Here is a 57,671-nt window from a genome sequence, read left to right on the forward strand (position 1 = left end):
TATTGGAACCGATCTGCAAGGCATAAGGCGACACGATCAGTTATTTGCTGCATACGGGTAATTAGGCCGTGTGGTACATCGCAGCGATGGCAGAGGACAACACTTACAAAAGTTAATTGAAATTGAATGAGGTGTTGCGATGCGTCATGATGGTGCTTTACTTTGATGATTGTCGTATCGGCAGTTCAAGCTATCCTTTTGTTTGCAGTCGCGTATGACATTTACAGTCGTGCAGTCCTAAATTTAAGCCGTGCAAAAAATATCAGGGTTAAGACTGATATAATGTGGTTTAAGTTTTTAACGACAGTAAAAAAGCAATCTCGTACAATGTAGCAAATTAAGATATTGCGTCATACATGCGGGTGTGGGCTAGGTCAAGTAGCCCTTCCTCTACATGTGATATCATATCACGGTGGCGCAATCGGTACAACGGACAGACATCTGACAACGAGTGAACTGCATCTCAAATTGGAAAGGATACAGGTCAATTAATCGAAGTTGTACAGCTGCTTAAGACGGGTCAGGACAATATAAATAAACCTAACGAACTGTTAAGACTGCACAAGCAGACGACGTATACCAAGGCAACTGGGACGGGTATCACGTCTTTTTAATATGTATACGGTTTTAACAATCAAGACTGTCGCAAATCGCGCAACAAAAAACAGACCTCAGCCAAGCTCGCTGACTAAGGTCTGTTTTAAAAGTATCGCTGAAAATTGAAATCAACGCACGATGCTTCAGCTTACGACGCACTGGCTGCCTGAACCAATGCCAGTAGGAGCTCGTTTAATTCAGCAGGGCTCTGAATGATTTGGTCCGGAATGACACTTGGAGTGACTTGGTCATTGTGTCGATAATTAAACCAAAAAGTTTGCCAGCCGGCGTGTTTGGCGCTGGTCATATCTAGCGCCGCATTATCACCGACATAGACGGCTTCATTAGCCTTAATGCCGACCTGATGTGCCCAGGTGGTGAAGATGGATGGGTCCGGCTTAGCAATACCCAGTTCATCAGAAATAAAAATATTGTCTGGGTGAACAAAATGTTCAATTTGGAGTTGGTGCAGCTTTTGATGTTGGATCGGTGCTGGACCATTGGTAATGATGCCGATTTTGAACGCGTGGCTTAGCTTGGTCAGCGTGCCAGCCAGTCCATCGAACAAACTGATGTGGTCGAGCGCCTGTTGATAAGCCATTTCAAATTGAATGGCCCAATCGGTACTGACGTGTTTGACGATGGGTGCCAAGGCGTGGCGAATTCTAGCGGTCTGCCAAGCTTCAAGACTCATCGTCGTGTCCATAACTTGATTAAAGGTTTGTTCATTGAAATCGTGGAACCGATTAAATATTTTTGCCAATTCGTCCTGACTTAAAACCGATTGATAAGTTTTGGTTAAAGCAGCGACAAACGGTGATTTTTGATCATATAACGTATCGTCAAGATCAAAAATGATGGCTTTTATCATAATTAAGTGAGCCCCCTATGCGAGATAGTATTTTAACACACTTTCTGTAATTCACAAATTCTTGCTGAAATTGCTTGCATACAACCGGGATTTTCGGTATACTAATTTTCGGTGTTAAAACCAATTCACACCTACTGGGATAATTACGGCGGTGCTCGGGAGAGTGTCGTAATTAGATGAGCAGTGGGGAGGAATAAAACAAATTTTTTGGAGGCACATTTATTATGGCTGTTATTTCTATGAAACAATTGCTTGAAGCCGGTGTCCATTTCGGTCACCAAACTCGTCGTTGGAACCCAAAGATGAAACCATACATCTTTACGGAACGTAACGGAATCTACATCATTGACTTACAAAAGACGGTCAAGATGATCGACTCAGCTTACAACTTCGTTAAGGACGCTGCCGCTGATGATGGCGTTATCTTGTTTGTTGGGACTAAGAAACAAGCCCAAGATTCAATCGAAGAAGAAGCAACTCGTGCAGGTCAATACTACGTTAACCATCGTTGGTTAGGTGGGACTTTGACCAACTGGAACACCATCCAAACTCGGATCAAGCGTCTTAAAGACTTGAAGAAGATGGAAGCTGACGGTACTTTCGAACGTTTACCTAAGAAGGAAGTTTCATTATTAATGAAGCAACGGGCTAAGCTCGAAAAATTCTTGGGCGGTATCGAAGACATGCCTCGGATTCCAGACGTTATCTTCATCGTTGACCCTCGCAAGGAACAAATTGCGGTTAAGGAAGCTCAAAAGTTGAACATTCCGATCGTTGCCATGGTTGATACGAACACTGATCCAGATGATATCGATGTTATTATCCCATCAAACGATGACGCTATCCGTGCCGTTCGCTTGATCACTTCTAAGATGGCTGACGCTGTCATTGAAGGTCGTCAAGGTGAAGACGAAGACGTTACTGAAGATTCTTTCAAAGATGACAAGGATGCTAAGAAGTCCGTTGATTCATTGGAAGACATCGTTGAAGCTGTTGAAGGCGACAACGACGCAAAGTCTGACAAATAATTAATTGAAATAATTAGGCTGCCTAAAAATCGCGGACCATTACGGCCTGATTTTGTGGGCAGCTTTTTATCTAAAAACAAGAGACTCAAAGGAGAGTAAACTATGGCAAAGATTTCTGCAGCACAAGTTAAAGAACTTCGTGATAAAACCGGTGTTGGTATGATGGACGCTAAAAAGGCGTTAGTTGAAACTGAAGGCGACATGGAAAAAGCCGTTGACGTTTTACGTGAAAAAGGGGTTGCCAAGGCTGAAAAGAAGAGTGGCCGGGTTGCCGCTGAAGGTATCGCCGCTGTTGCCATCAAAGACAACAAGGCTGCCATTGTTGAAATCAACTGTGAAACTGACTCAGTTGCTTCAACTGACAAGTTCAAGGACTTAGTCGCTGAAGTTGCTGACAAGATCGCAGAAGAAAACCCAGCATCTGTTGACGATGCCTTAGCTTTAAAGACGGCTAACGGTACGATCAAAGATGACGTTATCGAAACGACTCAAGTTACTGGTGAAAAGATTAGCCTTCGTCGTTTCCAAGTGGTTGAAAAGGGTGCCGACCAAAACTTTGGTTCATACATCCACAACGGTGGCCAAATTGCCGCTTTAGTTGTGTTAGACGGTGCGGACAGTGCAACTGCTAAGGATGTTGCCATGCACGTTGCTGCCATCAACCCAGAATACGTTAACCGCGAACAAGTGCCTGCTGACCGGTTAGCACATGAAAAAGAAGTTTTAGTTAAGGAAGCCTTGAACGAAGGTAAACCTGAAAAGATCGTTGAAAAAATGGTTGAAGGCCGTTTGAACAAATGGCTCTCAGAAATCAGCTTAGACGACCAAGAATTCGTTAAGGACTCTGACCAAACAGTTGCACACTTTGTTGAATCAAAGGGTGGCAAGGTTAACGCATTCATTCGCTTCGAAGTTGGCGAAGGAATCGAAAAGAAGGCTGACAACTTTATCGATGAAGTTATGAGCCAAATCAAAGACTAATTACTGTCTAAAGGATTAGCTAATTGGGGATTGCGACAAAAAGTTATTTTTGCCGCGGTCTCTTTTTTGTTGCCAGGGCGTGAAGCCGCTTTAAAAAGAGAATTCGGTTAATTTTTCGCGCGGATTGTGCTTGCAAGCCAAACGCTAATTCAAATATATGGTAAAATAATAGACAGATAATTTCGAGGAGGACAAGACGATGTCGGAAGTTAAATATAAGCGCGTGATTCTAAAACTTAGTGGTGAAGCCTTAGCAGGTGAAAAGGGTTTTGGAATCAATCCACCCGTCATTAAAACGGTGGCAGAGGAATTAAAGGACGTCTATGACATGGGCGTACAAATTGCAATCGTTGTCGGCGGTGGCAACATGTGGCGCGGTGAAGCCGGTGCCCAGATGGGAATGGAACGAGCACAAGCCGACTATATTGGCATGCTTGCAACAATCATGAATGCACTCGCGCTTCAAGATAACTTGGAGTCGATTGGTGTTCCGACACGGGTCCAAACGTCGATTGAAATGCGGCAAATCGCGGAACCTTACATTCGGCGTAAGGCAATGCGGCACCTGGAAAAGCGGCGGATCGTTATTTTTGCCGGTGGTACGGGTAGTCCATACTTCTCAACCGATACGACCGCTGCTTTGCGGGCTGCAGAAATCAACGCAGATGCAATTCTGATGGCTAAAAATGGGGTTGATGGTGTTTACTCCGCCGATCCTAATAAGGATGCCAACGCGGTCAAGTTCGATAATTTAACGCATCTTGATATTATCAACAAGGGCCTTCAAGTCATGGATACGACGGCTAGTTCATTGTCGATGGATAATGATATTCCGGTTGTGGTCTTCAACTTGAACGAGCCTGGCAATATTCGGAAAGTCGTTGCCGGTGAACACATCGGTACAACAGTCAGGGGGAAATAAGATGGCAGTCACAGAACCAATTTTAAAAGAAGCACAAGAACGGATGAAGAAGGCTGAAGCCGCACTCCAACGCGAATTAGGTAACATTCGTGCCGGACGCGCCAACGCCTCATTGTTGAACCGGATCTCAGCAGATTACTATGGCGCACAAACACCATTGAATCAGATGGCCGCAATCACGGTCCCAGAACCACGGGTCTTAATGGTGACACCGTTTGATAAGAGCGCCCTTAAGGAAATCGAAAAGGCAATTTTGGCTTCAGATTTAGGAATCAGTCCTGCTAATGACGGCTCTGCCATTCGGTTGGTGATTCCACAATTGACGGAAGAACGCCGGAAAGAATTAGCCAAGGATGTCAAGGCTGAAGGTGAACGTGCAAAGGTTGCGGTACGGAACGTTCGGCGTGACGCCATGGAAGCCTTGAAGAAGGGCCACAAGGATGGTCAATTCACTGATGACCAACTTCATCAGTTGGAAGATCAAGCCCAAAAGCTGACCGATCAAGCCGGCAAGGATGTCGATGCGATCGTGGCGGATAAAGAAAAAGAAATTTTGGAAGGCTAATTACCGACCAATTTATTAAGGCTTGGAGAAATTCAAGCCTTTTTTTGTTGACGAATAGTTAATTGCTGCATTTTTTGGTAAAATAGTGCATAGTTAAGCTAATTTTATGGAGGTGCGCTTTGTTCGCTTTTTTTAATAAGGATGATCCTGCCGATCAAACAGAGATTCAACTGGATCCAAACCGCATTCCAGCACACATCGCCATCATTATGGATGGCAACGGCCGCTGGGCAAAGTCACGGCACTTACCGCGAATTGCTGGACACAAAGAAGGCATGAACACGGTCAAGAAAATTACCATCGCAGCCAGTGATTTAGGCGTCAAAGTCTTGACACTGTATGCATTTTCTACTGAAAATTGGAAGCGGCCAACTGACGAGGTCAATTACCTGATGCAGTTGCCCGTGAGTTTCTTTGACACGTTCGTTCCCGATTTAGTCAAGAATAATGTGCGGGTACAGGTGATGGGGTATATCGACCGGTTGCCCGCTGCCACGCAAAAAGCCGTTCAAGATGCGATTGCGGATACGCAGCAGTGTGACGGTATGGTGTTAAACTTTGCCCTTAACTATGGCTCGCGAGCCGAAATCGTGACGGGTGTGCAACAGATTGCCAAGCGGGTGCGTGATGGTGAATTGGATGTCGCTGATATTGATGATGCGACCATCGACGCGGCGTTGATGACGGCGCCACTTGCCCCTTATAATGATCCAGATTTGCTGATTCGAACGAGCGGTGAAGAACGAATCTCAAATTTCTTAATGTGGCAGATTGCTTATAGTGAACTGGTCTTCACGGATGTCAAGTGGCCAGACTTCACAGCGACGACCCTGCAAGCTTGTATCGCGGACTTTCAGAGTCGTGATCGGCGCTTCGGCGGGTTGTCTGATCATAAATAAAAGGGAGTTTTCAGTATGAAACAACGGGTCATTACGGCAGTCGTTGCGTTAATTTTATTTATCCCAGTCATTTTTGTGGGTGGGATTACTTTAGACATCGTTGCCATGTTGCTCGGTGCCATCGCGATGAGTGAATTACTCATCATGCGTAAGAAACTATTGATTTCATTTGAGGCCATCGTTAGTATGCTCGCAGTTATGATTCAAATTGCGCCGACAAAATGGTTCAATGGCTTACCAGATCAGCTCAATAAAGAATATGTGGTTTACTTCTTAGTTATTCTGTTATTGCTGCACACCGTCTGGTCACGCAATCGGTTCTCATTCGATGATGCGGGTGTGTTGACGCTTGGTATTTTGTATATTGGGATGGGCTTCAACTACTTTACCGCGGCACGTGGCATCAACGTTGAAATGTTGTTGTTCTTAATGTTCATCGTGTGGGCGACAGATAGTGGTGCGTACATGGTTGGCCGCAAGCTTGGTAAACATAAGGTGACACCCATTAGTCCCAATAAGACGTGGGAAGGCTGCATCGGTGGTAGCGTGATTGGTGTCATCATCGCCAGTGCGTTTGCCATCGGGTTTCACGTCGGTTATGCGAGTGCCATCAGTATGATTTTGATTACGATTGTCTTATCAATCGTGGGGCAATTCGGCGATCTCGTCGAATCAGCCTTAAAACGCTACTATGGCGTTAAAGATTCTGGTAAGATTTTACCAGGACACGGTGGGATTTTAGACCGTTTTGATAGTATGTTATTAGTTTTCCCAATTGCACACTTATTCGGCTTGTTCTAAGCGAATACCCGAAACGCGGAAGAAAGGGGCGCTAAATTGATCGTTACAATTATTACGTTCATTATCGTTTTCGGAATCTTGGTTATCGTCCATGAATTTGGGCACTTCTATTTTGCCAAAAAGGCTGGGATTTTGGTGCGTGAATTTTCTGTTGGGATGGGACCCAAGGCAGTTGCGTTTCGGCGGAATGCGACGACTTATACGTTACGTTTCTTGCCAATTGGTGGGTACGTGCGGATGGCCGGAGTCGCTGACGATGAAGATGAGGAACTGAAACCCGGAACGCCAGTTAGCTTACAAATCGGTCAGGATGGCATCGTCCATTCAATCAATGCTAGTAAGAAAACGACGTTGTTCAACGGGATCCCGTTATCTGTCACGGCGACTGACTTAGAGCGCGAGCTATGGATCGAAGGCTATGAGAATGGCGACGAGAGCGAAGTTAAACGTTATTCAGTCGACCACGATGCGACCATTATCGAAAGTGATGGGACTGAGGTGCAGATTGCCCCGGTAGATGTTCAATTTCAGTCAGCCAAGCTCTGGCAGCGGATGCTGACCAATTTTGCTGGTCCCATGAATAACTTCATCTTAGCCATCATCACGTTTGCAATCCTGGCGTTCATGCAGGGTGGCGTGACGAGTACGACGACTAATGTTGCGGCGACGACGGCCAATTCGGTTGCGCGTCAAGCTGGGATTCAAAAAGGTGATCAAATTGTCGCTGTCAATGGTAAAAAGATGACCAGTGCGCAGTCGATTTCGCTCCTGATTCAAGACAGTCCCAAGCAACGGTTGCGTTTGACGATCAAACGTGATGGTCAAACCAAAAAAATTACGGTAACACCAGCTGCTAAGACGGTCTCTGGTAATCGCATCGGCCAAATCGGCGTGATGTGGGCGACGAAGACTGACAAGAGTTTTGGTGCCAAATTGGCCTATGGGTTTACGGGCTCGTGGAATATCACCAAACAGATTTTTCAGGTCCTCGGCCGGATGGTCACGCATGGCTTCAGTTTGAACGATTTAGGTGGCCCGGTCGCTATCTTTGCCACGACCTCGCAAGCAGCTAAATCAGGTCTGCGAACGGTGATTTATTTGCTGGCAGTCTTGTCGATCAACCTGGGAATTGTCAATTTATTACCAATTCCAGCCCTTGATGGTGGTAAACTATTATTAAACATTGTTGAAGGCATTCGGGGTAAACCACTACGAGTGGAAACGGAAAGTGTCATTACCTTGATTGGTTTTGGCCTCTTGATGTTATTAATGATTTTAGTCACTTGGAATGATATCCAACGATATTTCTTCTAAGCGATACTAATTTGGAATAATAAGGAGAAGATTTGTAGATGAAACAATCGAAACTGTTAATCCCAACACTTAAGGAAGTGCCAAATGACGCTGAAGCCTTAAGTCATCAGATGATGCTGCGGGCGGGCTACATTCGCCAGATTTCGGCCGGAATGTATGCTTACTTGCCATTAGCCTACCGGGTATTAACGAATATTGAACAAATTATTCGTCAAGAAATGGAAAAGATCGATGCAGCAGAAATGCTGGTACCAGCTGTGATTCCTGCCGAGTTATGGAAAGCCACGGGCCGGTATGAAACTTATGGGCCTGAATTATTCAAACTGAAGAATCGGCATGATCGTGAATTCATCTTGGGACCAACCCATGAAGAAACGTTCACGTCCCTGATTCGTGATGAAGTCAAGTCCTACAAGCGGTTGCCATTGACGTTATACCAAATCCAAGCAAAGTATCGTGATGAAGATCGGCCACGTTATGGCTTGTTGCGTGGGCGTGAATTTATTATGAAGGATGCTTATTCCTTCCACGCCGATGAATCTTCACTGGATGACACGTTCCAAGATATGGCGCAAGCTTATCAAAACATCTTCGAACGTTGCGGCTTGAAGTTCCGCTCGATTATCGGTGACGGTGGCGCGATGGGTGGTAAGGATTCACGTGAATACTCAGCAATCGCCCCAGTTGGTGAAGATACGATCGTTTACTCTGATGCCAGTGACTACGCAGCGAACCTTGAAATGGCCCGGAGTTTGTACGTGCCTAAGAAGTCGCATGCGTCACTCAAAGACATGGAAGAAATCGATACCCCCGGCGTGGGCACGATTGATGAGTTAGCCGACTTTCTGAAGGTCGAAGCGGATCAACTTGTTAAGAGTATTCTGTTTATCGCTGACGACCAGCCAGTGATGGCTTTAGTTCGTGGTGACCATGAAGTCAATGATATCAAGCTGAAAAACTACCTTGGTGCTGACTTCTTAGATATGGCGACGCCAGAACAAGCACAAGAATACTTGGGTGCTAGCTTCGGTTCACTTGGCCCCGTTAACGTCAGTGACGACGTTAAAATCGTGGCTGACCAGTACGTTAAGGACATGGTCAACATCACGGTCGGTGCCAACTCAGATGGTCACCACTTCACTAATGTTAATCCAGAACGGGATTTCCATGCTGAAGATTACGTTGACATTCGTTTCGTTCAAGAAGGTGAACTCTCACCAGATGGTGCCGGTGTCTTGAAGTTCACTAAGGGTATCGAAATCGGTCACATCTTCAAGTTGGGGACGCGTTACTCTAAGGACTTGCATGCCGAAGTCTTAGATGCTAACGGTCGCAACATTCCAGTTATCATGGGCTGCTACGGTATCGGGGTCTCCCGGTTACTCTCAGCGATTGCGGAACAACGCGCCGATGATAATGGTTTAATCTGGCCAAAAGCGATTGCACCATTTGACGTCCACGTCATTCCAGTCAACCCTAAGAAGGCCGAACAAGTCGAAGTTGCTGACCAAGTTGAAGCACAACTGGAAGCTGCTGGCTACAAGGTCTTGTATGATGACCGGAAGGAACGGCCTGGGGTTAAGTTTGCAGATTCTGACTTGATGGGGATTCCAGCGCGGATCACCATTGGGAAGAAGGCCAGTGAAGGCATCGTTGAAATCAAACTTCGCCAGACTGGTGAGACGCTTGAAGTTAAACAAGAAGAGATCGCTAATAATTTAGCCGTCTTACTTGAAAATATTGACTAATTACACGATAGCGTTGCGTCATGTAACGCACTAGTCATTTTTGTTAGTTATTGGAAGAAATCATCTAGTTGGGATTTACGAGAACTAGATGATTTTTCTTTTGCCAACCAATCACGTGGCGCGAGCCCCAGACTGTGATAAAATAGTAACGTTTCATGTGAACGGGTCACACCTTCACTGAATCGGTGATAGATGTGAGTACTTAGGTTCTCTGAGCCGTGTGATTGCAGTAACTGGCTTCACTTTGGACTTTGATGATGTTTCAGAAGTGATGTTGATTAGCTTGTAGTCAGACCCAGACAGCCGTTCACATCAGCACCGAAATAGGCGTTAACTAATCAAGAACGTTTAAATGAGATAAGAGGAGGACCACTGGTGAGTTTAAACCAACAAGAAATGTTCGAGAAACTCCTCGAACAAATTGAGATGCCGACAGGTCCTGAATTCGAGGCCGCGGCGATCGATAAGTTGACCGTGCATCAAGCTTCCAAAGTTTGGGAATTTCATTTGCATTTTCAACACGTGCTGCCTTACTCGCAATTTATGACGTTTCAAAATAAACTCCAAATTGCGTTCAAGGACATTGCCCGGGTGACGTATAAAATCGTAACGGATGATACCGAAGTCAACGGTCGCGAACTAGCAGAGTATTGGGAGTGGATCGTTCAACATAGTGGGATTAAGTCGTCACTTGTTCAGTCTCTGTGCAATAGCAATGTACCGACCTATGAAGATGGTCGCGTCATTCTATTAGCTGAAAATGAAGTGATTCAAAATTTTTTGACCAATCAAGCTTTGGGGCCGATTGAATCGACGTATCATCGACTCGGGTTTCCAAAGTTCTCGATCCACACGATGATTGACGAAAGTGCGTCGCAAGCAAAAATCAAGGAATTCCACGAACAGAAGGCCAAGTCGGATCAAGAACTGGCCAAAAAGGCCGAAGCGGCCATTAAGAAAGCCAATGAAAAGCGGCAGAAGCAGGCTGATTCTCCGGCGCCAATCGATGGCCCAGTGCAATTAGGAAAGCAAATCAATCCGCAAGAACCAGCAAAACAAATGGTTCAAATTACGGAAGAAGAGCGGTCTGTCATCGTTGAAGGTTACGTTTTCGACATGGAAGTCCGGACGCTGCGTTCACAACGACAGTTATTGATTTTAAAAGTAACCGATTATAGCTCGTCGATGGTTGTTAAGAAGTTCTCTCGCAATGCAGACGACGAGGCCCAATTTGCAGCGCTACACACTGGGATGTGGGTCCGTGTTCGCGGTTCCGTTCAAGAAGATAGTTTCATGCGGGATTTGACGATCAACGCATACGACATTAATGAGACGTCGCACGCCAGTCGTCAAGATACGGCGCCAGCGGATGATAAACGAGTGGAACTACATCTACACTCCAACATGAGTCAGATGGATGCGACCAACAGTGTCAGCGATTACGTCAAACAGGCGGCCAAGTGGGGCCATCCGGCAATCGCCATCACTGACCATTCGGGTGCCCAGGCCTTTCCGGAAGCTTTTGCAGCCGGTGAAAAGAATAATATCAAAATTTTGTATGGGGTCGAAGCCAACATGGTCGATGACGGGGTGCCGATTGCTTACAACGACGCGCACGTTGATTTAAAAGAATCGACTTACGTTATCTTTGATACTGAAACGACCGGACTATCCGCCATCTATGACCGGGTCATCGAATTGTCTGCAGTTAAGATGGTCAAAGGAAACGTTGTCGACCAGTTTGAAGAATTTATCGACCCTGGTTTTCATTTATCGGAAACGACGACCAATTTGACCAGTATTACGGATGACATGGTACGTGGTTCGAAATCCGAAGAGGAAGTCTTTAAGTTATTCCGTGAATTTTATGGCGATGCCATCGTTGTTGGTCATAACGTTACTTTCGATATCGGGTTCATGAATACCGGGTACGCGCGTCATCATATGGGCCCCATCACGAACCCAATCATTGACACGTTAACGCTGGCGCGCTGGCTATACCCGAATTTACGGGGTTACCGGTTAAATACGCTGGCCAAGAAATTCAACGTTAACTTGGAACACCATCACCGGGCGATTTATGATGCGGAATCTACGGGACATTTGAACCACATCTTTTTGAAGGACGCCGAGGAACGCTATGGGGTCCAGTTCCACGAACAATTAAATGATCATATGAATGAGAATGCAGCTTATCGCCACGCGCGGCCATTCCACGCGACATTGTATGCGCAGACGCAAGCCGGTTTGAAGAACCTGTTCCGAATCATTTCACTATCTAACGTCGAATACTATTACCGGGTGCCACGGGTGCCGCGAAGCATTCTGAATAAATATCGAGATGGAATTCTGGTCGGTTCGGCTTGCTCAAGTGGTGAAGTCTTCACCGCAATGATGCAAAAAGGGAAGGAAGAAGCCCGTCAGAAGGCTGGTTACTATGACTTCCTGGAGGTCCAACCAAAAGCGGCTTACTCGGCACTGATTGAGAGTGGCTTGATTGCCGATACGGCTCACTTAGAAGAGATTATCGGTAACATGGTCGAACTGGGTCATGAAATGAATATTCCGGTCGCTGCAACTGGTGATGTTCATTATCTCAATCCAGAAGATAAAATTTATCGTAAGATCTTGATTCATTCGCAACCCGGGAATCCGTTGAATCGAACGGAACGCCCAGATGTGCATTTCCGCTCGACAGACGAAATGCTCAAAGATTTTGATTTTCTTGGTGCGGATACCGCCCATGAAATCGTTGTCGATACCCCACGCGCGATTGCGGACCGGTTTGAAATCGTCCGTCCGGTCAAGGACAAACTGTATACGCCGCGGATGAAGGGTGCCGAAGCTGAAATTGAGAAGCTGACGATGGATCGAGCCCATGCTTGGTACGGCGATCCGTTGCCGGAAATCGTGCAAAAACGAGTCGACAAAGAGTTGAAGAGTATTATCGGGAACGGGTTCTCGGTTATTTACCTGATTGCCCAACGGCTGGTATTCAAGAGTAACAAGGACGGTTACCTGGTTGGGTCGCGTGGTTCCGTTGGGTCTAGTCTGGTCGCAACGCTATCTGGGATTACGGAAGTTAACCCGATGCCGCCACATTACCGTTGTCCAAATTGCCAATATTCGCATTTCTATACGAATAATGAATATGGTTCTGGCTACGATTTACCGCCGAAGGATTGTCCTGAATGTGGCACTAACATGGTTCGTGATGGGCAAAACATCCCATTCGAAACTTTCCTTGGTTTCTACGGAAACAAGGTGCCGGATATTGATTTGAACTTCTCCGGTGACTACCAACCGATTGCCCACAACTATACCAAAGTCTTGTTCGGTGAGAAAAATGTTTACCGTGCCGGGACGATTGGAACGGTCGCAGATAAGACTGGTTATGGCTACGTCAAGGCGTACGAACGTGATACCAATCAAACGTTGCGTTCAGCCGAGGTCGACCGGTTAGCCAAAGGCACGACGGGGGTCAAGCGGACGACTGGGCAACATCCGGCCGGTATCATTGTTGTGCCGGACTATATGGATATTTATGACTTTACACCAGTCCAATATCCCGCTGACGACCAGAGTGCGGCCTGGCAAACGACCCACTTTGATTTCCATTCGATTCATGATAATATCTTGAAAATTGATATTCTAGGGCATGATGACCCGACGATGATTCGGATGCTCCAAGATTTGTCGGGAATTCAACCTGAAAGCATTCCGCCAGTTGATCCGAATGTCATGAAGATTTTCTCAAGTCCCGAAGTCTTAGGCGTCACCGAAGACCAGATTTTCTCTAAAACGGGGACCCTGGGTATTCCTGAATTCGGGACGCGCTTCGTCCGGGGGATGCTGGAAGAAACCCATCCGTCGACGTTTAACGAATTGCTTCAAATCTCTGGACTCTCCCACGGGACCGACGTGTGGCTCGGCAACGCGGAAGAATTGATCAAGGATGGTACGGTTACGCTGGCCGAAGTTATTGGGTGTCGTGATAACATCATGACCGACTTGATTCACTATGGGATGGAATCTGATATGTCCTTCCAAATCATGGAACACGTGCGGAAGGGTCGTGGGATTCCTGATGAGTGGCAACAGGCGATGAAGGATGCTGACGTTCCCGATTGGTACATCGAGTCGTGTCTCAAAATCAAGTACATGTTCCCACGGGCGCATGCGGCGGCTTATATCTTGATGGCGTTGCGGGTCGCGTACTTCAAAGTATACTTCCCACTGATTTACTACACGGCCTACTTCTCGGTGCGGGCGGATGATTTCGACCTCGTCGCGATGGCTCATGGTAAGGAAGCGGTCAAGGCCTCGATGAAAGCCATCACGGATAAAGGGATGGATGCGAGTGCCAAGGAAAAGAACTTGCTGACGGTGCTCGAGCTGGCAAACGAAATGTTGGAACGTGGCTTCAACTTCTCCATGGTCGACTTAGACAAGTCGGATGCATCCGATTGGTTGATTGATGGTGACACGCTGATTGCACCATTCCGAGCCGTGCCTGGTCTTGGACTGAATGTCGCCAAGCAGATCGTGGCCGCACGCGCGGATAAACCATTCCTATCGAAGGAAGATTTATCGAAACGCGGTAAGGTTTCTAAGAGTTTGATCGACTTCATGACCGAAAATGGGGTTCTGAACGATTTACCGGATGAAAACCAATTATCTCTGTTTTAATTGAAGATGGATTGTGCGCGTTGATTTGTCATGAATACAACATGCGATTAGTTGGATTACTGTTCGTCAGCAGATGCCGACCCTAGTCCGACTGACAGAGCTGGCTGACAACGCTGGAACAGGCCGGACATTGATTTGAACTCACACGAAAAACCACTGTGCAATTTCAAATATGAGTACACCGCGTCCGATAAGTTAAAAATTGATGAAATTTTAGTCGAATTGGACGTGCAACGGGCAACATTGCAGTTTGTGGCCAAATGATGCGCAGCAATGCCGTCATATCAGTGATTAACGTGCTTTTGTGGCATGGTTTCGACGGGTAATTAATTGCCGGTGCTAACGGCTATAAAAGGCGTGAGCTTGCGGTTTGACCATAATTGTGCTAATATATGATTGTAATTTAAAACTCGTTAACGAGTGAGCAGCGATGCTCACTCTTTTTATTGGACTAATCTGAATAGGAGGCACAGCCTTGAGCAATAATGTTGTTGAAACCATTCAGCCAGTGGCCGCAGCCATTGTCAGCGCACACCAGTTTGAACTCGTCGACCTGGAATTTGTGCGCGAAGGTCAGAGCTGGTACTTGCGGCTCTACATCGACAAGCCAGGCGGCATTAATATTGAAGAATGTGCGATGGTTAGTGATGAACTAAGTGAGAAGTTGGATACGATGGAACCTTATCCAATTCCACAAGCTTACTTTTTAGAGGTCTCTTCGCCTGGTGCGGAACGGCCGCTGAAGAAGGAAGCAGATTATCAAAATGCCATCGGAAAATATGTACACGTTGGTTTATACCAGAAATTAGATGGTAAAAAGGTCTTTGAAGGTGATTTGACGGAAGTCACGCCAACCACGGTGACAATCGATTATTTAGATAAGACCCGTCATAAGACGGTCACGATCAATCGTGATCAGATTTCACAAGCCCGCTTAGCGGTAAAGTTCTAGATAAGTAAAGGAGTCTACACATGAGTAAGGAATTATTAGGGGCCTTAGACACCCTCGAATCAGAAAAGGGCATCAAAAAAGAAGTTGTGATCGAAGCCCTCGAAGCTGCCTTGGTTTCTGCATACAAACGGAACTACGGTCAGGCGCAAAACGTTGAAGTTGACTTTGATCAAGTAAAGGGTAATATTCACGTATATGCGGTCAAAGAAGTCGTTGAAGATGTTTTTGACTCAAGGCTGGAAGTTAGCTTACAAGACGCGTTAGCAATTAACCGGGCTTACGAAATTGGTGATGACATTCGGTTTGAAGTCACACCTAAGAACTTTGGCCGCATCGCTGCTCAAACGGCAAAGCAGGTCATCATGCAACGGGTACGTGAAGCTGAACGTGGGATCATCTATGACGAATACAGCCAGTACGAAAATGAAATCGTCACTGGTGAAGTTGAACGCCAAGATAATCGGTTCGTTTACGTTAGCTTAGGTAAGGTGGAAGCCGTTATGGGCCGCTCCGACCAATTACCAGGTGAAGTATACCGGATTCACGATAAAATCAAGGTTTACGTTTCTAAAGTGGAAAATGCCACTAAGGGTCCCCAAGTGTTCGTTTCGCGGACTGCGCCGGACTTGTTGAAACGGTTGTTCGAACAAGAAGTGCCTGAAATTTTCGACGGGATCGTTGAAATCGTCTCAATTGCTCGTGAAGCGGGTGATCGCGCTAAGGTCGCAGTTCGTTCAAACAATCCGAACGTTGATCCAGTCGGGACCTGTGTCGGACCAAAAGGCCAACGGGTCCAAACCATTGTTAACGAACTCCATGGCGAAAACATGGATATCGTTGAATGGACGGATGATACGGCAGTCTTCATCGCCAATGCGTTGAACCCCGCCGAAGTCTTGGATGTCATTTTTGACCCTGAAAACGAACGCGGCTGTACCGTGGTCGTTCCTGATTATCAATTATCATTAGCAATTGGGAAACGTGGTCAAAATGCGCGTTTAGCAGCTAAGTTGACCGGCTTCAAGATCGATATCAAATCTGAAACCGAAGCATCTGATATAATGGATGCAAACCCTGATGATGTGGCAGCTGCCGAAACAGCACCACAAGCAGCGACTGAAGATGCCCCTGTCAGTGATGGTGTGGCTGACGATGTTGCCGCTGAACCATCAGCAGCGACTGACGCAGAACCTGAAGCAACTGATTCAGAAGCAACTGAACCTGAAGCAGTCACCGATTCAGAAGCTGCAGCCTCTGATGAAGCTGCCAGTGACGCTGAATAGGGTCAGGTTCGTAATGAAGTAATCAAAGGAGGTCTGGGATTATGAAAAAAAGAAAAGTGCCGTTACGAAAGGACATTGTGACGGGTGAAATGCATCCCAAAAAAGACTTAGTCCGGGTCGTTAAGAACAAGCAGGATGAAGTTTCCGTAGATCCAACTGGTAAGAAGCCAGGACGCGGTGCTTACATTGCGTTAGACGTTGCAGTTGCCCAACGTGCCAAGAAGGAAAAAACCTTCGATAAGGCATTCGGCATCAAAGTCGAAGCGGATTTTTACGATGAATTGGTGGCCTACGTGGATCACCAACAAGCGCGAAAGGAACTCTTCGGAAATGACGCCTAATCAAGCTTGTTTGAACCTACTGGGCCTTTCACGGCGTGCCAGTAAGCAAATTGCAGGTGAAGGCTTGACCTTAGCTGCGATTCGTAATCAGACGGCCAAGCTAGTCTTTATTGCTAGTGATGCCGGTCCCACGACTGCCAAAAAGTTCCATGATAAGGCCCAATCTTATGATGTTCCTGTGATCGATACCTTTACTAAAGCTGAAATGAATGCGGCGACGGGCAATAAACGAACCGTTTATGCCATTACTGACGCCGGATTTGCCAAGAAAATGGTGGCGATCATGAATCAGTAAAGGAGGGTGAAACTATGGGAAAACAGCGAATTTACGAACTTGCGAAGACCTTGAACGTGCCAAGCAAACAATTGATTGCGCAAGCACAACAATTGGGCTTCGCGGTTAAAAATCATATGTCGACCCTCGGTGACGCTGAAGTCCGCCAGTTAACTGGCGCGGCGACCGTTACCCATCCTAAGTCTCAATCGGCTCCGGCACAGCGGAGTCAGGCGACGCATACCGTCGCCAAAAATGTGACACGAACTGCTAATCAGCAGCAATCCAACTCGCGTCATTTACAGAGTGGTGATTCTTTGAATAATAATCGTAATAATAACCAAAATAATAGTCAAAGTCGCAATAACAATGGCGGCAGCCGGTCTAATGGTAACGCAACCCGGTCCAACAATAATACGCGGACAAACAATAGTCGCAATAACGGCGGCAATGGGGCTAACCGGTCTAATAACAGCAGTAACCGGCCAAATAACAACCGTTCGAACAACAATTCATCGAACCGGTCTAACAATGGCGGTAACCGTTCTAACAACACTAGCAACCGCAGCAACAATAACGGTGGCCAAAACCGGAATAGCAACAACAACCGTAGTTCGAACAGCAACAATTCCAACAACAATCGTTCTAACGGGACGACGAACAGTGCGCGGAATGGTAGCGGCCGCTTCGGTGGTAGTTTGAATAGTAACAACAATGGTGGCGGCAACGGTGGTGGTCGTTATCGTGGTGGTAACAACAATAACCGTCGTCGTAACAACCGCAACAACCGCAACCGCAATAACAATAAGAATCAACGGATTCGCCAAGTGAACAACAAGCCGGCGCCAGTTCGTAAGGACAAGCCGTTGCCAGAAACACTGGTTTACACGGTCGGCATGAACGCCCAAGATTTAGGGAAGTTATTGCACCGTGAACCAGCTGAAATTATCAAGAAGTTATTCATGTTGGGCGTGGCGGTTAACCAAAACCAGTCACTCGACAAGGATACGATTGAAATTTTAGCGACTGATTACGGCATTGACGCCCAAGAAAAAGTTGAAGTTGATGTCACTGACTTGGACAAGTTCTTCGATGACGAAGTGAATAATACCGATAACCTTGAACCACGGGCACCAGTGGTTACTGTCATGGGACACGTTGACCATGGTAAGACGACCTTGCTGGACAAATTACGGCATACTCACGTTACTGAAGGCGAAGCCGGTGGGATCACGCAAGCAATCGGGGCTTATCAAGTTAAGCACGATGGCAAGATCATCACTTTCTTAGATACACCAGGGCATGCGGCCTTTACTGAAATGCGGGCGCGTGGTGCTGATATTACTGATATCACGGTCTTAGTGGTTGCTGCGGATGATGGTGTGATGCCACAAACCATCGAAGCCATCAACCATGCGAAGGCTGCTAAGGTGCCAATCATTGTTGCAGTCAACAAGATTGATAAGCCAGGTGCTAACCCGAACCATGTCATGGAACAATTGACTGAATATGGGTTGATTCCTGAAGACTGGGGTGGCGACACGATCTTCGTTCAGATTTCGGCTAAGTTCGGTAAGAACCTTGACGAATTATTGGACATGATCTTATTACAATCTGAAGTCCTTGAATTAACGGCTAACCCTAAGCAAAATGCGGCTGGGTCTGTCTTGGAAGCCAGCCTTGACCGTGGGAAAGGATCAACTGCGACCTTGCTTGTTCAACAAGGGACGATGCATGTCGGTGATCCAATCGTTGTCGGCAATACCTATGGGAAAGTTCGGACAATGACCAACGACCATGGGAAGCGCATCAAAGAAGCCGTTCCTTCAACCCCAATTGAAATTACTGGGTTGAATGATGTGCCAGATGCTGGCGACCGTTTCGTTGTCTTTGATGATGAAAAGACAGCACGTGACGCCGGTGAACAACGGGCAAAACAAGCCTTAATGGAAGAACGTAAGCAGACGACGCATGTAACCTTGGATAACCTCTTTGATTCTATGAAGCAAGGGGAACTCAAGGAAGTTGACGTGATTATTAAGGCTGACGTTCAAGGTTCTGTTGAAGCCTTAGCTGGTAGCTTACGTAAAATCGACGTTGAAGGTGTTCGGGTCAACATTATCCATACGGCCGTTGGGGCAATCAACGAAAGTGACGTTGCCTTAGCCGAAGCAAGTAACGCCATCATCATCGGGTTCAACGTACGGCCAACGCCACAAGCCAAAGCCCAAGCTGACACAGACGATGTTGATATTCGTTTGCATCAAGTCATCTACAACGCTATCGATGAAATCGAGAGTGCGATGAAAGGGATGCTCGAACCGAAGTATGAAGAAGAAATCACTGGTCAAGCTGAAATTCGTGAAATCTACAAGGTTTCTAAGCTTGGAACTATCGGTGGTGGGATGGTCACTGATGGGGTCATCCACCGCGATTCCGGTGTTCGCGTCATTCGCGATGGTGTCGTGATTTATGACGGTAAGTTAGCTAGTTTACGGCGCTTCAAGGATGATGTGAAGGAAGTCAAGCAAGGCTTCGAACTTGGTCTTCGGGTCGAAGACTACAACGATATCAAAGTTAATGATGTCATTGAAGCTTACGTCATGAAGGAAGTTCCGATTGAATAACCTTTCAAAGGGGGATTAACCGATGGCACAACATTATCGTGTGGGTCGTCTAGAACAGGAAATCGAACGTGAAGTTAATGATATTTTATTAAAACGGGTTCGTGATCCACGGGTCGCAGGTGTGACGATTACTGGCGTCACAGTTACTGGTGACTTACAACAGGCGACCATCTACTACAGTATTTTGTCCGATAAAGCATCCGATGGCGAGAAGACGGCAGCTGGTTTGTCTAAGGCAACTGGCCTGATTCGTAGCGAATTAGGGTCACGACTTAGCATTTACAAGACGCCGGAATTAACGTTTGAACGGGATAACTCTGTTCAGTACGGTAGCCGGATCGATGAATTAATCAATAATTTAAAACGGCAAGACTAACCACTTGCCAAACCAAACGCCCTTGTCGCTATTGTGTGACGAGGGCGTTTTTTTAGTACCCAATTAACGTATTGTGCCCGCTAATTTGGCGTGAATCATGATTAAAACGTGCCAATTGTTTGGTTTACTGTTCGTCAGCCGATGCACTCCCTAATCCGGCCCCTCCAGTCGGGAACCCGCTCGAATGACAGATGAACAACCACCTATCTGGGTACAATTGACCACTGAATATTAGGAGACTGGTCCTTTATTCAAACGTTGAATTCGCGTCTATGATGATTTATAGCATCTAAATACTGATGAGATGATTTGAAGATTATCGATTCATTGGCAATTCGTCTTAAGATAGACGATTGAACTGAAACGTAGAATTAGCTTTCAGTTTGTATTTAAGATTCGACCAATTCAATGTCTAGAGAAAATCTTGATAACGTAAAGTAAGACCGAGGATTTGACGATCCAAACGCAAGAGTGACGAGCCAGAAATCATCAGAAGTCACCCTTACCGGTAATCATTATTCTGACTGGTTACTAAGAATCAGCGATCAGTACATTAAAAATTGGGTCCGCACATGTCTGCCTTTCGAATGCCTGGAAGCCGGCATAGGAAGCATCCACCCCAGAAAGTTTACGATAACTCGCACTGTTTCCAGCGGACCTCAGCTGGCAGCACTTGAACTTAAAAAATAGCACGTTTTAATCATCTATAGTGCCAATTAGGGCGTCGTACAATGCGTATTCAAACTGTTTCCAGCGAACCACAGTTGACAATATTTGAAACAAAATTCCAAATTAAAATGAAATTAGGGTTGACGAATCTAAATGAGAATGTTTTAATATAAACAATCAATGAAACGGAAAGGATAGATGATAATGACTCAATTCAACACGACTGCTTATTATTATGGCTTTGCTTATTTTAGGTAGCGCCCGTATTGGAACCTTAGATACGGACGGCACCTACGTTCGTGTCTAAGCAGAGTCAATTCATCTTGACCAGCTAGACACTGTGAGTCTAGCTGGAATAATAATCATCAATTGTAATTAAAATTTGATGAGCCAACTAGATTATTCAATCTAGCTGGCCTTTTTTATTTCCATTAAGGAGTGGTGGTTTATGCATCAACGACAGTTATCAATTAGTCTCTACTTGAACTATTTTGTCCATGGCATCGGCTTGATTATTTTAACGCAAAATATGCAAGCGCTAGGGCAGCATTGGCAAACACCGTTAGCGACAGTTTCCTACGTTATTTCAGGAATTGGGATTGGTCGATTATTCGCTTACTTTATTCTGGGCAACTTATCAGACCGTTTTGGCCGTAAAGTGTTCGTCAACATCGGGATGGCGAGTTACCTGATTTTCTTCCTCGGGATGGCCGTAGTGACCAACATTCAGGTTGCTTATGGGTTGGCAATTTTAGCCGGGGTGGCGAATTCAGCCCTCGACTCGGGCACGTATACCACGTTTATCGAGATGGGTGGTCGCCAGGGTTCTGCTAATGTCTTACTGAAAGCGTTCATGTCAGCTGGGGAATTCTTGTTACCACTGCTGGTTGCCAACCTTGAAGCCCAGCAACTTTGGTACGGGTGGTCGTTCATGTTGGCGGCGGTCATTTTACTCATCAACGGCGTTTTACTTAATCGGCAGCAGTTTCCTGTTCGTAACCAAGCTAATGCTTCGGCCTTGGCCGTTCGTCAGCAAATCAGTCACGGTCGGCGTTGGCTGGCCACGATTGGGCTCGCGGGATACGGCTACACGTCGATGGCAATCATGATTCTTTACACGCAATGGATCAGCTTATTCGCGACCCGCACGTTTCATTTTTCGGCGATACTCGCACATTGGTTGTTGTCGTTATACAGCATCGGTTCGATTAGCGGCGTGCTCGTGATTTTCTGGTTATTACGCCGCGGTGTGGCAGAGACCAAATTACTAGTGGCGATGAATGTCGGATCCTTAGTTGCATTGTTGGTGATTTGTTACAGTCCAATCGCTGGACTGTCAATGATCGCGGCACTCGCGTTCGGGTTTACCGCGGCTGGTGGTGTGATGCAGGTCGCACTGAACTTATTCATTAAGCTTTACCCGCAAGTTAAGGGACGCGTCACCGGTATTTACTTCACGTTTGGCAGTATTGCGTCCTTCACGATTCCGTTGATTACCGGTTGGCTGTCACAGCAAAACGTGGCGTTGGCCATGCGGTTCGATCTATTGATTGGTGTGGCCGGCATTGGTTGCGTGGGATTAGCGGCCTGGGCAATTCGCAGTCCGAAATCACTGAGTCAAGAACGTCAGCGAATCAACCACATCGACCAACAGATCGTCCGTCTACTCAACGAGCGGTTTGATACGGTCACGGCAATCGGTGAATTAAAACAACAGCAGCAGTTGCCCGTCCTAGATCAACAACGCGAACAACGGGTGTTACATCAAGTTGCCGCCAAGAGCAAACAAACGGCCCACACGCCGTACTTACAAGCAATTTATCAAGCCATTATGCGCAACTCACGCGCTTACCAGACAGATTTGCACGATTTACACAAGGAGGAAATTAATCATGATTAACTACGTCACTGCCGGAGAATCACATGGCCCGCAATTGAGCGGCATTTTAACCGGGATTCCCGCCGGACTTTCATTAGATATCGACGCCATCAATGCGGGGTTAGCCGCGCGACAGGGTGGGTTTGGCCGCGGTAATCGCCAACAAATCGAACACGACACGGTTCAAATTACCGGTGGGGTGCGACATGGTGTGACACTAGGTTCGCCGATCGCGTTAACCATCACCAACCGCGACCACGCGCACTGGTCAGCAATCATGGATCCACTTAGTCCAGCGACTGCGACCAATACGTTACGACAGGTCACACGGCCGCGACCCGGTCATGCGGATTTGGTTGGTGGCATGAAATATGGGCACCGCGACCTGCGCAACGTGTTGGAACGGTCCTCAGCTCGTGAAACGGCCATGCGGGTGGCGATTGGTCAGATTTGCAAACAGTTGTTGGCGCAGTTGGACATTCAGCTAATTGGTTACGTGCAACAGATTGGCGCGACACAAATTCCAGTCGATGGCACCCTGACTGTCAGCCAACTACAAGCACGAGTGAGCCAAAACGATTTGCGGATTGAAGCTAACGATCAAGTTGAAGCGCTGCATGACCTCATCACGGCGACTAAGAAAGCCGGTGATACCCTTGGGGGCATGATTCGCGTCGTTGCTGAAAATGTTCCTGCTGGCCTGGGGAGCTACACGAATTGGGACACCAAGTTAGACGGGCAGTTAGCAGCTGCCGTCATGGGCGTCAACGCGATGAAGGGCGTCGAGATCGGTGATGGCTTTACGGCTGCTGGGCAATACGGAAGTCAAGTAATGGATGAAATCGACTGGGATACGGCTGCCGGCTGGTCCCGTTTGACCAATCATTTAGGCGGCTTTGAAGGCGGAATGACGAATGGCATGCCAATTGTGATCAAAGCCGCAATGAAGCCGATTCCAACCCTTTACAAGCCATTACAAAGCGTCGACATTGCGACTAAAGTTCGTCAAAAGGCTAGCGTTGAACGTTCGGATACGACGGCCATCGTGCCAGCCTCGTTGGTGGTCGAGAGTGTCGTCGCAATTGAACTGGCACGGGCGCTGACCGCCACGTTTGATGGGAGTAACTTGCAACGGCTGCAGCGGATGCTGGCCGACTACCGCGACGAACTTCGGCAATATTAGGACGCCAATATGGAACTTCATACATTAGGTCCCACAGCGACCGATAGTTACGCGGCAGCGCGGACTTATAACCAACGTGTCTGGCAGGGGCAGGCGACGATTGTTGGCCATCCCAGTTTTGAATCGATTTTGACGAATCTGAACGCTTACCAGGGTGCGCAACTCGTGATACCCGCGGCCTTCAAATCGCCAACGCTGTATGCAAGCTGGGGCGATGTCCACTACGCCTTGCTGAATCAGTTGACATTGTGCGATTGTTTTATGACCAAACTGGATCCCTTAGTGGTTGTCCAACGGTTAGATGCCGACAACCAGATTGGCTATACGCACGCCGCAACAGCACAATTGCTCAAACGATTAGTCCAGCGGGTGACAGTCCAAACTGCTGCCAGTAAATACTTAGCGTATCAGGCCTATCAAGAAAATCAGGCCGCCTACGTCTTAACCAACGAAAAAAATGTGACATTAACGCACAATGAACGCCAACTCGCGCGCCTGACACCATCGATGGTGTGGTGCGTCTATCAAATTGATTAGGGATGATGATTGATGATAAAAACATTAACTGGAGCGCCCAAAATCGGCCTCCACGGGACATTAGCGGTTCCTGGCGATAAGAGTTTATCGCATCGCGGTCTGATCTTAGGGGCCATCAGTCAGGGGACAACGACGCTCCACGGCTTTTTACCCGCTGCTGACTGTCTGTCCACTCTGACTGCGCTGCAGGCGTTAGGCGTCCCGATTCACCGCGATGGGACGACGGTTACGATTACTGGGCGCGGGTTACACGGGTTATCCCAACCCAAGCAGCCGCTAGATATGGGAAATGCGGGAACGGCCACTCGGTTACTAGCCGGTTTGTTAGCCGGACAACCGTTTGCAACGACACTGATTGGGGATGCTTCACTGAGCCGTCGTCCAATGGAACGTGTGCGGCAACCTTTGCAGGCGATGGGGGCTCACATTGAGCTAACCGCGGGACATTTACCAATGAGGATTAATGGGCAACGACTACACGGTGGTCATACCGACATGCAGGTAGCTAGCGCGCAAGTCAAAAGTGCCCTGATCCTTGCGGCATTACAAGCGGACGGCCCCAGTACGATCGTCGAACAATTACCGACTCGTGACCATACCGAACGATTATTACGTCAATTTGGTGGCCATATCGAAACTGCGGCGGATGAACGTACGATTACCGTAACGCCACAACCACAATTGCAGGGTCAAACGGTGCAGATTCCCGGCGATTTTTCTTCGGCAGCGTTTTTTCTGACAGCCGCCAGCATCGTGCCAAAAGCCCATATTCGCTTGACCCAGGTCGGACTAAATCCAACGCGCACGGGTCTACTGAATGTTTTGCAGCGGATGGGTGGCCATGTTACCGTAACGCCGCAAACTCAAACCACTGAACCAGTGGGAGATATTGAAGTATCCTGTGCGCAGTTGCATCCGATTCACCTGATGGCTGCTGATATTCCAGCCATTATTGATGAACTGCCATTAGTGGCTTTGTTAGCTGCCACGGCGGATGGTATCAGTACGGTTAGTGGCGCTGCAGAATTGCGCGTCAAGGAGACCGACCGGATTGCGACTATCGTGACTGAGCTGCAAAAACTCGGCGTGGTGATTACGGCCCAACCGGATGGATTTACGATTGATGGTCGGGCAACTTGGCACCAACCAAAAGAGAATTTGGATAGTCATGGTGATCATCGAATCGGCATGATGATGGCGATTGCGGCATTACGGCTCCCTCAACCGACGCAACTCGCAGGTGCCGAAGCAGTCGACATTTCATACCCGACCTTTTTTGAAGATTTAGCACAGCTTTGTCAGGGGGTGCGTGTATGACAACGGTCTTAGTCAAGGGGATTGGTTTAATTGGTAGTTCATTGGCATTAGCAATCAAACAAGCTCACCCGGAAATGCGGGTGCTCGGGAGTGACTGCGATGTCGCCAGTCTGAGCTATGCCCAACAGCAAGGCATCATTGATGCGGCCGTTAAGGATTGGCAGGCTGCCGCACTGCAAGCGGATGTCATTTTGTTGGCGGGACCGGTCAATGTCATCGTGGCAGACTTAAAAACGCTCGCGACCTTAACACTGAAACCCAACGTGCTGGTCACGGATGTTGGTAGTACCAAACAACAAGTTGTACAAGCCGCACAGCCGTTACAACAACGGGGGATCAACTTTATCGGTGGTCACCCGATGGCAGGGTCGCATAAGTCAGGGGTGACGGCCGGTCGCGCGGATTTGTTTGAGAATGCCTTTTACTTTTTGATTCCTGGTCGCACGTCCGATACCGTCGTGACGCAATTACAAACGTTACTGTCGGCGACGCGGGTTAAATGGTTGACGGTGACGGCGCGCCAACACGACCGAATCGTGGGCCAGTTGAGCCATTTGCCGCACGTGGTTGCCGCCGCACTCGTCAATCAGACCCAACAGGTGTTGGCCGATTCACCATTAGGCTTGCGACTCGCTGCCGGTGGCTTTAAAAGCATTACCAGAATTGCCAGTTCTGATCCAACGATGTGGACGGCGATTTTGGCCACTAACGCTGAACTCGTAACCAGTGAATTGCAGGGCTATATTGACCGATTGAGTGACATTAAGACGGCCATCACTCATCAAGATGCGACTCGTGTTCATGAGTTTTTTGCGACGGCCAAAGTCACCCGTGACCGGCTTGGACCAGAACAACTGGGTGGGCTACCTAACTTTTATGACCTGTTTTTAAACGTGCCTGACCAGGTTGGGGCGATTGCGGATGTCACTCAACGTTTGGCAGCTGCAAAGTTGAGCTTGGTGAATATTCATATTTTAGAAATTCGAGAAGAAATCGACGGCGTTTTACAGCTGACGTTCAACGATGCCGTTGCACAAAATGAGGCGGCAACTTTATTAACGACAGCCGGATACCAGATCGTGAGGAGGAATTAATTAATGATGCAAGCAATTTTAATTGGATTTATGGGTAGTGGCAAGACAACGGTCGGCCGGATTCTAGCGCGCAGTCTAGCAACTGCCCACGCGGATTTGGATGACTTGATCGTCCAACAAGCGGGGCGGCCAATTACGACGATTTTTGCTGAACAGGGTGAGGCCTACTTCCGACAGTTAGAACACCAAACCCTGTTGCGTGCGCTTCAAGCAACCGGGGTGCTTTCAACCGGTGGCGGTACACCGACGATTGAGATGAATGCGGTTAGTCTAAAACAAAGTACGGTACCCGTCATTTGGTTAACTGCAAATGATGACACGATTATTCAGCGGGTCCAACAAGATTCCGGGCGGCCACTAGTCAATCAATTAGACCAGACAAGCCTACTCGCGCTCAAACGGCGTCGCCAAGCGTTATATGCCGATGTCGCCGACTTAACGATCGCCACCGACCAATTGACGCCCGCGCAAATTGCTGACCAGATTCAGGACTGGCTCAGCGATCAGCGTGCGGTACGGCAGGCTGAATAAGTATCACGGCTTGTGCGTCATGAATGATGGTTGAAACGTGCCATTTAGTTGGATTACTGTTCGTCAGCCGATGCGCTTCCTAGTCCGACTTCCGGGGCCGGCTGACAACGCTGGAACAGGGCGGACATCGATTTGAACTCACGCAGAAACCCACTGCGCAATTTCAAATACGAGTCTTCTTCTAGCCCGGAAAACCCGCCCGGACAAGAAGAATTTCGCCCTTGAGCATTGTCCGCCAGCCCCTACAGTCGGGAAGCCGTTCGAATGGCAGATGAACGGCCACTAATCTTGGTGCAATTGACCATTGAATATTAAAAGACGGGCCCTTCATGCGAACTTTGAACAACAACATTGATGATAATTTGTGGTGCTCATTTACCAGTAAGTCTGAAGATTATCACTTGATTCAATGGAAATTAGGCTAAAAATCAGACGATAAAATTGCCATCAGTGTAGAATTTGAGGTTTTAACGGTTGTGTCGACAAAGAAAGTTCCGTTAATGTTCAGCTATGCTGATGGTTCATCGTTTTACAGCACGGATAAGTCAGTTTGAATATTAATGAAAATTAGTGAAATTTGTCTTACCGGCGAATATCAAAATGGCTGTTATTAAGTGTCAACGACCATTCCATTAAAAGGTTGGGTCCACACATATCTGCCTTTCGAATACCATCCAGGCTGGAAGGTATTTCTGACAATGCTCAGCGTTTTTCAGAGTGTGAGGTTCAGACGGGTTGGGACTGAGGATTAGCCTAGCTAGAGCGTTAAGCGGTGAATTTCCGCTTGGCGCTCTGGCGTAGCTAACCGGAAGTCCCAGTCTGACCCGAACACGTTTCATCCATACTGCAGCTAACGTGAAAGACCAGTATTTAAGACGTGGGTTCTCGGCTTAAATCTGTGTCCATCGCGTTCCAGCGTTGTCAGAAATGCCTGGAGGCCGGTATAGGACGTTTCTATCGCTGAAAGTTTACGTAAACTCGAGCCGTTTCCAGCGGGCCTCAGCTGGCTGCTTTTGAACTTAAGAATTGGGATCTTTTAACCATCTTTAGTGCCAGCTCACAATGTATCATTGCCATTAAATGCATAATATCAATCACATCATAACCGCGCTTGCTCTAAACCAGCGCGGTTTTTGTGCGGCAAGTGAGTAATTAGGTCGGACAGTAGCTAATAATTACTGATCAGTGGATACGATGAATTCACGTATTAATCCGCTTACATATTGGGTGGATGTGGTATACTGAAAAATGTCGATTAATCTGCTTTTCGTGGTGCCATGACCGCATTAGCGATGGTAGGTCAGCAGCTGACTTAGCGAGAACAGTGATTAATCCGGATGAGAACGAAATACCATTAATCTAACCGAAACGATTAAATGAACGATTATTAGAGGAGTTTTTTATGTTAAACGGGATTCTACCATTATATAAACCACGCGGAATGACTAGTTTTGACTGCGTTGCAAAAATTCGGCGGTTGTATCAAACCCGCAAAGTTGGTCACTCTGGGACGCTGGATCCAAATGTGGACGGTGTCTTGCCGATTTGTATCGGGAATGCGACCAAGGTCGTGCAATTTCTAGTGGCTTCTGGTAAAGAATATCAGGGCAGTATTACACTGGGCTTCGCCACAACGACTGAAGACTTAGATGGTGATGAAATCGCTCGTCAAGCTGTCGATGCCCCGTTTTCTGATGCCGCTATCGATGACGCACTCGCCCAAATGACGGGTGACATCACGCAGATTCCGCCCATGTTTTCGGCGGTCAAAGTTAATGGACGGCGGCTCTATGATTATGCCCGGCATGGTGAGACGGTCGAACGGCCGCAACGGCACGTGACGATTACCAGCTTCAAACAACGCCAGCCCGCAACTTATGATTCAGAAGCCAAGACGCAGACGATTTATTTCACGGTCGCCTGCAGTAAAGGGACCTACGTCCGCACGTTAGCCGTTGATGTGGGCCGGGCACTCGGGGTTCCAGCCGTCATGAGTGACCTGACGCGCCTCAAGAGCGGCGGTTTTACCCTTGATGAAACGGTGACTTTTGAAGAAATTGCGGCGCATGCAGATGCCGGGACAGCTGGCGAATTGCTAGCACCTATCGACAAAGCGCTCAGTCAATACCCACGGGTGACTCTGACTGATGAACAGTGGCAGCGCGTTAAGAACGGTGCCCCGATTTCAGCCGCTGAGGGGCAACAATCCGCACCAGATGCGAACACGATGGTTGCGTTAGTTTACCAAAACAGCCTAAAATGTCTATATAGTTATCGACCGGACGAACAGCGGTACAAGCCGTTTAAAATGTTTGCGGTCAATTAAGGAGTTTTTGTCATGCAGGTGATTAATTTAAAGTACCCCGTGGCGGCGAGCCAAATTCCCGCTGGGCCAATTGTCTTGGCGCTCGGTTTTTTTGACGGCGTTCACCGCGGACATCAACAAGTTGTCGCAACTGCGCGTCAAGCCGCCCAAACTCAGGGGGCCAAGCTCGCAGTGATGACGTTTGACCAGCATCCCTCGGTCGTTTTTCAGCATACGGATCCGAAAGAGGTGCGCTATTTGACCACGATCGACCAAAAGACCACACTGATGGCCGAACTAGGCGTCGATATTTTATACGTGCTGCATTTTGATGCAACGGTCGGTGCCATGCCACCGCAAACGTTCGTTGACCAGCTGATTGTGGGACTACACGCCACCACCGTCGTCGCAGGCTTTGATTACACGTATGGTCCGGCTGATATCGCGAATATGCAACGGCTCAACGACTATGGCCGCGACCGGTTTAACATTATCGAAGTGCCCAAAGCGGAGTTGGATGCTGAAAAAATCAGCTCTACACGCATTCGACAGGCATTGGATGACGGCCAAATTGACGTCGCCAACCGTTTATTAGGCTATCAATATGAAACTGCCGGTGAGGTCGTCCATGGTGAAGCCCGTGGAAGGACGCTTGGATTTCCGACTGCCAACGTGGCGCATGATTCGAATACCAGAGTGCCGGGAATCGGCATTTATGCGACGATGGTCAAAACGGGCAGTCAATGGGTGATGGGGATGGCCTCAGTTGGGCGCAACGTCACGTTCGGCGATCATCGGCCGATTACCGTTGAAATTTATTTGCTCGATTTTCATGGTGACTTATACGGTCAGCATTTGACCGTTCGGTGGGGTCACCGAATGCGCGGGGAAATCAAATTTTCTGGCGCGGATGCGCTTGTCGAGCAGTTAAAACATGACGAACAAGCGACGCGTGATTATTACGACGCACACCCATTCCAAGCAACACCACGGTTACAAGTGACAGCACAATCAAATTCATTGGAGGCATAGATGATGGATACAAGCACAATTTTTCAACACGGCACACTCGGTTTACTCGTTCCTGGTTTATTTGATGGCACGATTACGGCTGGTGAACTCTTAACGCATGGAGACACGGGCATCGGGACGTTGGACGGGTTGAACGGAGAGGTCATTATTTTGGATGGCCATGCTTATCAGGCACGTGAAGACGGTCAGATCCGCGAGATTGCGGCTGATGAGACCTTGCCATTTGCATCGGTGCACTTTGAAAAGCCAACGATCAGTGCACAACTTGCTGACCTGAAGCAAGCTGACTTTGAACAACAAGTGATTCGTGATTACCGGTTGACCAACGTGTTTGCCGCGATTCGTGTCGACGGGACGTTTGCCAAGGTCAAGACCCGGGTTGCGCCACGGCAGGAGCCACCTTACAAGACATTGGTTGAAGCAACGGCGACCCAACCAGAATTTACCGGTGAAAACGTCGATGGCACGATCATTGGCTACTATGCACCACACTTGTTCCAGGGTGCGACGGTAGGTGGCTTCCATTTGCACTTTCTCAGTGCTGACCACCAATTAGGCGGCCACTTACTGGGCTTTGAAATTGCGCAAGCGACGTTGAAAGTGCAACATTTTGCTGATTTCCACGTGCACTTGCCAATTGATAATGAAGCTTATTTACAAGAACAATTTGATAATGAAACGATCGACCACGCCATCAATAAGGCGGAACGCTAGACTAGAACAGTCAACGACGGTGCTTTGTTGCTTGGTTGGAATCAAACTCGGCTCTCGGAAATGAATCATTTCTGGGAGTTTTTTAGTTGGCGCCCTGTTTGAAGGCTGGCTGCTAATTGAAACTTGCTTGACAATGCTTGAATGACTGATACAACGAGGTGCGTTTAAGACCATCAACTCGGGCCTGACAAACTAACAAACACGATACAGGCATCCCACTTGCATTGCCTAATTAAAGGGTGTATATTAGCACTCGAAGGTTAGGAGTGCTAAAACTGATCAAGGTGAAGCCAGCCTTTACATGGCAATGGTTTCTGAAATGAAATCAGTGACATTCTTTTCCAGAAATACTTTGTCTTTCCTTGACTTTCGTCGGGGGGGTTGTTATATTAGTAATTGTGTTAGCACTCCATTAAGTTAAGTGCTAAAAAGAGGTGATGATCACGTTAACTGAACGACAAAGCCTAATTTTAACGGCAATTGTCCGTGACTATACCGAGGGCGGTAATCCAGTCGGCTCCAAAACGTTGGTTCAAGAACTACCGATGAAGGTCAGTTCGGCAACGATTCGTAATGAAATGGCGCATTTGGAAGAATTAGGGTTAATCGTCAAAACGCATTTGTCTTCAGGTCGGATTCCATCGATCAAAGGGTATCGCTACTATGTTGATCATATTTTGAAACCCGAAAAGGTTGATAGCCAAGACTTGAAGGTGATTCAACATTCGCTAGGTGGCGAGTTTCATAAGATTGATGAAATCGTGGCTCAGTCAGCGGATATTTTATCACAGCTCACGAGTTACACGACTTTTACGCTGCGACCAGAGTTAAAGGACAGTCGCTTAAGTGGATTTCGATTGGTGCCATTAGGTAATCACCAGGTCATGGCTATTCTGGTGACGAATAACGGTGATGTCGAGAACCAGACGTTTACGATTCCTAATGATATTTCGGGAGACGAGCTCGAACCAGTCGTTCGCTTTATCGATGATCAACTGGTTGGCCTGCCGTTACAAGACGTCCTCCGTCAATTGAATCATGAGATTCCAATGAAGCTTGCACAGTACTTGCAAGATCCAGATGGGTTCTTAGATATCTTTGGCAGTGTGTTGTCCAAGGCAGCTTCTGAGCGGTTCTATGTTGGCGGTAAGTTGAATCTATTCAACTATACCGACCAGCAGAGCCCTAAGGAATTAAGGTCATTGTACTCGTTACTGGATCAAACAGATCGCTTAGCTAATGTGATTGGCCCACCTGGTCAGCACATTCAAGTGCGTATCGGTAATGAGATCACCAACGATTTGCTGAAGAACTACAGTTTAATCACGGCGACTTACGATGTTGATCAGCACGGTCAAGGGGTCATTGCACTGCTTGGACCGACCGCAATGCCGTACTCGCGGATGATTGGACTGATGGGCGCGTTCCAGCGTGAACTGGCCCGCAAATTATTAGATTACTACCGGTACTTTGACGAGTGACGGACGGGGAGATGAAAACATTGGCAAAAAAATCAACGCGTGCGACGTCTGAGGAGACTCAGTCGACGTCCACTGATTCAGCGACAACTTCAACTGCCAGTGAAACTGCAAAGGCAGCAACGAGTGCAACTGAGCAAGCCGAGCAAACTGCAAAAGCCACTCAAGTTGACCCACAAGCGCAGCAAATTGCTGATTTAAAAGCGCAGTTAGCTGATAAAGACGATCAATTACTACGCGCACAGGCCGAAATCGTTAACATGCAAAACCGCAACAAGAAAGAACAAGCGGCGTTGCTCAAGTATGACGGTCAGGCTCTCGCAAAAGACGTTTTACCAGTTCTAGATAATCTGGAACGGGCGTTAGCAACTGAAGCGGACGATGAAGCGGCCCAACAGTTGAAGAAGGGTGTTGAGATGGTCTATGGTCATCTACAAGATGCTTTGAAGAAACATGGGGTCACTGAAGTTGCGGCTGCGGGTGAAAAGTTTGATCCAAACGTTCACCAAGCTGTTCAAACAGTGCCGGTCGATGATGATCACCCAGCTGATACGGTGGTTCAAGTCTTACAACGGGGTTACCTGTTGAAAGATCGGACCCTCCGTCCAGCGATGGTCGTTGTGGCACAATAAATCAAAAAATAAAATTAATTTAAAAGAGGTTTGTTAATTTATGGCAAGTAATAAAATTATCGGGATTGACCTCGGGACTACTAACTCTGCGGTAGCGGTTCTTGAAGGTACAGAACCTAAAATTATCACGACTCCTGAAGGTGGCCGGACGGTGCCATCAGTAGTTGCTTTCAAAGATGGCGAAACTCAAGTTGGTGAAGTTGCTAAGCGGCAAGCGATCACCAACCCAAATACGGTTGCTTCAATCAAGCGTCACATGGGTGAAGCAAACTACAAAGTTTCTATCGAAGGTAAAGACTACACCCCACAACAAATTTCAGCGATGATCTTACAATACATCAAGGGCTTTGCTGAAGATTACCTTGGCGACACAGTTGAAAAAGCGGTCGTTACGGTACCTGCTTACTTTAACGATGCGCAACGGCAAGCCACCAAGGATGCTGGTAAGATTGCCGGTTTAAACATTGAACGGATTATTAACGAACCAACTGCCGCTGCTTTGGCATATGGTTTGGATAAGACCGACAAAGATGAAAAAATCTTAGTTTATGACCTTGGTGGTGGGACTTTTGATGTCTCTATCTTGGAATTAGGCGACGGGGTCTTCGAAGTGTTATCAACGAATGGTGATACTCACCTTGGTGGTGACGACTTTGACCAAAAGATCATCGACTGGTTAATTGCCAACTTCAAGGCTGACAACGGTGTCGACTTGTCACAAGACAAGATGGCCTTACAACGGTTAAAGGATGCTGCTGAAAAAGCGAAGAAGGACCTCTCTGGGGTTTCTGAAGCACAAATCAGCTTACCATTCATTTCCGCTGGTGCCAGTGGCCCATTGCATTTGGAAACTACGTTAACGCGTGCTAAATTCAACGAATTGACTTCTGACTTAGTTGAAAAGACACGGATCCCAGTTGAAAATGCGTTGAAGGATGCTGATTTATCCGCTAGCGACTTAGACGTTGTTATCTTAAATGGTGGTTCTACTCGGATTCCAGCCGTTCAAGAAGCCGTTGAAAAGTGGACTGGCAAGGAATCTAACCACTCCATCAACCCTGACGAAGCGGTTGCTTTAGGTGCAGCAGTTCAAGGTGGTGTGATTACCGGTGATGTTAAGGACGTTGTTTTACTTGATGTAACGCCACTTTCACTTGGTATTGAAACCATGGGTGGGGTCTTCACTAAGTTGATCGATCGTAACACGACGATTCCAACTAGCAAATCCCAAGTCTTCAGTACGGCAGCCGATAACCAACCAGCTGTTGACATTCATGTCTTACAAGGTGAACGGCCAATGGCAGCTGACAACAAGACACTCGGTCGGTTCCAATTAACGGATATTCCGGCTGCACCTCGTGGGGTTCCTCAAATCGAAGTTAAGTTCGATATTGATAAGAACGGTATCGTGAACGTTTCTGCTAAGGATATGGGCACGAACAAAGAACAGAAGATTACCATCAAGAGTTCATCGGGTCTTTCTGACGATGAAATTGATCAAATGGTCAAGGAAGCCAAGGAAAACGAAGATGCCGACAAGAAGCGTAAAGAAGAAGTTGACTTGAAGAACGAAGTTGACCAATTGATCTTTACGACTGACAAGACTTTGAAGGAACTTGAAGGTAAAGTTTCTGAAGACGAAGTTAAGAAGGCACAAGATGCTCGCGATGCTTTGAAGAAGGCACAAGACGATAACAACATTGACGAAATGAAGGCCAAGAAGGATGATTTGAACAAGATCGTTCAGGACTTATCCGTTAAGTTGTATCAACAAGCTCAAGAAGCTCAGGGTAGTCAAGCTGGTGCTGACGGCAGTGCCGCTGGTAACACAGATTCAGCCAAGAGCGGTGATGACAACACGGTTGACGGTGACTTTGAAGACTTGGATAAAGACAAGGACAAGAAGTAAAATCGTCAGAACAAAAGGCCAAGGCCACGTGGCTTTGGCCTTTTTAGTTCAAATATGCTAGTATTAATGAGACTTAATTTAAGGTTCATTAGGAGGTTACAATGGCAGAGCAAGACTTATATAAGGTTCTGGGTGTTGAAAAGGATGCCAGTCAGGACGAAATCAAGAAAGCGTATCGGAAGCTTTCGAAGAAGTATCATCCTGATTTGAACCATGAACCTGGCGCGGAAGAAAAATTCAAAGCAGTCAACGAAGCGTACGAAACACTCGGTGACGCCCAAAAACGGGCTCAGTATGATCAATTTGGGTCAACTGGTGGCCAACAAGGCTTTGGCGGTGGTGCCGGTGGGTTTGGTGGTCAAGACTTTGGCGGCTTCGGTGGCGGTGGCTTCGAAGATATTTTCAGTTCGTTTTTCGGTGGCGGTGCTGGTGGCTCACGGCGAGCTAATCCAGCTGGTCCGCAACAGGGACGCGACTTACAATATGAGATGTCACTGAAGTTTGAAGATGCCATCTTCGGCAAGAAGACCACGATCACTTATAATCGCGAAGAACAATGTAAGACTTGTGAAGGTACCGGTGCTAAGCCAGGGACTTCGCCAGTAACTTGTTCGAAGTGTCATGGTGCTGGGTACATTCAAGTTCAGACGAATACCCCACTTGGTCGGATGATGAGCCAACAAGTCTGTGACGTTTGTCATGGGACTGGTAAGGAAATCAAGGACAAGTGTGCCACTTGTGGTGGGACTGGCCATACTGAACAAAGCCATTCCATCAAAGTGACGGTTCCAGCTGGGGTTGAAGAAGGCCAACAAATGCGTCTTCAAAACCAAGGTGAAGCCGGGACGAACGGTGGTCCTTACGGGGATCTGTTCATCATCTTTAGAGTTGAACCTAGCAAGGATTTTGAACGGGATGGCGCGACCATCTACTTCAAGTTGCCAATCGACTTTGTTCAAGCGGCCTTGGGTGATGAAGTTCAAGTCAAGACGGTTCACGGTGACGTTAAGTTGAAGATTCCGGCTGGAACTCAGACGGGAACGACTTTCCGGCTTCGTGGCAAGGGTGCGCCACGTTTACGTGGTAACGGGAACGGTGACGAACGGGTCACGGTCAACATTGAAACGCCTAGCCATTTGAACAAAGGCCAAAAAGAAGCGTTGAAGAGTTTTGCCAAAGCCAGCGGTAAAACGGTCGCCGGTAACGGCAAGAGTTCACTCTTCGATAAGTTACGCGGTGTTTAACGCCAGTCAATTCATTCCAGAATCGTACAAGTAGCAGTCGATCATCTTTCATGAAAATGAAAGGTGACCGACTGCTTTTTTTCGTGGCCTTGTAAAGTGAGACCACTCTGTTTATTAACTAACTTTTCAGTAGCGCGGTTTTTGCTCAAACGGTTACATTATCCTGTCATCTCGTGAATCGTGAGTGCTAGAATTAGTCAAGGAGGTGAAGTAATACGTCGTTAACGTGTGGGGGCCTAACGTTGATGTTACAAAACCGTTACAAATATGTCATGTTCAGACACGCAAATGCAGGTTTTTGTTCTTTTTGAGGTATCGCCCGTACAAGCACCTGTTCGGTTGGTACACTGATATTTGAACTTAGCGTCCTATTAGCAAATAGCGCTAATATCACCAATCAGTTCGTAATTGATAGCTAATGGGGAGGTTCATCATTGTGAAGCGAAGCAAACTTTTAGTCACAGTTTTGCTTGGACTGCTGATTGTTGGTGCTGGGGGCGGCTACTATGTCTATCATACCGAGCGACAGGCCGCAATTGCTAAGAAACAACAAACAAAAAAGGCGCGTAACAAAAAAGCAGCCTTGAAAGACAGTATCTTGAGTCAGAAGGTTAATCAAACCTCGTTTTCAAACAACCAGGATACGAATCAACAGATTACTAAAATACTCAATCTAAGCCATTTTGTTGGTTCAGCCTTGGTCGTCAAGAACGACCACGTCATTTACCAACGGGCCTTTGGTTACGCGAACAAAGCGAAAAACGAACGTAATCAAGTCGATTCTAAGTATCAGATTTTATCGATTCAAAAGTCGATGACGGCCGTTGGTATTATGCAGCTCGTCAAAGCGGGGAAAATTAAGTTGACTGACCCGATTTCGATGTACTATCCAACACTCAAGCACGGACGTCAGACGACGATTCGGCAGATGTTGGATATGACCACGGGATTTCGACTTAAGAACGGGTCAAAGGAGTACTTGCCGGAGAATAAAGTCATTGATTACGCGAAACACAATGTCTACTATTATCCGGACAAGAATGGCATCTCGAATTACTCATCGGTCAATTTCTTACTATTGGCGGGTATTATTCGTCAAGTCACGGGGGAAAGTTATCAACATTTCTTCACGGAGCGGTTTATTGATAAGTTGGACTTACAATCGACTGGTTTTCTGATTCATGGTCAAGGCCAACGCGCCACGACCGGATATCGCGGACCGGCTGATCAAACGGTTCCAGATTATCAAGAAACAATGCCAGAAACTAAGGCACAGATGGCCAATGAGTTAGGCACAGGACAAGTTTATATGAGCGTTCACGACTTATTTACAGTCGAAAGCGCGATTTTGAAAGGTAAATTGCTTCCTAAAAAGGATGTGGCAATTTTACACACCCGGACTGCAACTGGTGAATATGGTGGCGGGGTTTATAACATTAGCAATGGGATCCGGTCGCACGGACTGGGCTATGGTTATGAATCAAGCGTCTTCTTGTCACCGGATGGCAAGACCGGGGTCGTCTTAATGAGCAATTATTATCGGAAAGCTGCACCAATTCAGCCTGCAGCTAATAAAATTTTTGCCGATTTAATGAATGGTAGTATCAAATAACGTATTTCGTGATATTAGGGGAGGTGAAAGCATGTTTGCAAAGTTGAAAGCTTGGTTTCAACGGCCGGTTGTTCAATTCATTGCACTTACAGTCTTCTATTTTGCTGTCATGCTTGCCTTGGTTTATCTGTATGGGTATAGCGGAATCAACCAAGCGAAATTTATTTACAACGAATTTTAATTAGGTACCGTAACAGTATTGTTTGGGGGGAGTTTTAATTATGATTAAGAATATCATTACAACCATCGATGATTATGCACGGACACAACCCGACAAAGTGGTCTATGACGTGCAGGGGACCACACACACGTATGCTGAATTAAAGGTATACTCCGATGCTCTGGCGGCGCATCTTGATACGCTAGATTTACCAGCTAAGGATCCAATCATTGTCTTTGGTGGTCAGACTTTCGAAATGATTGCGACCTTCCTGGGCGTGGTCAAATCCGGTCGGGCGTATATTCCAATCGATACGCATTCACCAAATGAGCGGCTCACGATGATTAATGAGATTGCCAAACCAGCGGCCGTCATTGCGGTGGTCGATCTACCAACGGGGGTTGGCACGACACCGGTGATTACGCCAGACCAATTGGACGCGATCTTCGCAACGCCGGTCGATTATCAGGCGGACCACGTCGTTAGTGGCGATGATAATTACTACATTATCTTTACGTCCGGAACGACGGGGATGCCGAAAGGGGTTCAGATCAGTCACGACAATCTGGTCAGCTACGTGGATTGGATGTTAAGCGACGACTTTGGGTTACCAGACCAACCGAATTCCTTATCACAACCACCGTATTCCTTTGACTTGTCAGTGATGGATGTCTATCCAACATTGGCTTTAGGGGGCACGTTATACGCGTTGCCAAAAGCCGTGACTGATGACTTCAAACAGTTATTTGCCGCGCTACCAACGTTGCCGATCAATGTCTGGGTCTCAACGCCTTCCTTCATGGATATCTGCTTGTTGGAACCACAGTTTAACGCCGAGAATTTACCAAGTTTGACGCACTTCTTATTCTGTGGTGAGGAATTGACCCACAAGACAGCGGCGGCTTTAAAGAAGCGGTTCCCAGATGCCCGGATTTTTAACACTTATGGGCCAACGGAAACCTGTGTCGCCGTCACCCAAATCGAAATCACCGACCAAGCACTCGCCAAGTACGACCGGTTACCAATTGGTTATGCGAAGGCAGATACGCAGATGTTGGTCGTTGATGATAATGGCGAGCCAGTACCGAATGGGACGGAAGGTGAGCTGATCATTGCCGGGCCATCCGTTTCTAAGGGGTATTTAAACAATCCTGAGAAGACGGCCAAAGCGTTCTTCGAATTGGACGGGCAACGTGCTTACCATTCTGGTGATATTGGCACGATGGACGCGGACGGGTTATTCCGTTACCGCGGCCGGGTCGATTTCCAGATTAAAATGCACGGTTACCGAATCGAATTAGAAGAAGTCGACCACTTCTTAGCACAACAACGTCACATCAAACAAGCTGTGGCCGTACCAAAATATGATAAAGAGCACAAAGTGACCCAAATGATTGCCTATGTCGTGCCAAAGCCAAATGACTTTGAAAGTGACTTTGCGTTGACGACCGCGATCAAGAAGGACCTGCAAGGAATGATGATGGAATACATGATTCCACAACGGTTCGTCTATCAAACGAGCTTGCCATTAACGCCTAACGGTAAGATTGATGTCAAGTCGATTATTAAAGAGGTTAACCCAGAATGATTTCATTTGACCCGTACGGTAACCCAACGTACTTTGTGCTGCTCTTTATCGCGTTGGTGCCGTTAATGATCGGTTTGTTATATGGTCGGCGTTCACACTGGTACGAGTCACTGATTTCCTTCGTTTTCTTGATGTTAACGTTTGGTGGGGTCAAGTGGCGTACTGGGATTGCGCTAATTGTATATTTGATTTATCAAATCGCCCTGGTCTGGTTGTATTCCAAGTATCGACAACGACCAGATTCACCGAATAAAGGGTGGGTGTTCGTCGTCAGTGTGATTTTAGCGATTATTCCACTAGCCGTCGTCAAAATCACGCCAGCGGTCGCCCACGGTGCGAATTCCATCATCGGTTTCTTGGGGATTTCCTATCTGACGTTCAAAGTCGTTCAGATGATCATGGAAACACGTGATGGTGTGATTAAGGAGTTCCATCCCGTCCTGTTTGGGCAGTTCCTACTGTTCTTCCCAACGATTTCTTCCGGGCCAATTGATCGGTATCGGCGGTTTGTCAAAGATTATGACAGTGTGCCGAACCGTGAAAAGTACTTGGGATTAGTCGAAAAGGGGATTCGCTACATTTTCTTAGGATTCCTGTATAAGTTTATCTTGGCTTATATTTTTGGGACGCGGATGCTACCAGTTGTCGAACACGCTGCACTGCAAGCTCACGGGTTATCCTGGGCGCTAGTCGGTGTGATGTATGTCTACAGTATGGACTTGTTCTTCGACTTTGCCGGCTATAGTTTATTCGCCGTTGGGGTCAGCTACCTGATGGGTGTTGAAACGCCAATGAACTTTAATCAGCCGTTCAAGTCGAAAAATATCAAGGACTTCTGGAATCGTTGGCACATGACGTTGTCCTTCTGGTTCCGCGACTTTATCTACATGCGCCTCGTCTTCTTTATGATGAAGCACAAAGTCTTCAAGAGTCGGATCACGACGGCCAATGTTTGTTATGTCATTAATATGTTGATCATGGGGTTTTGGCACGGGGAAACGTGGTACTACATCGTCTATGGGCTATTCCATGGCTTTGCGATGGTCATCAACGATGCTTGGTTGCGCTACAAGAAGAAGCATCAAGCGCAGTTGCCATCCAACAAGTTCACCGAATACTTCGCGATTTTTCTCACGTTCAACGTCGTTTGTTTCAGTTTCTTGATCTTCTCAGGATTCCTGAACACGTTATTCTTCGGCGGCCGGCCATAAATTAAGTACACTTAAGGGAGCGTAATAACTATGGATGATACAAAAGCAACAGTTTTATCAATTTTAGCGGATTTAACGGGGGAAGACGTTTCCAGCAATATGGACGTCAACTTGTTTGATGAAGGAATCCTGGACTCAATGGGTTCTGTTCAATTATTATTGGAACTTCAAAATCAATTAGGTATCGAAGTGCCGGTCTCTGAATTTCAACGGTCAGAATGGGACACACCGGCTAAAATCGTATCAAAGGTTGAGAACTTGCAATGAAGGTCTCCACACGCCTTTTTAAGATTTTTGGGCCAATTATTTTGGCAGCTGTCTTATTATTGGCCGTACTGCTTTCACCGTTCTCATTCGGATTAAATCATATCTCCAAGGAAACCGAAAAAACGGCCGCCGTCTCACTTTCGTCCAACGTTTTAAAGGGTCGATTAGTGAAGCGCCAAGCCTTGAGTGATGGTTATGTGCCATTCTTCGGTTCATCGGAATGGTCGCGATTTGATCCCATGCATCCGTCCGTACTGGCAGAAAAGTATCACCGGAGTTACCGGCCATTCTTGCTCGGTGCCCGGGGGACCCAGTCACTGACCCAGTATTTCGCGATGCAGTCCGTGAAAAAGCAGATTACAAATAAGAAGGCTGTCTTTGTAATTTCGCCACAATGGTTTGTCCCACAAGGTACGCGAAAAGATGCCTTTACGTACTACTACTCACCATTGCAGACCATCGACTGGCTACAAGATGAGCATAATTCCGAAATGGACCGTTATGCGGCACAACGTCTGCTACAAATGCCGTCTGGTTCATCGGACCGAGTTTTGGAAGGCGCCTTAGCCCGTGTGGCCGCTGGGTTCAAGCCAACCAGTGCCCAAATGGCTTATATCAATTATAAGGCTCGGGTGCTCGGTAGTGAGGATGAATTCTTCTCACGCTTTGGAATTTCAGGTAAGAACTTGAATACGGTCAATGTGCAAGCCAAGAAGCTGCCATCGACGTATAACTTTAACCAATTGGACCAGTTAGCTGGAAAGATTGGGGCTGCACAAACGACTTCTAATGATTTGGAAATTAGTAATCAATTCTGGAACACTAAGCTCAAACGTAACTACAAGCGACTTAAGGATTCACAGCGTCACTTGAATTACACGAAGTCACCAGAATTTGCCGATTTCCAATTAGTCTTGAATCAGTTCGCGAAGACGCATACTGATGTCTTGTTCATCATTCCACCGATTAATCAGCGCTGGGCCTCATACACGGGCCTGTCCATGAAGATGATTGGGCAGTTTGATAAGAAAATTCAGTATCAACTTCGCAGCCAAGGGTTTAATAACATCTTGGACCTGACTCAGGATGGCAATCAAGATTACTTCATGACTGATACCATTCATCTTGGTTGGCGAGGCTGGTTAGCGGTCGACCAAAAAGTTGATCCGTTCCTGACCAAGAAGACGAAACCCGTTCATTATCACATTAATGACAACTTCTATTCGAACAAATGGCAGGAACTTAAGCCTAGTCAAATCAACAGTTTCAAATAAGCTGTCGTAATTGAAGAGCGTCGCTGCAAGGACTCGCTGAGTCGGATTGCAGCGGCGCTTTTGTCGGTTGAGTCCATGTGATGATGACCAAACGAGGCCGGGACGATGTTGACAGCAGTCGTAAAACCAGTAGCTGGGATGGCGGCTGATGTGCACTTACGGTGCTGGTGAGTGTCACAAATGGTCTTGATGGGTCGTGGATGACGGTCACGGCAATAGAAAAATTGTGATTGTGTCGGTAACTTGGTATAATTGATAGGATTAGGACTTAGGAAGAAAGTAGGAAAATCAATGGATAAAGCGACAATGAGAGATCGACAACAACATATTCGGAATTTTTCGATCGTCGCCCATATTGATCACGGCAAATCAACGTTGGCGGACCGAATCTTGGAATTAACGGATACGATTTCCAAACGTGAAATGCAGGACCAAGTGCTGGATTCAATGGACTTGGAACGTGAACGTGGGATTACGATCAAATTAAATGCAGTGGAATTGCACTACCAGGCTAAAGACGGGGAGACTTATATCTTTCATCTAATCGATACGCCAGGACACGTCGATTTTACGTATGAAGTTTCGCGAAGTTTGGCGGCCTGCGAAGGCGCAGTGTTAGTCGTCGACGCAGCGCAAGGGGTCGAGGCGCAAACCTTGGCTAACGTCTACCTCGCCATTGATGATGACTTGGAAATCGTGCCAGTCATCAACAAGATTGACTTGCCTTCAGCGGAACCGGAAAAGGTCCGTAAAGAAATTGAGGATGATATTGGAATCGATGCTGAAGATGCCGTTTTGGCTTCAGCTAAAGCGGGTATCGGAATTGAAGACTTGCTGGAGCAGATCGTGCATAAAATTCCAGCGCCCCAGGGTGATTTAGACGCACCGTTGAAGGCCTTGGTTTTTGACTCAGTGTATGACGACTACCGTGGCGTGGTTTTAAGCGTTCGAATTCATGAAGGGATTGTTCGGCCTGGTGATCGGATTCGCTTGATGAACAGTGGTAGTGAATACGAAGTGACTGAAGTCGGTGTCAACTCGCCCAAACCATTAGCTCGCGATTATCTGATGGCCGGGGATGTTGGTTACATTACCGCCAGTATCAAGGATATCCAAGACACCCGGGTCGGGGATACGGTGACGAATGCCAAACGGCCAGCTGAAAAGCCGCTCGCCGGTTACCGGGAAATGAATCCAATGGTGTACGCCGGGATTTACCCAACTGATAACGCCAAGTTTACGGACTTACGCGAAGCCTTGGAAAAGTTAAAATTAAATGATGCGGCACTCGAATTTGAAGCTGAATCATCGCAAGCGTTAGGTTTCGGGTTCCGTTGTGGTTTCTTGGGACTGTTGCACATGGATGTGATTCAGGAACGGCTCGAGCGGGAATTCAACCTTGAACTGATTACGACGGCACCTTCCGTAACGTACCACGTCTTAATGACGGATGGCACAGAAAAACAGGTTGAAAATCCTGCCGAAATGCCGGAAGCGTCTGCCATCAAGGAAATTCGCGAACCGTACGTCAAAGCCCAGATCATGGTGCCTAACGATTATGTTGGTGCGGTCATGGAACTGGCCCAACGCAAACGGGGCGAATTTGATACGATGGAATATCTGGATAGCAACCGGGTCAACGTGGTCTACCATATTCCACTATCGGAAATTATCTTTGACTTCTTTGATAAGTTGAAATCCAACACTCGTGGTTACGCTTCGTTAGATTACGATTTAGATGGCTACCGTGCCAGTGACTTAGTCAAAATCGACATCTTACTGAACGGGGACCAAGTCGATGCGTTAAGCTTTATCGCGCACCGCGACTTTGCGCCAGCACGTGGTCGCGAAATCGCATCTAAGCTGAAAACCATCATTCCACGCCAAAACTTTGAAATTCCAGTACAAGCAACCATCGGCTCTAAGGTGATTGCGCGGACGAACATCAAAGCTTACCGTAAGGACGTTACCGCCCATCTCTATGGTGGTGACCGTACCCGGCGGATGAAGTTACTTGAGAAGCAAAAAGCCGGTAAGAAACGCATGAAAGCCGTGGGGAAAGTTGAAATCCCACAAGAAGCCTTCATGGCAGTTTTGAAAACTGACGAGGAAGAAAAGCCGAATTGATAGGGTTCCGCCACGGCGGAGCTCTTTTATTTTGGGGATTTGCCAACATTGAGACTGGATTGTTTGACAAAATAGACATAAGTAGAAGAAATGGCTATTATTTATCTGAAGTTACCCATAGCATGCGGGGTGATTTGTCATGAATTAGAGTTAAAATTCGTTTAGTTGAATTATGATTCGTGAGCTGGTGAGTGTCTCATTCTAACATAAACAGGTTTTTCCAAGAGATCTTCTACGTATAAGACTCGCAAAGCTGGATGAAGATGTCAGGATACTTGCATCTGGTAACTTTAACTTAAGTTCAATCGCAAACTATATAGTATATCCTTATGTCGTCATTTCTGAGATGTTCATGTTAGATTTCAATTTGGAAGGAGGCAGGCATGATGGAAAGAAAAATAGCTGTTGATCCATCAGAAATTCGTGAGCTGGACATTGTAGAACTGATTGATGGTCGTGAAGCAACTATTGTGTTTGTTCCTAAAGACGCAATAACCGGATTTGAAGTAGATGTTGGTACTGGACCAAAGAATTGGGATACAATTGGCATTAGTGCATCGCAAATTAAACGTATTTTATGGCATGCTAGGTAGTCCGTCTTTTGTTGTGCTGAGGATGGTTTTAAAAGGCTCACTTTTAAAGTTTAAACTTTTCTGGAAACAACAAACAGCTGAAAATGATACCATGGTGACGAGTAGCGTTGGATAAGCGACTGATGCGGTGAATGTTCAGCGTTGGTGATTTTTGTTGTATCTCGGGCGATGATTGGACAATAAAACCTCGTGAAGCACGAGACTTCACGAGGTTTCCTAATTAGTCATAAAGATGATTGAGCGCGTATTGAGCTTGTGATTGGGTGAATTGTTCACCAGCAGAAGAAGTTAACTGGTCAAGCAGTTCACTTTGAGACATTGGCATTTCGTCTTGATAGTCCTTAGCAGTTTGCAATGCATTGTCATTCCAATTGACGTCTGTTAAATGGTCGACGGCATATTGTGCGGCTTCAGCAGTGAATCCTTCGCCAGCATCGGAAACAAGTTGTTCATAAACCGCTTGTTTTGACATATGCATATCATTTGCATAGTCTTCTGCAGTACTCAGCGCTGCTGATTTTTCGGCGCCTGCAACAGCTTTTGCTCTGGATTCAGATTTTGATTCAGCTTTCGAACTAGCTTTTGCACTTGCGATTGATTCACTCTCGGCTTTCGAGGAAGAGCTAGCGGCGGCTTCGGATTCACTTTCTGCTTTGGATGAGGCACTTGCAGCTGCCGCTTCGGACGCAGCTTTCGAACTAGCAGCTGCCTTTTCTGATTTTTCCTTGGCCTTGGATGAAGCAACCGAAGAAGCTAACCCAGGAAGCAATTTATTGGCTTTTTTGATATCAGCCTGTAAATCATGTTTCTTGGATGAATTTGGTAACTTATTAACTTCTTTGCTAACACTATCAATCAAGTCCTGGGTAACGCTTTCATCTAGGGCGGTGTGATCAACGTCTGAAAATAGGTTATCAACATCAGTCGTGGCGCTCTCGAGCTTAGCTTTCCGTTCTGACGCGGCTTTAGACTGTGCCTTTTCAGCTTTAGTCACTTTCTCAGTTGATGAAGAAGAAGTATCAGCCTTCTTCTCAGAACTTTGTTGACAACCACCTAAGAGCACGAGTGCGGCAATGGTAGCGACCCCTGTAGCTACTTTGTACATATGAAACTCCTCCAATAAATGTATTTCCCCAAATTGGTTCCCCGGTATGTGATAAATCTAACCAAACAGTTAGCTTTTAGTGACGTCCTAGCTGGTCAAGCGTATTGTTGCGTCGATGATATCGAACCGGCAGAGATAATGTTTGCTGGCAAGGTAGAAGACGCGTATGTAGATAATCAATCGAATGAACAATTTTGCATTTAAATTATATCAATATAGTTATCGTAAATAAATAAGAATTTAATAAAAAATAATGTAGGCTATAGCACGAACACAAACAAAAACCGCCAGCAGTTCAAAACCTGCCAGCGGCTAATCCAAATGTTCGATTTAATTAGCAAATGACGCTAACCCCAAATATCTTGCATGTGTGGCAACTGTAATAGGCCGTCCGTGGTCGGATCGGTTGTCCCGATGGTTTGCATATGCCAGACACCTTGATCATCTTTAGTGGCGACGACTTTTTTACGTTTGCCTTCTTGATTTTTATAGAAACAGTTTTCGCTATCTGCACCAATTTCGCGTGCTAACACTTCGTTAGGTGTGACGTAGCCGTCGCTGGTTTCAAATTTTTCAATTTGGTCGACACTAGTCAACGGTTCATGTCCGCGCCGATAAATTCTTTCAATTAGTACCATCAGTAAATCCCCCTCAATATTGATAACCTGACTGATTTATTAATATTTTACCATATCCCTGAAGCACCGGAAACCAAGCGACCACGCTTTGAGAAAATATTAGGATTTTAGGCGGTTTTCTTGCCAAACCAACCGCAAATTGATACACTGTCTGTTTAAAGTCTGCTATAATTAAGGTTAGAAATAAAACGTAGCGACAATTAATTAATTAATTTATTATTTAATCAATTTCACGTTGTGAAGGAGAGATCGACGACATGTTAAAACGCACGAAACAGTTTCTGCGATCAATACATTATGACTACGATAAAACATATATTAGACCGCTGATGGTGCCAGACAGCGTTTACGTGTTGAAATTCGGTAAGGATCATCGTAATAATCGGGTGGTCGTTAAGTACAGCCATACTTGGACTGGGCGCGTTAAGATTAACGAGATCGCCGTCCGTCTGCATAAACAAAAGCATCCACGAATTTTTAAGCACGAAGCGGATATGATCAAGTATTTGAACAAGCATTTAACGAAAAAAGCCACGAATGATGACTAAGTTAACTTGAAGACGGGACTGGTGTAATTTAGCACCAGCCCCGTTTTCGATATAATGGCCAATATTTACTGGAAAGGAGAACGACGGGAGACCACCCATGTCGCTGATTTGCAACTGGCTCGCTAGGTCATGAAGGCCCAGCATAACCGACAGCGTGTCCCCGCAATTAATGATGATGACAAACCGAATGCAATCTTTTTTAAGCTCGCGGCCAACGACTGAAATCGCGGCCGCTTTACTCGGTAAGCAGTTGCGACTGCAAACCGCGAGTGGACTGTTAACGGCGTGGATTACCGAGACTGAGGCGTATTTGGGCGCCAACGATGCCGGGGCACACGCTTATCAAAATCACCAAACGGCCCGTAACCGTGCGCTTTGGCAACCAGCAGGGACGATTTACATTTATCAAATGCGCGCGTTGTATTTGCTGAATCTCGTGACCCAAGCAGCTGGCACGCCTGAATGTGTGCTGATACGGGGAATTGAACCAGCTAGCGGCGTCGAGCAGATGCAACACAATCGGCCCGTTCCACTGGCTAATTTGACCAACGGACCAGGGAAATTGATGCAGGCACTCGGTTTGGATAAAACGTTGAACGGCCAGCCGTTGCAAAAGGCGACGCTCTCGCTAGATTTAGACCATGTCCGGCAGCCACGTCAAACTATTAAGTCACCCCGAATTGGCATCGTTAATAAGGCGGAATGGACCAGTGCGCCGTTGCGGTTCTACGTTGCTGGCAATCCGTTTGTGTCTAAAATTGGCCGGAAAACGATTGACTCACACACCCATGGCTGGCAGTAAGCCCGATTGTCAAACGGTTTGTGCTTGTTATATAATTGTTGCTGATGGGAAATGCGGCTGTTTAGGGAGTCTTGGCCGTTTGAGTGAGTGACCCAAGATTGTGGCTTGAGCTGAAGTTTGTGCGATGCCATCAAATCTATTTTCTGGGACATCCAGACGCTCTCGCCAAAGTAATCAAAACAGGCGCGCCATTGCCTTTAATTTAAAATTAGTCGCAAAGTGTGCAAATATTCAACCTAAAACGCATCACCGTAATTCACTAAAATGAAATCACACAAAAGGAGCACGTCATTTATGAAATGGACTGAAGTAACCGTTAGTACTTCCAACGAAGCAGTTGAGGCGGTTTCGAATATTTTGATGGAAGCCGGAGCCAGTGGTGTCAAAATTGATGACGCTTTGGATTATCAGAATTTAAAACCCAATCGGTATAGTGAAATTATCGACCTGGATACCATTCCCCACGTCACCAGCGGCGTACAGGTTTCGGCCTATTATCCCGAGACGGTGTTCGTGCCTGAAATTCTGCCAACGATTAAGCAACGCGTGAGCCAGTTGAGCGATTTTGGTCTAAATCCGGCTCCCAACGAGGTAAGTATGACGGCGCTGTCTGATGAAGACTGGGCAACGGCGTGGAAAAAATATTACCATCCTGTACGGGTGACGCGGTATTTGACGATCGTGCCGAGCTGGGAAGACTGTCAACCTGCACAATCCGGCGAACTCGTCTTACGGCTCGATCCTGGTCGGGCGTTTGGAACGGGGACTCATCCGACCACTAAACTCTGCCTGCAAGCCCTAGAGACCGTCATTAACGGTGGTGAGCACTTGATTGATGTCGGCACGGGTTCTGGCGTGTTAAGTATCGCGGCCAAGACCATGGGAGTCGGCGCTGTCGAAGCTTATGACTTAGATGACGTCGCTGTTGCTTCCGCACAAACCAATCTTGATTTGAATCCAGTTGCCAAAGACGTGAAGGTTGCTGCCAATGACTTGTTGGCTGGCATCGACACACAAGCAGATATTATTGTCGCAAATATTTTAGCTGAAATCATCATTCCACTGGTGCCACAAGCTCGTCAGAACTTAAAACGGGGCGGTTATTTCATTACCTCTGGAATTATTGATGATAAGTTCCAAACGGTCCTAACAGCGTTGACGGATGCTGGTTTCCAAATTGCACAACACACGCAGATGAGCGACTGGCACGGTATTGTGGCTTATCTGCCAACGGACGAAGATTAGCGAGGACGAGCATGCAACGATATTTTTTAAACGCCCCAATCGACGCGCGCGTTGGTCAGACCTTCACGATTGACGGCGATACGGTCAAGCATTGGGTTAAAGTCATGCGGGCACAACCCGGCGACGCGGCTGAATTTGTGACTGACGCACATCAAGTCGTGATTGCGACGTTGCAAAGTACCACTGGCCAAACGGCGGTCGCTAAGATTACCGCAGTGACAACGCCTCAGGTTGAATTACCGGTACCAGTCACGATTGCCTGTGGCCTGTCGAAGGGTGATAAACCCGAGCAGATCGTGCAACGGGGAACTGAGCTCGGCGCGAGCGCCTTCGTGTTTTTTGATAGTTTGTGGACGGTTGCCAAGTGGGCGCCGAATAAACGCGAACGCAAATTAGCCCGGCTGGCGAAAATTGCCCAAGGTGCGGCTGAACAATCGCATCGAACCATGATCCCGACTGTTCAATATGAAGCTGACTTAACGAGCGTGCTGGCCCACGTGACTTATGACCAGGGCGTTGTTGCCTGGGAAGAGTCCGCCAAGCAGGGTGAAAGTAGCCAGCTGGTCCAAACTTTGAAGCATATGGCGGCACCGCAGCGATTACTGGCGATTTTTGGGCCTGAAGGTGGCCTGGCACCGCAAGAAGTTGAGCAGCTAGAAGCGGCCGGGATGACCCCAGTCGGATTAGGGCCACGGATCATGCGTGCCGAAACTGCGCCACTTTACTTGTTAAGTAGTGTTTCTTTTTGGTGCGAACTAGTGTAATTTTATGGTCGGTGGTGTACAATTAATAATCATAGTCATTTGGCAATAAAGCGTAAGCGAGGGAGTTAGTTTGACGGAAAAGTTTCGTAAGTTTAATGGCCAGTATTGGCTGATTGCGCTTGTCGTTGGAATCGTATTACCATGGTTACTGAAACTCTTAAGTGTCAGTCGTTTTCATCAAATCGTTTGGCTACTCTTTGTCGTCGATTTCCTGTTAGCTGCCATGGTGGGTTGGCAAATTCGCCGTACCGCACGTACTGGTTGGCTCGTCTGGTTATTTCCAGTCGGCTGCTTTGTTGGGCTGTACTTGTTTTTCCCAACCTATGTCTATTATTTAGCATTAGTTGATTTAGGCATATCCTACTTAGCATACGGGTTAACTGGTCCCCGCGCAAGTTTGCGTTAAAACGGTTGTCAAGGCACGTTGGGTGGGAACCTCGCGTGCCTTTTATCAAATAGAATCTTTGTGGAAGTCGTGGTGATAAAATGCCCAAACAGCCTACATGGACTGCTCAGGATGTCCTGGACATGGTCCAAGAGTATATGAATAGTGATCACGTGGCACTGGTTAAACGTGCGTGTGATTTTGCAACCTACGTGCATAAGGATCAGTATCGCCAATCAGGTGAGCCGTATATTATGCACCCGATTCAGGTTGCTGGAATTTTAGCCGAGTTAAAAATGGATCCAGAAACGGTGGCGTCGGGTTTCTTGCACGATGTCGTTGAAGACACCGGTGTAACGTTAGGTGACGTCGAAGAATTGTTCGGCCATGATGTTGCCGTGATTGTCGATGGCGTCACGAAGCTTGGTAAGATTCGTTACAAGTCGAATAAGGAACAGCTGGCTGAAAATCACCGGAAACTGTTGCTTGCGATGTCCAAGGATATTCGTGTGATGATTGTCAAATTGGCAGACCGGTTACACAATATGCGGACATTGCAACATTTACGTCCTGATAAGCAACGGCGAATCGCCAATGAAACCTTGGAAATTTACGCGCCAATCGCAGACCGCTTAGGGATTAGTACGATTAAATGGGAACTAGAAGATATTTCCTTAAGATACTTGAACCCCCAACAGTACTATCGAATCGTTCATCTGATGAATTCACGGCGCGAAGACCGCGAAAAATACATTGAGATCGCCATTCAGGATATTCAAAAGGCGCTCCATGATTTGGAATTGCCTGAGGCAGAGATTTATGGCCGGCCGAAGCATATCTATTCGATTTATAAAAAAATGCGTGACAAGCACAAGCAATTTAGTCAACTTTATGATTTGTTGGCGATTCGGGTGGTCGTTGATTCCATCAAGGACTGTTATGCGGTGCTTGGTGCGATTCATACGCAGTGGAAACCCATGCCTGGTCGTTTTAAGGACTACATTGCGATGCCAAAAGCCAACATGTACCAATCGTTGCATACGACAGTTGTCGGTCCAGAAGGCAAACCGTTGGAAATCCAAATCCGGACCTTTGAAATGCACCGTGTGGCTGAATATGGGGTTGCGGCACACTGGGCTTATAAGGAAGGTAAGCGTGACGAGGTTCAAGAAACACAATCTGGTAACAAGTTGAACCTGGTTAAGGAAATTATCGAATTACAGGACGAAAGTAAGGACGCCGCCGACTTTATGGAAGGCGTCAAAGGCGACCTCTTCAGTGACCGGGTCTACGCGTTTACGCCTAAGGGTGATGTGACTGAATTACCAAAGGGTGCTGGACCACTCGATATGGCTTATTCGATTCACACCGAAGTCGGCAATCATACAACTGGTGCCAAGGTCAACGGTAAAATCGTTCCGTTGGATTATCAGATCAAGAACGGTGATATTGTTGATATTTTAACGTCGACTAGTTCGACTGGTCCCAGTCGTGATTGGCAGAAGTTAGTTTATACGCGCCGGGCCCGTAATAAAATCAAGCAATTCTTCCGGAATGCTGATCGGGAAGAAAATATTATTTCAGGTCGCGAGATGCTCGAAAAGCAGCTACGTGATTTAGAATTCAACCCCAAAGAAGTCATGACCAAGGAAAAGATGACCGCGGTCGCACAGAAAATGCATTATTCGGGCGAAGACGACTTATTTGCTGCCCTGGGCTTTGGTGACATTCAACCTGTGGGAATCGCCAATCGTTTAACGAGTGATGTGCGCAAAGAGCGGGAAGCAACCCGTCAACGTGAACGAGAAGAAGCGATTCTGGCTGATTCAACCGAATCTTCGACCAAGAAGAAGTCGAAAGACCAGCAGCATGAAGAACAGGAGAAACAAGAACGTAAACGTCAAAAAGTTTCTTCTTCAGGCGGGGTCATTATCCAGGGTGTCGACAACTTGCTGGTTCGCCTGAGCCACTGTTGTTCGCCAATTCCGGGTGATGACATCGTCGGTTATATTACTAAGGGTCGCGGGGTCTCCGTTCACCAGGTCGACTGTCCAAACGTCAAGAGCGCCGAAGCAAATGGCGAGCGCTTGATTGACGTGGAATGGGAAAATCCTGAGGGTGACCGGACTAATTATAATTCCGACCTCGAGATCCAAGGGTATAACCGCAATGGCATGTTGAATGATGTTTTGAAGGTTATCAATAATCACACCAAGTTCTTAACGAACGTCAATGGGAAAGTTGACCATAACAAGATGGTGATTATTAGCGTTTCGTTGGGCGTTCGAAATCTCGAGCACTTGCAACGAATCGTGGATAGCCTGAAAAACGTTCAAGATGTTTACGTCGTCGAACGGAAGATGTTTTAGGAGGTTACAATGCGAGTAGTTGTTCAACGCGCACGACAAGCTCAAGTCACGATTGATGGCCAAGTTAAAGGGGCCATTGACCACGGTCTAGTGCTATTAGTGGGATTTGAAGATGGTGACGGCCAGGCCGAACTCGACTATCTGACCCACAAAATTTTGAACTTGCGGATTTTTAGTGATGATGCGGGTAAGCTGAACTTAAATGTCCAACAAGTTGGTGGCGCCATTTTATCGATTTCGCAATTTACGCTCTATGCGGACACGCGCCACGGCAATCGCCCGAGTTTTACGGATGCTGGTGATCCTGATACTGCTAGCAAATTGTATGATACATTCAATCAACAACTTGCTGCCGGTGGGGTTCAAGTGGCAACTGGGGAATTCGGTGCCGATATGCAAGTGTCATTAACGAATGATGGTCCCGTGACGATTTGTTACGATACGGACCAACGCTAACCATTAAGCTGAAAGACCAATTACGGTACTTTCGGCTTTTTGCGTCACCCAATTAACTTTAGGAGGAGAATCATGCGCGAATTTTTATGGGACTTAGACGGAACTTTGCTGGATACGTACCCGGCAATGGTCAAAGCCTTTCAGCGGGCAGTGACTGAATTAGAGGGCACGATTACCGCTGAAGCAACTTATCAACTAATGCGGCAACAGTCCGTCGGTTATGCTGAGCGAACCGTTGCCAAGCAATATGGCTGGGACTGGCATGAACTGCGGGCGGGTTATCAACGTTTTGAACCGCAATTGCAACAACATCCAGCTGCGTTTGATGGTGCTCAGGCCGTCCTGGAACGCGTCGTCGCAGTTGGTGGTCATAACTATTTGATGACCCATCGGAATGAACAGGCCCAAGTTTACCTACAAGAAGCAGGATTGGCGCAGTATTTTACGGATGCAGTCACTGCCGCGCAGCCGTTTCCACGTAAACCAGATCCTGCTGCGCTGAATTATTTATTAGATAAGCACCAGGTTGACCGCCACCAAGCAGTCATGGTGGGTGATCGTAATTTGGATATTGATGCGGGCCACAACGCTGGCATTGCCGGCTACTTATTTGATATTGACCGGCTGATCCATGTGACTAGTGCGCCTGAGGTTCAAGTCACCAATTTAAATGAGTTATTACCACTGGTCCGCTAAATGATGCCTATTATGCAGCTCGGTTGAATAGGCCAACATAAAAGCCTCGTTACTAGCAACATTTCACATGCGATGCTGGTGACGGGGCTTTTCCTGTTGAGATGATGCTCGTGACGGTTGATGGTGATGGCAGTGTAGGCAAGTTGAATCACGCTACAGCTAGTATTGGTCTAGAATGTGGTCCACGGCCGGTCCATAGGTCTCACCAAACAAGTTGAGGTGTGCGAGCAAGTAGTACAGCTGGTAGCGTGGCAGTCGCTGTTGACTACCAGGAGCTAATGGATAGGTTGCTTGATAGCCACGATAAAAATCTTCATCGAAACCACCGAAAATGGTCGTCATTGCGAGGTCCATCTCACGGTCACCATAAAAGACATCTGGGTCAATCAATGCCGGGGTGCCTGTCGACGTAAACAGATAATTGCCGGACCATAAATCACCGTGTAATAGGCTCGGCTGAACTTGATGCATGTAAGGGTCTGCTAGTAGTTCTTGGCGGAGCCGTTGATAATGGTGTTCACGATTTGTAGACCACAAGTGGTTCTGTGAAGCCAACTTGACTAATACATCTAAGCGTTGTTCCGTGTAAAAAGTGGCCCAATCGGACTGCCAATGATTAATTTTGGGGAGCTTTCCAAATGTAAAGTCATGGTCGAGACCAAATTGTGCTTGATGCTGCTGGTGAACGGCCGCAACGGCTTGACCGAGGGCGTACTGACTACCAGTACCAGAGTCTAACCAACTGAGCAATAGGTAGCCATCATCGTCAATCGTCCCGGTGGCAATCACTTGTGGGGTGGTGATGACAGCACCTAGTAAACGTAACCCAGCGATTTCATGGGCAAAAAAGCGTTCATCGCGCTGTGGTTGGACCTTCAAAAAATACGACTGGTCCGCCGTCTCGATTCGAAACGCGGCGTTAATATCACCACCACTGACTGGAATGGCGCGGGTGATCTCGGACACGGGCAGTTGCGCTAACCATTTTGTTGTTAATTGCATCAAAAGAACCTCCTAACAAAGCTCAAGCTGAACATATCATGCTAATTATTTGTCATGAATCATGATTGAAACGTGCTGATTGGGCAGATTGTTGTTCGTCTGCCGGTGATTGTCTTAGTCCGACCTCCGGGGCTGGCTGACAACGCTGGAACAGGGCGGACATCGATTTGAACTCACGCAGAAAATCACTGCGCAATTTCAAATACGAGTCTTCTTCTAGCCCGGGAAATTCACCCGGACAAGAAGAATTTTGCCCTTGAGCATTGTCCGCCAGCCCCTCCAGTCGGGAACCCGCTCGAATGGCAGATGAACGGCCACCTATCTGGGTACAATTGGCCACTGAATATTAGATGACTGGTCCTTCAGGCAAACTTTTAGTTGGTATCGATAAAGACTTATAGCATTTAATTATTGAGACGATTGCCTGAATATTATTTACTCATCTCAATGCCACAAATTTCAATGGCAACTAGCCAAATCAGTCGATAAAAATGCCGCCGCTTAAAATTCAAGACTTTGTTATCTCAGACGACTAGCAAAAGTCTTGACAAGTTCAATGAAGCCGTGTATCCGAAGCATTAAAATATGGGTAAGAAAGTTTAGCGATTATTAGCAAACTGTCTGACCCGAACACGTTTCGTCCATATCGCAGCCAGCGTGAAAGACCAGTATTTAAGACGTGGGTTGTCGGCTTAAATCTGTGTACCACGTTCCGGCCATTGCCCAGAATGCCTGGAAGCCGGCCTAGGACGTCTCCACAACAGCAAGTTTACGCTAAGTCGCACTTTTTCCAGCGGGTCTCAGCTGACAGCACTTGAACTTAGAAATTGGCACGTTTCAATCATTCTTAATGCTAATTCGCAATCAGCATAACACGTTCGCTGATGGTCTGTTTATGATTACTGTAACGCAGTCGGTTGTGAAGCACAATTGAAGTGGACTAATTGTGTCGTTTAAAGAGGGACGACCTGAGCAACGGTACCAATTTGTTAGTACCAAGTCCTATTGAGAAACATTAAAAAGCCGCTTCAAGAATCAACATGGATTCTTGAAGCGGCTTGAAGTGTGCAGTAATGCTGGTCACGTCTATAAGGCAAGCTGTGACTAACTGTGACTAAGCTTATTGGTTCGCAAAGTAAGTGCTGAGACCAGCATAGACGGCGTGTGCGACTTCTTGTGGATACTTCTTAGAACTGATCGTCTTGAAGTCGGATTTATCATTGATATAGCCGAGTTCCATCAAGACGGATGGTCGCGAGTTATCACGGATAACTAAGAAGTCACCGAATTCAGTCCCTTTACTTGGGAGCGGCAGACCTTCAACTTTACTATTTAACGCCTTGGCTAATGCCAGCGAGGTGGACTTGTGATAGTAATAAGTCGTAATCCCAGATGCGGTATTTTTTTCCGGTGAACTATCAAAGTGGAAACTAATGAAGGCATCTGCATGCAACTTGTTGGCGATGGCCGGACGCGCGCTGAGACCAACGTATTTATCACTATCACGTGTCAGGACGACGTGGGCACCAGCTGCCCGTAGCTTTTTAGCCACTGCTTTAGCGACCCGTAGCGTATACGTTTTTTCCATCTTGCCCTTATTGGAGAGGGCGCCGGAATCGGAACCACCGTGGCCGGGGTCTAAAACGATGGTGGCGTCCGAAATCTTAGTGGTCTTCGCTAACTGACTGTTGTGTTCATTGACGAGCCAGCTGGCGATCCAGCCAAATTTATGATCAGCATAGCGAACGTATAACCAATTATTCTTGCGTTTCATAATGTGGACTTTTGTCCCTTTGGCCGTGGTATCTTCGATGGCATAACTCATCCCGGGACCATTCCGGATATTGACGTTCGCGATATTAACGGTGGCCGTATTGTTGGTCGCTAGTAAGATCACGAATCCAATTACCAGGCCGATAAAAATCACAGTCACGGTAATTTGACGCCAAAATTGTTTAAGAACTTGCATGGATTGTCACCAACTAAATTTAAGATAATTGCAATTTAAAGTGCTGCAAATAGTATACCAAAAAAATC

The 57,671-nt window shown here is 46.9% G+C and carries 49 protein-coding genes; 44 read left to right on the plus strand and 5 right to left on the minus strand.

What is annotated here, in order from left to right:
* Positions 1-745: 745 nt before the first annotated feature.
* A complete protein-coding gene (locus KGF65_RS00005; RefSeq protein ID WP_050338484.1) occupies positions 746-1,468 on the minus strand; it encodes an HAD family hydrolase in 723 nt (240 codons plus the stop codon).
* Positions 1,469-1,692: 224 nt separating this feature from the next.
* Between KGF65_RS00005 and rpsB the strand changes: the two genes are divergently transcribed.
* The 36 genes from rpsB (at position 1,693) to KGF65_RS00185 (ending at position 45,624) form a co-directional block, all read left to right on the plus strand.
* Positions 1,693-2,496 (plus strand): 30S ribosomal protein S2, encoded by an 804-nt coding sequence (gene rpsB / locus KGF65_RS00010; RefSeq protein ID WP_003638969.1) that lies wholly within the window; start codon positions 1,693-1,695, stop codon positions 2,494-2,496.
* Positions 2,497-2,598: 102 nt separating this feature from the next.
* A complete protein-coding gene (gene tsf / locus KGF65_RS00015; RefSeq protein ID WP_003638968.1) occupies positions 2,599-3,477 on the plus strand; it encodes a translation elongation factor Ts in 879 nt (292 codons plus the stop codon).
* A 199-nt stretch (positions 3,478-3,676) separates the two neighbouring features.
* The gene (pyrH, locus tag KGF65_RS00020) at positions 3,677-4,399 is read left to right on the plus strand and encodes a UMP kinase (protein WP_003638967.1); all 723 of its coding nucleotides are present in this window, start codon (positions 3,677-3,679) and stop codon (positions 4,397-4,399) included.
* 1 nt (position 4,400) lies between these two features.
* On the plus strand, positions 4,401-4,964 hold the full coding sequence (frr, locus tag KGF65_RS00025; RefSeq protein WP_003638966.1) for a ribosome recycling factor: 564 nt from the start codon (positions 4,401-4,403) through the stop codon (positions 4,962-4,964).
* A gap of 119 nt (positions 4,965-5,083) precedes the next feature.
* The gene (locus KGF65_RS00030) at positions 5,084-5,863 is read left to right on the plus strand and encodes an isoprenyl transferase (protein WP_101873374.1); all 780 of its coding nucleotides are present in this window, start codon (positions 5,084-5,086) and stop codon (positions 5,861-5,863) included.
* Between the two features lie 15 nt (positions 5,864-5,878).
* Positions 5,879-6,664: a phosphatidate cytidylyltransferase gene (locus tag KGF65_RS00035; protein WP_050338486.1), complete on the plus strand. Its 786-nt coding sequence runs from the start codon at positions 5,879-5,881 to the stop codon at positions 6,662-6,664.
* A 36-nt stretch (positions 6,665-6,700) separates the two neighbouring features.
* Complete coding sequence (gene rseP, locus KGF65_RS00040) at positions 6,701-7,978, plus strand: RIP metalloprotease RseP (RefSeq protein WP_088771159.1); 1,278 nt, start codon at positions 6,701-6,703, stop codon at positions 7,976-7,978.
* Between the two features lie 38 nt (positions 7,979-8,016).
* On the plus strand, positions 8,017-9,726 hold the full coding sequence (locus tag KGF65_RS00045) for a proline--tRNA ligase (protein ID WP_101873375.1): 1,710 nt from the start codon (positions 8,017-8,019) through the stop codon (positions 9,724-9,726).
* Positions 9,727-10,101: 375 nt separating this feature from the next.
* Positions 10,102-14,415 (plus strand): PolC-type DNA polymerase III, encoded by a 4,314-nt coding sequence (locus KGF65_RS00050; RefSeq protein WP_050338488.1) that lies wholly within the window; start codon positions 10,102-10,104, stop codon positions 14,413-14,415.
* 475 nt (positions 14,416-14,890) lie between these two features.
* On the plus strand, positions 14,891-15,367 hold the full coding sequence (rimP, locus tag KGF65_RS00055; RefSeq protein WP_216748028.1) for a ribosome maturation factor RimP: 477 nt from the start codon (positions 14,891-14,893) through the stop codon (positions 15,365-15,367).
* Between the two features lie 20 nt (positions 15,368-15,387).
* Positions 15,388-16,650 carry a transcription termination factor NusA gene (gene nusA, locus KGF65_RS00060; RefSeq protein ID WP_056952311.1) on the plus strand — a complete coding sequence of 421 codons (1,263 nt, stop codon included), beginning with the start codon at positions 15,388-15,390 and terminating at the stop codon, positions 16,648-16,650.
* 41 nt (positions 16,651-16,691) lie between these two features.
* Complete coding sequence (locus KGF65_RS00065; RefSeq protein ID WP_003638958.1) at positions 16,692-16,991, plus strand: YlxR family protein; 300 nt, start codon at positions 16,692-16,694, stop codon at positions 16,989-16,991.
* Positions 16,981-17,286: a ribosomal L7Ae/L30e/S12e/Gadd45 family protein gene (locus tag KGF65_RS00070; RefSeq protein ID WP_003638957.1), complete on the plus strand. Its 306-nt coding sequence runs from the start codon at positions 16,981-16,983 to the stop codon at positions 17,284-17,286. The genes KGF65_RS00065 and KGF65_RS00070 overlap by 11 nt, the downstream gene beginning before the upstream one ends.
* Before the next feature lie 14 nt (positions 17,287-17,300).
* On the plus strand, positions 17,301-19,892 hold the full coding sequence (infB, locus tag KGF65_RS00075; protein WP_101873376.1) for a translation initiation factor IF-2: 2,592 nt from the start codon (positions 17,301-17,303) through the stop codon (positions 19,890-19,892).
* 22 nt (positions 19,893-19,914) lie between these two features.
* Entirely contained in the window at positions 19,915-20,268 is a 354-nt protein-coding gene (gene rbfA / locus KGF65_RS00080; RefSeq protein ID WP_003638955.1) for a 30S ribosome-binding factor RbfA, read from the plus strand.
* A 1,117-nt stretch (positions 20,269-21,385) separates the two neighbouring features.
* Positions 21,386-22,837: an MFS transporter gene (locus tag KGF65_RS00085; RefSeq protein ID WP_050338493.1), complete on the plus strand. Its 1,452-nt coding sequence runs from the start codon at positions 21,386-21,388 to the stop codon at positions 22,835-22,837.
* A complete protein-coding gene (gene aroC / locus KGF65_RS00090; RefSeq protein ID WP_105924287.1) occupies positions 22,830-23,999 on the plus strand; it encodes a chorismate synthase in 1,170 nt (389 codons plus the stop codon). The genes KGF65_RS00085 and aroC overlap by 8 nt, the downstream gene beginning before the upstream one ends.
* A gap of 9 nt (positions 24,000-24,008) precedes the next feature.
* Positions 24,009-24,536 carry an amino acid biosynthesis protein gene (locus tag KGF65_RS00095; RefSeq protein ID WP_216748027.1) on the plus strand — a complete coding sequence of 176 codons (528 nt, stop codon included), beginning with the start codon at positions 24,009-24,011 and terminating at the stop codon, positions 24,534-24,536.
* 12 nt (positions 24,537-24,548) lie between these two features.
* Positions 24,549-25,853 (plus strand): 3-phosphoshikimate 1-carboxyvinyltransferase, encoded by a 1,305-nt coding sequence (gene aroA, locus KGF65_RS00100; protein WP_101873379.1) that lies wholly within the window; start codon positions 24,549-24,551, stop codon positions 25,851-25,853.
* Positions 25,850-26,947 (plus strand): prephenate dehydrogenase, encoded by a 1,098-nt coding sequence (locus KGF65_RS00105; RefSeq protein ID WP_101873380.1) that lies wholly within the window; start codon positions 25,850-25,852, stop codon positions 26,945-26,947. Before aroA ends, KGF65_RS00105 begins: the two co-directional genes overlap by 4 nt.
* A 6-nt stretch (positions 26,948-26,953) precedes the next feature.
* The gene (locus KGF65_RS00110) at positions 26,954-27,478 is read left to right on the plus strand and encodes a shikimate kinase (RefSeq protein ID WP_101874308.1); all 525 of its coding nucleotides are present in this window, start codon (positions 26,954-26,956) and stop codon (positions 27,476-27,478) included.
* Between the two features lie 1,402 nt (positions 27,479-28,880).
* Positions 28,881-29,804, plus strand: a complete 924-nt coding sequence (truB, locus tag KGF65_RS00115; RefSeq protein ID WP_050338498.1) for a tRNA pseudouridine(55) synthase TruB — start codon at positions 28,881-28,883, stop codon at positions 29,802-29,804.
* Positions 29,805-29,816: 12 nt separating this feature from the next.
* Positions 29,817-30,815 carry a riboflavin biosynthesis protein RibF gene (gene ribF / locus KGF65_RS00120; RefSeq protein ID WP_101873382.1) on the plus strand — a complete coding sequence of 333 codons (999 nt, stop codon included), beginning with the start codon at positions 29,817-29,819 and terminating at the stop codon, positions 30,813-30,815.
* Between the two features lie 3 nt (positions 30,816-30,818).
* A complete protein-coding gene (gene budA / locus KGF65_RS00125) occupies positions 30,819-31,529 on the plus strand; it encodes an acetolactate decarboxylase (protein WP_050338500.1) in 711 nt (236 codons plus the stop codon).
* A 437-nt stretch (positions 31,530-31,966) separates the two neighbouring features.
* Positions 31,967-33,010, plus strand: coding sequence for a heat-inducible transcriptional repressor HrcA (hrcA, locus tag KGF65_RS00130; protein ID WP_216748026.1), 1,044 nt, complete (start codon positions 31,967-31,969; stop codon positions 33,008-33,010).
* 20 nt (positions 33,011-33,030) lie between these two features.
* Positions 33,031-33,639 carry a nucleotide exchange factor GrpE gene (gene grpE, locus KGF65_RS00135; RefSeq protein WP_050338501.1) on the plus strand — a complete coding sequence of 203 codons (609 nt, stop codon included), beginning with the start codon at positions 33,031-33,033 and terminating at the stop codon, positions 33,637-33,639.
* 40 nt (positions 33,640-33,679) lie between these two features.
* Positions 33,680-35,548, plus strand: coding sequence for a molecular chaperone DnaK (gene dnaK, locus KGF65_RS00140; protein ID WP_216748025.1), 1,869 nt, complete (start codon positions 33,680-33,682; stop codon positions 35,546-35,548).
* A gap of 101 nt (positions 35,549-35,649) precedes the next feature.
* Positions 35,650-36,792 (plus strand): molecular chaperone DnaJ, encoded by a 1,143-nt coding sequence (dnaJ, locus tag KGF65_RS00145; protein WP_003638942.1) that lies wholly within the window; start codon positions 35,650-35,652, stop codon positions 36,790-36,792.
* 418 nt (positions 36,793-37,210) lie between these two features.
* Positions 37,211-38,404: a serine hydrolase gene (locus KGF65_RS00150; protein WP_152705317.1), complete on the plus strand. Its 1,194-nt coding sequence runs from the start codon at positions 37,211-37,213 to the stop codon at positions 38,402-38,404.
* A 31-nt stretch (positions 38,405-38,435) separates the two neighbouring features.
* Positions 38,436-38,585 carry a teichoic acid D-Ala incorporation-associated protein DltX gene (locus tag KGF65_RS00155; protein WP_003638940.1) on the plus strand — a complete coding sequence of 50 codons (150 nt, stop codon included), beginning with the start codon at positions 38,436-38,438 and terminating at the stop codon, positions 38,583-38,585.
* A gap of 40 nt (positions 38,586-38,625) precedes the next feature.
* Positions 38,626-40,152, plus strand: coding sequence for a D-alanine--poly(phosphoribitol) ligase subunit DltA (dltA, locus tag KGF65_RS00160; RefSeq protein ID WP_050338504.1), 1,527 nt, complete (start codon positions 38,626-38,628; stop codon positions 40,150-40,152).
* Complete coding sequence (gene dltB / locus KGF65_RS00165; RefSeq protein ID WP_003638938.1) at positions 40,149-41,363, plus strand: D-alanyl-lipoteichoic acid biosynthesis protein DltB; 1,215 nt, start codon at positions 40,149-40,151, stop codon at positions 41,361-41,363. The genes dltA and dltB overlap by 4 nt, the downstream gene beginning before the upstream one ends.
* Before the next feature lie 24 nt (positions 41,364-41,387).
* Complete coding sequence (gene dltC, locus KGF65_RS00170; protein WP_082230227.1) at positions 41,388-41,630, plus strand: D-alanine--poly(phosphoribitol) ligase subunit DltC; 243 nt, start codon at positions 41,388-41,390, stop codon at positions 41,628-41,630.
* Positions 41,627-42,904: a D-alanyl-lipoteichoic acid biosynthesis protein DltD gene (dltD, locus tag KGF65_RS00175; RefSeq protein ID WP_050338507.1), complete on the plus strand. Its 1,278-nt coding sequence runs from the start codon at positions 41,627-41,629 to the stop codon at positions 42,902-42,904. Before dltC ends, dltD begins: the two co-directional genes overlap by 4 nt.
* 291 nt (positions 42,905-43,195) lie before the next feature.
* On the plus strand, positions 43,196-45,031 hold the full coding sequence (gene lepA / locus KGF65_RS00180; protein WP_101873384.1) for a translation elongation factor 4: 1,836 nt from the start codon (positions 43,196-43,198) through the stop codon (positions 45,029-45,031).
* Positions 45,032-45,414: 383 nt separating this feature from the next.
* A complete protein-coding gene (locus tag KGF65_RS00185; protein ID WP_225083206.1) occupies positions 45,415-45,624 on the plus strand; it encodes a hypothetical protein in 210 nt (69 codons plus the stop codon).
* Between the two features lie 220 nt (positions 45,625-45,844).
* Here KGF65_RS00185 and KGF65_RS00190 read toward each other — a convergent pair whose 3' ends face one another.
* Positions 45,845-46,729 (minus strand): Ltp family lipoprotein, encoded by an 885-nt coding sequence (locus KGF65_RS00190; protein WP_082230228.1) that lies wholly within the window; start codon positions 46,727-46,729, stop codon positions 45,845-45,847.
* A 347-nt stretch (positions 46,730-47,076) separates the two neighbouring features.
* A complete protein-coding gene (locus tag KGF65_RS00195) occupies positions 47,077-47,367 on the minus strand; it encodes a hypothetical protein (protein ID WP_050338509.1) in 291 nt (96 codons plus the stop codon).
* 257 nt (positions 47,368-47,624) lie between these two features.
* On the opposite strand from KGF65_RS00195, the gene KGF65_RS00200 reads away from it, so the two are divergent.
* The 8 genes from KGF65_RS00200 to KGF65_RS00235 all read left to right on the plus strand — a co-directional run bounded on the left by KGF65_RS00200 (position 47,625) and on the right by KGF65_RS00235 (position 54,632).
* On the plus strand, positions 47,625-47,915 hold the full coding sequence (locus KGF65_RS00200; RefSeq protein WP_003638932.1) for a hypothetical protein: 291 nt from the start codon (positions 47,625-47,627) through the stop codon (positions 47,913-47,915).
* A gap of 187 nt (positions 47,916-48,102) precedes the next feature.
* Positions 48,103-48,717, plus strand: a complete 615-nt coding sequence (locus KGF65_RS00205) for a DNA-3-methyladenine glycosylase (protein WP_101874309.1) — start codon at positions 48,103-48,105, stop codon at positions 48,715-48,717.
* Between the two features lie 294 nt (positions 48,718-49,011).
* On the plus strand, positions 49,012-49,962 hold the full coding sequence (gene prmA / locus KGF65_RS00210; protein WP_216748024.1) for a 50S ribosomal protein L11 methyltransferase: 951 nt from the start codon (positions 49,012-49,014) through the stop codon (positions 49,960-49,962).
* Between the two features lie 11 nt (positions 49,963-49,973).
* On the plus strand, positions 49,974-50,726 hold the full coding sequence (locus KGF65_RS00215) for a 16S rRNA (uracil(1498)-N(3))-methyltransferase (protein WP_105924281.1): 753 nt from the start codon (positions 49,974-49,976) through the stop codon (positions 50,724-50,726).
* Between the two features lie 70 nt (positions 50,727-50,796).
* Entirely contained in the window at positions 50,797-51,132 is a 336-nt protein-coding gene (locus tag KGF65_RS00220) for a hypothetical protein (RefSeq protein WP_003638928.1), read from the plus strand.
* 80 nt (positions 51,133-51,212) lie between these two features.
* A complete protein-coding gene (locus tag KGF65_RS00225) occupies positions 51,213-53,480 on the plus strand; it encodes a bifunctional (p)ppGpp synthetase/guanosine-3',5'-bis(diphosphate) 3'-pyrophosphohydrolase (protein ID WP_216748023.1) in 2,268 nt (755 codons plus the stop codon).
* Positions 53,481-53,489: 9 nt separating this feature from the next.
* Positions 53,490-53,936, plus strand: a complete 447-nt coding sequence (gene dtd, locus KGF65_RS00230) for a D-aminoacyl-tRNA deacylase (protein ID WP_050338513.1) — start codon at positions 53,490-53,492, stop codon at positions 53,934-53,936.
* A 72-nt stretch (positions 53,937-54,008) separates the two neighbouring features.
* Positions 54,009-54,632, plus strand: a complete 624-nt coding sequence (locus tag KGF65_RS00235) for an HAD family hydrolase (RefSeq protein ID WP_101873387.1) — start codon at positions 54,009-54,011, stop codon at positions 54,630-54,632.
* A gap of 159 nt (positions 54,633-54,791) precedes the next feature.
* Here the strand turns inward: KGF65_RS00235 and KGF65_RS00240 are convergent, their stop codons facing one another.
* Both KGF65_RS00240 and KGF65_RS00245 read right to left on the minus strand, forming a co-directional pair.
* Positions 54,792-55,634 (minus strand): fructosamine kinase family protein, encoded by an 843-nt coding sequence (locus KGF65_RS00240; protein ID WP_101873388.1) that lies wholly within the window; start codon positions 55,632-55,634, stop codon positions 54,792-54,794.
* A 1,120-nt stretch (positions 55,635-56,754) separates the two neighbouring features.
* Positions 56,755-57,603: an N-acetylmuramoyl-L-alanine amidase gene (locus KGF65_RS00245; protein ID WP_101873389.1), complete on the minus strand. Its 849-nt coding sequence runs from the start codon at positions 57,601-57,603 to the stop codon at positions 56,755-56,757.
* Positions 57,604-57,671: the final 68 nt, after the last annotated feature.

This window comes from Lactiplantibacillus sp. 30.2.29, assembly GCF_018991255.1.
Lineage (GTDB): Bacteria > Bacillota > Bacilli > Lactobacillales > Lactobacillaceae > Lactiplantibacillus > Lactiplantibacillus pentosus.

Coding starts and splice junctions, on each gene's coding strand:
- KGF65_RS00190 (WP_082230228.1), bottom strand. CDS start 46,729: ATGTACAAAGTAGCTACAGGGGTCGCTACCATTGCCGCACTCGTGCTC.
- aroC (WP_105924287.1), top strand. CDS start 22,830: ATGATTAACTACGTCACTGCCGGAGAATCACATGGCCCGCAATTGAGC.
- ribF (WP_101873382.1), top strand. CDS start 29,817: ATGCAGGTGATTAATTTAAAGTACCCCGTGGCGGCGAGCCAAATTCCC.
- KGF65_RS00235 (WP_101873387.1), top strand. CDS start 54,009: ATGCGCGAATTTTTATGGGACTTAGACGGAACTTTGCTGGATACGTAC.
- KGF65_RS00245 (WP_101873389.1), bottom strand. CDS start 57,603: ATGCAAGTTCTTAAACAATTTTGGCGTCAAATTACCGTGACTGTGATT.
- KGF65_RS00070 (WP_003638957.1), top strand. CDS start 16,981: ATGACGCCTAATCAAGCTTGTTTGAACCTACTGGGCCTTTCACGGCGT.
- KGF65_RS00095 (WP_216748027.1), top strand. CDS start 24,009: ATGGAACTTCATACATTAGGTCCCACAGCGACCGATAGTTACGCGGCA.
- KGF65_RS00205 (WP_101874309.1), top strand. CDS start 48,103: ATGCAATCTTTTTTAAGCTCGCGGCCAACGACTGAAATCGCGGCCGCT.
- frr (WP_003638966.1), top strand. CDS start 4,401: ATGGCAGTCACAGAACCAATTTTAAAAGAAGCACAAGAACGGATGAAG.
- dtd (WP_050338513.1), top strand. CDS start 53,490: ATGCGAGTAGTTGTTCAACGCGCACGACAAGCTCAAGTCACGATTGAT.
- hrcA (WP_216748026.1), top strand. CDS start 31,967: ATGATCACGTTAACTGAACGACAAAGCCTAATTTTAACGGCAATTGTC.
- dnaJ (WP_003638942.1), top strand. CDS start 35,650: ATGGCAGAGCAAGACTTATATAAGGTTCTGGGTGTTGAAAAGGATGCC.
- KGF65_RS00195 (WP_050338509.1), bottom strand. CDS start 47,367: ATGGTACTAATTGAAAGAATTTATCGGCGCGGACATGAACCGTTGACT.
- nusA (WP_056952311.1), top strand. CDS start 15,388: ATGAGTAAGGAATTATTAGGGGCCTTAGACACCCTCGAATCAGAAAAG.
- KGF65_RS00005 (WP_050338484.1), bottom strand. CDS start 1,468: ATGATAAAAGCCATCATTTTTGATCTTGACGATACGTTATATGATCAA.
- prmA (WP_216748024.1), top strand. CDS start 49,012: ATGAAATGGACTGAAGTAACCGTTAGTACTTCCAACGAAGCAGTTGAG.
- dnaK (WP_216748025.1), top strand. CDS start 33,680: ATGGCAAGTAATAAAATTATCGGGATTGACCTCGGGACTACTAACTCT.
- KGF65_RS00105 (WP_101873380.1), top strand. CDS start 25,850: ATGACAACGGTCTTAGTCAAGGGGATTGGTTTAATTGGTAGTTCATTG.
- rbfA (WP_003638955.1), top strand. CDS start 19,915: ATGGCACAACATTATCGTGTGGGTCGTCTAGAACAGGAAATCGAACGT.
- tsf (WP_003638968.1), top strand. CDS start 2,599: ATGGCAAAGATTTCTGCAGCACAAGTTAAAGAACTTCGTGATAAAACC.
- KGF65_RS00200 (WP_003638932.1), top strand. CDS start 47,625: ATGTTAAAACGCACGAAACAGTTTCTGCGATCAATACATTATGACTAC.
- KGF65_RS00185 (WP_225083206.1), top strand. CDS start 45,415: ATGATGGAAAGAAAAATAGCTGTTGATCCATCAGAAATTCGTGAGCTG.
- KGF65_RS00045 (WP_101873375.1), top strand. CDS start 8,017: ATGAAACAATCGAAACTGTTAATCCCAACACTTAAGGAAGTGCCAAAT.
- KGF65_RS00240 (WP_101873388.1), bottom strand. CDS start 55,634: ATGCAATTAACAACAAAATGGTTAGCGCAACTGCCCGTGTCCGAGATC.
- KGF65_RS00215 (WP_105924281.1), top strand. CDS start 49,974: ATGCAACGATATTTTTTAAACGCCCCAATCGACGCGCGCGTTGGTCAG.
- KGF65_RS00110 (WP_101874308.1), top strand. CDS start 26,954: ATGCAAGCAATTTTAATTGGATTTATGGGTAGTGGCAAGACAACGGTC.
- dltD (WP_050338507.1), top strand. CDS start 41,627: ATGAAGGTCTCCACACGCCTTTTTAAGATTTTTGGGCCAATTATTTTG.
- infB (WP_101873376.1), top strand. CDS start 17,301: ATGGGAAAACAGCGAATTTACGAACTTGCGAAGACCTTGAACGTGCCA.
- aroA (WP_101873379.1), top strand. CDS start 24,549: ATGATAAAAACATTAACTGGAGCGCCCAAAATCGGCCTCCACGGGACA.
- KGF65_RS00155 (WP_003638940.1), top strand. CDS start 38,436: ATGTTTGCAAAGTTGAAAGCTTGGTTTCAACGGCCGGTTGTTCAATTC.
- dltB (WP_003638938.1), top strand. CDS start 40,149: ATGATTTCATTTGACCCGTACGGTAACCCAACGTACTTTGTGCTGCTC.
- KGF65_RS00150 (WP_152705317.1), top strand. CDS start 37,211: ATGGGGAGGTTCATCATTGTGAAGCGAAGCAAACTTTTAGTCACAGTT.
- KGF65_RS00065 (WP_003638958.1), top strand. CDS start 16,692: ATGAAAAAAAGAAAAGTGCCGTTACGAAAGGACATTGTGACGGGTGAA.
- rpsB (WP_003638969.1), top strand. CDS start 1,693: ATGGCTGTTATTTCTATGAAACAATTGCTTGAAGCCGGTGTCCATTTC.
- KGF65_RS00035 (WP_050338486.1), top strand. CDS start 5,879: ATGAAACAACGGGTCATTACGGCAGTCGTTGCGTTAATTTTATTTATC.
- dltA (WP_050338504.1), top strand. CDS start 38,626: ATGATTAAGAATATCATTACAACCATCGATGATTATGCACGGACACAA.
- lepA (WP_101873384.1), top strand. CDS start 43,196: ATGGATAAAGCGACAATGAGAGATCGACAACAACATATTCGGAATTTT.
- pyrH (WP_003638967.1), top strand. CDS start 3,677: ATGTCGGAAGTTAAATATAAGCGCGTGATTCTAAAACTTAGTGGTGAA.
- KGF65_RS00085 (WP_050338493.1), top strand. CDS start 21,386: ATGCATCAACGACAGTTATCAATTAGTCTCTACTTGAACTATTTTGTC.
- truB (WP_050338498.1), top strand. CDS start 28,881: ATGTTAAACGGGATTCTACCATTATATAAACCACGCGGAATGACTAGT.
- budA (WP_050338500.1), top strand. CDS start 30,819: ATGGATACAAGCACAATTTTTCAACACGGCACACTCGGTTTACTCGTT.
- KGF65_RS00225 (WP_216748023.1), top strand. CDS start 51,213: ATGCCCAAACAGCCTACATGGACTGCTCAGGATGTCCTGGACATGGTC.